This window comes from Actinomadura sp. B10D3, assembly GCF_039871695.1.
GTDB lineage: Bacteria > Actinomycetota > Actinomycetes > Streptosporangiales > Streptosporangiaceae > Spirillospora > Spirillospora madurae.
Map to the genome: position 1 here is coordinate 1 of NZ_JBDPLY010000026.1, position 55,751 is coordinate 55,751.

A 55,751-nucleotide genomic window follows, 5' to 3' on the forward strand; every position below is an offset into this window, starting at 1 on the left:
GCCGCTGCTCGGGCGTCAACCCGGCCCGAGCGGTCAGCTCCTCCAGGTGCTTGGCCGTGAAGGCGCGGAACTTGCGACCGGTGGATCCCACCGCGGGAGCCGCGTCGTTCACCAGTGTCACGTGTTGATACTCCTAGCTGTCACCCGCGTCGAGGGACGCGGTGAGTGCAGACCGGCTTGGCTTGGGAGACCCGGTCGACGTCCATGACGGCGACCACGGTCAGGCAGTAGTCCACGCTCGGGTTCAGGGCGGTGACCGTGACCTTCGCGGTCCCCGGCGCGGCGCTGGCGAGCGTCGAGGGCGGGCGCCCCGAAGGCCCGCCGACGACGTAGTGCGCGGCCCGCCCCCCGCTGCGGTCCGTCCAGGAGACCTCGATCGAGATCCTGCCGTCGACGATCCGCACCTGCCCCGGCACGTACTGCTGGACGGGTTTCAGCGAGGTCGGGGCGGACGCGGGAGGCCGGGAGGGCTTCGCCTGGGGCGTCCGCGTTCCGGGAGTCTGCGTTCCGGGGGTCTGCTTCCCGGGCGTCCGCGACGGTGCAGGAGCCTGCTGCGAGGACGCCGCCTGCGTCGTCCGCCCGGAGGTCTCGTTCCCGGCCGTCAGGGCGGTGATACCGATCGCCGTCCCGGCGAGGAAGAGGACGGTGAGGGCCGCCAGCACGGGCTTCCGGAGGTCGCGGCGGCGGTCCGGAGCCGCGGGCGCGGCCATGGCGGCCGCCTCCTGGGGGTCGAAGGTGTCGCCCGGGTCGGGTGCCGTCTCCTCCCATGACCATCCCGTGAGGTCCTCCCAGCCGGAGGTCTGCGGGGGCTCCTCGGGCTCGGCCGGTGCGCCGGAGTCGTCGGGCGCGGGCAGGGGGAGGGGGTCGGCGACGGCGTTGGGTACGGCGTCGGGTGCGGGAGCGGCGTCGGGTACGAAGTCGGCGTCGGGTACAGCGTCGGGTGCAGGGGCGGCGTCGGGCGGGGGGACGGCGTCGGGTACAGGGTCGGGCTCGGGTACGGGAGCGGCGGCGGGACGCCGGGATGTCCGCCAGGAAGCGACCAGTTTGTCGCCCGGATCGACGGACCTGTCCTCCGGCGGCTCCTCCGTGGCGGCCTCTTCCGGACGCTGCGGCTCCGCGATGTCCCCCGGATGCGGCGCCTCCGGGACGCCTTCCGGACGCGGTGGCTCGGGGGCGTCTCCCGGACGGTCCGGACGGGTGACCGGTTCGGCGGTGGGCACCGCCGCCGGGAAGGACCAGGGTTCCGGGGGCGGCTCGGGGAGCAGGTCCGGCTCCGGGTCCGCGGCGGGCTCGGGGGCGCCGAGCGTTGTCAGCAGGTCCGGCAGGGCCAGCGGCCCGGTGTTCGCGATCACTCCCGGACCGAAGCGGTCGCCGCGTTCGGTGAAGAAGCCGTGGACGAGCACGGTGAAGCCTCGTGCGGCCAGGTCACCGGCCAGATGCGGGACCCCAGCGCCGGAAAGGTTCTCGTCGAACTCCGGCCCGAACACGAACGCGGCCGGGGACCGCACCTGGCCGCTCGCCTGCAGCTCCCGCAGCTCGGTGGCGGAGGCGACGTCGAACACGGTGCGGAACCGTCCGGTGCCGCGCAGTCTCCCCGACAGGCCCCGGTCTCCCGCCACCACGAGGTCGGGCGCAGTAGTCATCACACGTGTCCTCAGTACTGTCGTCGTCGGCCGGACTGGGACGAATCCGGTTACAACGGAGGACAGTCCTGGCATGAGGCCTTGTCGCCAGACCCAACCATGCGGCGGATCGGCGGGACCTTCCGCGCTCGCGCCGGCGGATCGCGAATCCGTCCCGACATTCGGCATGCGCATCGCGGCTCGCTCCGGACGGTCAGCCCTGGGATCCCTCTTGCGTGTGCACAGCGCGGAAGAAGACGTAAGGAGTGCCTCCATGGCGCGTGGAAGGACCGGGGCGCGGTCGCGCCTCGGCGGCTGGGGCGCGGCGGGCCTGGCGGTCGTGGCGCTGGCGGGGACGCTGCTCGGCGGCGGCCGGGTGGGCCAGGCCGTCGAGTCGTTCGACGGCAGCGCCTGGCTGTGGAGCCGGACGGCCGGCGAGGTGGACCGGGTCAACCCCGACAGCGGCAAGGTGGAGCAGCGCCGCGAGGTGACCGACGCCAGGGGCCACCGGGTGCAGGTCACCCAGAACGACCAGCACCTGATCATCCACGACCTCGACACCGGCCGCGTGTCCTCCCTCGATCTGAGCGGCCTCGGCCTGTCCGGACGGCTGAACGTCGGGACCAAGGACGACTCGCACCTGGTGATGGGCTCGTCCGCGGCCGCGATCGTCAGCCGCACCACCGGCGTGGTGCGCGCACTCGATCCCGCCACGCTGCGTCCCGTGGGACAGGCCCTGCGGCTGCCCGGTCCGCTGGTCGGCGGCGAGTTCGACTCCGCCGGGCTGCTGTGGGTGGGTGTGCCGGGCCAGGGGACGGTCGCGGCGTTGAAGGTCTCCGCGCAGGGCGCCGCCGTCGCCCGCACCGTGGAGGTCGCCCGGCCCGGCGCCGACCTCGTGCTGAGCGTGCTGGACCAGGGCGCGCTCGCGGTCGACCGCGGCGGGCGCGACCTGGTGGTCGCGACCCGGGACGGCGCCCGCAGGGTCACGGCGCCCGTCCCGCTCGCCGGCGCGATGATGCCCGACCGCACGCACGGCGCGCTCGCGGTCGTCACCGTCCCGGCCGCCCGCGCGCTGGTCACGCTGGGGGACGTCGGCAAGGGCGGCCCGGTCCAGTCGTCGCCGCTGCGCGATCCCGTCCAGGAGCCGGCCGTGCCGTTCGCGGGCAAGGTGTACATCCCCGTCCGGGAGACGGGGCAGGTCCGGATCCAGGACACGGCCGGACGGCAGACCGGTGTGCTGTCCATGCCGGAGGGGCGCGGCGACCTGGTCCTGCGGGTCCGGGAGAACAACCTGTTCGTCAACGCGCCCGGCAGCCCGAACGCGCAGGTCGTGGACGCCGGCGGCCGGGTGAGGATGATCGGCAAGTACCCCGTCGGCCCCGGTCGCGGAGGCGAGCGCCCCGGACGGACGCCGCCCCCCGGCAACGGCCCGCCCCTGGTGGAGGCCCCGCCGGTGGACCCGCGGTTCCCCGACCCCGTGCTCCCGGGCCTTCCTCCCGTGCGCATCTCGCCCGCGCCGCCGCGGACGAAGGCTCCCACGCCGACCCCGCCCAGGCCCGAGCGGGGCAACAGGCCCTCGTCCGCGCCCACGACGCGCGCGCCGCGGCCCCCGGCCCCCGGAGGCGGGTCCGCCAAACCGAGGCCGACGACGTCGAAGCCGCGGCCTGGGCCGTCGTCGTCGAAGCCGCGGCCGAAGCCGACCAAACCGAAGCCGAAGCCGACGAAGAATCCGTACACGCCGCGACAGGTGTGCGGCGGCGACTACGTCGTGCAGCGGTCGTCGTCGTTCTCCGGCGGGCGCGTCTACCAGCTCTACAGCCCCAGCACGAAGAAGAACTGCGCGGTCACGATGAAGACCGCGAACGTCGGCAAGGCCACCAGCGTGTGGGTCCGGCTGGAGAAGCGAACCGGAGGCACCGACGGATACGACAGCGGCGCGTTCAAGTACTACGCCGGGCCGGTGTACGTGTCCGCGTCCGGCATCTGCGTCCGCTACTCCGGTGGCGCGTCCGGCGCGAGCGCGTCGGCCGGCTGGGGCAACTGCGGCTGACCGGGAGGGACGACGTTGAGCATCACCACGGTCGATTCCGCCGCGCCCACGGGCGAGGAGGCGGTGCTGGCGGCCGACGCGTTCGAGCGGATGGCGGCGGGCGTCGGGTCGGTGGCCCGCTGCGCGCCCGCGACGGTGCGGCTGGTCCTCACCGCGTTCGCCGCGGGCGGGCACGTGCTGCTGGAGGACCTGCCCGGCATGGGCAAGACGACGCTGGCCCGCGCGCTGGCGGCGGTGACCGGCGGGACGGTCCGGCGCGTGCAGTGCACCCCCGACCTGCTGCCGTCCGACATCACCGGCGTGACGATCTTCAATGACCGGACCCGGGAGTTCGAGTTCCACCCCGGCCCGGTCTTCGGCAACGTCGTCATCGTGGACGAGATCAACCGGGCCTCCCCGAAGACCCAGTCCGCGCTGCTGGAGGTGATGCAGGAGGAGCAGGTCACCGTGGACGGGACGGCGCATCCGGCGCCGAGCCCGTTCCTGGTCGTCGCGACGCAGAACCCGCTCGACCTGGAGGGCACGTTCCCGCTGCCGGAGGCCCAGCTCGACCGCTTCCTGATGCGGCTGTCGCTGGGGTACCCCGCCGAGGAGGCCGAGCTGGCGCTGATGCGCGGCTCGTCCCGCACCGCCCCCGAGGGCCTGGAGCAGGTGCTGGACGGCGAGGGCATGGCGCGCCTCGGCGCCGCCGCCGACCGGGTCATCGTCGCCGACCCCGTCTACGAGTACGTGCTGCGGCTGGCCCAGCACACCCGCCGGCACCCGCGGCTGCGGGCCGGGGTCTCGCCGCGGGCGTCCATCGCGCTGTGCGGGGTGGCGCGCATGTACGCGCTGGCCGCCGGGCGCGTGTACGTCACCCCCGAGGACGTCAAGGCCCTCGCCGGGCCGGTGTGGGGGCACCGGCTGGTGCCGCTGTCGGGCGCCGCCACCGCGCAGGAGGCCGCCCTGCTGCTGGACGAGGTCCTGGACCAGGTCCCGGTGCCCGGCCCGCACGAGAACCGGCGCTAGACGTGGGAGGCGGCTCGCCCCGCCCCACCCGCCGCGGCTGGGGCCTGCTCGCGTCGGGGGCGGTCCTGGCCGGCGGGGGCCTGGCCTTCGGCTACCTGGCGCCGGCCGCGCTCGGCGTGATGGCGTTCCCCACGGTCGCGCTGGCCGCGGCGCTGGCCCGGCGGCCCCGCGCGACCCAGGTGCACCGCCGCGTCACCAACACGCGGGTGCGCGCGGGCGGGTCCGTCACCGTCACCCTGGAAACCGGTGGCGGGGACCCGGGGCGCGTGACCGCCGACGAGCGCGTCACCACGCCTCACGGCGCCTTCGTCCTCCCGCTCGGGCCGGCCCGTGCCCAGATCCGCTACGAGCTGTCCGCGGAGCGGCGGGGCGCGCTGGAGGTGGGCCCGCTCGACCTGGTGCGCACCGACCCGCTCGGGCTCGTCCGGTCCGTCCGGCGGGCCGACGACGAGACCGTGCGGCTCCTCGTCCATCCCCGGCACCACGAGCTCGCCGCGCTGCCCGCGGCCGGTTCCGGCGGCCGGGACACCTCCTCGGCCGTGATCCGGGCGACCGAGGGCGCCTTCGCCGGGCTGCGCGAGCACGCGCCCGGCGACGACATCCGCCAGATCCACTGGCGGACGTCGGCCCGCCGCGGCCGCCTGATGGTGCGCGAGCACGCCGACGCGGCCCGTCCCGGCGTCAGCGTCCTCGTCGACGACCGCCGGGGCCCGGCGGAACTGGACGACCTCGCCGAGGCGGCGGCGTCGATCGTGCTGGCCGCGCCGGACGTCCCGGTCGACCTGGCCCTCGCCGGCGGCGGCCGCTCGCCCGCGGACGCGGGCGCCACCGCGCACCTGGACCTGCTCGCCGAGGCGGCGGCCCGCCCGGACGCGGACTTCCCGGCGGCCTGCGCGCGGCTGCGCTCCGGCGGCCACGGCCGCGCGGTGGTACTGCTGCCCGCAGCCGCGGCCCCGCAGGACGTCGCCGCGGCGGCGGAGGCCCTCGCCGCGCGCCGCGTCCTGTCCCTGGTCGGCCTGGTGGGCCCCGCGGCCGGGCCGGCCGCGCCGGTGCTCCCGTCCGGGGTCCGGCTCCTGCACGCCGACACCCCGGAGGACTTCGCCGCCGGCTGGAACCAGAGCCGCTGGTGGACCCGGTGAGCCGCGGACGGACCGTCCTCGCGGCCGCCATGGTGGCGATGGCCGCGGCGGCCCCGGCACCGCTCCTGGCCGCCGGGTACGAGCGGCCCGCGCCGGTGACCGCCGTCCTGGCCGCCACGGCGATCGCGGCGGCGGCCGTCACCGCGGCGGCGCACCGGCTGCTGCGCGGGCCCGTCGCCGTGCCGGCGGGGCTCCCTGCGGCGGCGGTCGTGCTGGTCGCGCTGGCCGTCTGGTCGCCCGGACCGGTCAGGGCACCGGTGCCCGCGGTGGTGGACGCCGTCCTGCACTCCGGGCCCCGGATCCTCACCACCGCGCCGCACCCCCCGGCGACCGTGGACCTGCTGGCGTTCCCCGTCCTGGCGGTCTGGCTCGCCGCCGCCGTCGCGACCGCGCTGCGGCGCGACGGGCGGGTCCTGCCCGCGCTGCTCCCCTGCGCGCTGCTCCTGTGCGGGGCCGCCGCGCTCAACCCGGAGGCGACCGAGCCCGGATTCCTGTCGGTGGCGCTGCTGGGAGGAGCCGCCGCGCTGGCGCTGGCCTCCGCCCCGCAGGCCGCGCCGGACACCTCCCGGGCCGGGTTCGCGCTGCGGGTGAGCGCGCCCTCCGCCGCGCGTCCGCATCGGCGGCCGCTTCCCCGGGTCGCCGCGGCGGGGACGGCGGTGGCGTGCGCGGTGGCCCTTCCCGGCGTCGGCGCGGCGGTCGCGATGCCCGGGGTCCTGGAGGGATGGCCGGTGCGGGCGGCCGACCCGCGCGGGCAGGGCGACGCCCCCGACAGGCCCCGCGAGGTGCGCAACCCGCTCGCCTACCTGTCGGGATGGGCCGCCGCCCCCGACGTGCCGCTCATGACGGTGTCGGGACCGCGCACCGACCTCCGGTGGGTCGCCCTCGCGGAGTTCACCGGCCCGGTGTGGCTGCCCGACAGCACCTACCGTCCGGCGGGAGCGGTCCTGCCGCCCGCCGACCCGGTGCCGCCGGGGGCGGTCTCCACGTCCGAGCGGATCTCGGTTCGAGACCTGCCCGGAGACTGGCTGCCCGTCCCCGGGATCCCCACCCGGGTCGACGGGATCTCGGTCGGGCATGACGCAGCCTCCGGCACGCTGCTCTCCGCGGACGGTCCGGTGACCGGCCGGTCGTACACGGCGACCGGGACGGTCCCCGACTGGCGGGGCTGGCGGGGGACCGGCGCCGCGGCCGCCTCCGGCCCGGGGTTCGAGCGCTACCTGCGGCTGCCGCCGGGCGCGCCGGCGAAGCTGGCCGGGATCGCCCGCTCGGCCGCCGGGGACGGCAGCGCCCACCAGCGCGCGTCCCGGATCGCCGAGTACCTGCGCGACTCCTACACCTTCGCGCCGGGCTCGCCGGGCGGGCACGGCTACGCCGACCTCGCCAAGCTGCTGGTGCCGCCGGGCCGCAAGGGCGGCGGCGCCACCTCCGAGCAGTTCGCCAGCGCCTTCGCCGTCCTCGCCCGCGCGGCCGGGCTGCCGAGCCGGGTGGTGGTCGGGTTCGGACCGGGGACCGGCGGCGACACCCGCGTGATCCGCACCGGGGACGCCGTGGCCTGGGGCGAGGTCTACTTCGAGGATCTCGGGTGGGTGCCCTACAACCCCAACCCGCAGAAACGCTCGGCGGTGCCCCCGCCCTCGTCGCAGTCGAAGGGGGACGAGGGGACGCACTTCGACAAGGACGCCCCGGGCTCGAAGGCGGGCGGTGCGGGCGGAGCCACGCGCTCGTCGGAAGGCGGCAGCTCCACCGTGCTTCTGACCGCCCTTCCGCTGGTGCTCCTCCTTTTCCTTCTGCTCTTCCTGGTCGGAGTGCCGATACTGCGGCTGCCGGGACGGCGCAGGTCTCGGAGAGGCCCGCCCGCCGACCGGATCCTGGCGGCGTGGGTGCAGCTTCTGGTGGCGCTGCGGCTCGCGGGCTCGGCGGTGCCCGTGTCCGCCACGGCGGCGGACGTGTCGGCGCGCCTCGCGGCCGAGCTGCCGGGGTCCGATCCCGGAGGGTTGCGCCGCCTGAACACGCTGGTGAACGCGGCCGGCTTCGGCGGCCCGGTCACGGCGGACGACGCCGCCTTCACGTCCGAGCAGGTCCGCCTGCTGACCGCCGGCCTGCGCCGTACCAGCCCGCTGCCCCGCCGCCTGGCGTGGTGGTGGAACCCCCGCGCCCCACTCTGGGCGCTGCGAGCGACCCGGCCGGCGCCAACCGCGAAGCGGGGCTGACACGCTTCGGCCGCGGTGTCGTCTTCATCACTGAACGTCAAGCACCTCTGTGACCTGAGACTTTCCACATGTCGAGACGGCCCGCCCGGATCGCCGGGTTTCTTCCCGCAATGGCCGGTTGACGATCGTGCCGGTTTCCGGACCGTCCAGAGCAAAGCGCCAGAGCTATGCCGAGGCGCTCGTCCCGCCGGTTCAGTCGTGACCGGCGAGTGACCGTTCGTGGAAGGGGGCCGACACACATGCACATGGCGGACGTGGCCAGATCGCCGTCGCCACCCGGCCCCGCGGGCCCGCCGGGCCCGCCGAGCCCGCCGGCGGGGTACGCCCCCGGCCCCAGACAGGCAGGGCCCCAAGCCGGCCGCTTCCAGGCGCGGACCGTCACACCGGCGCGCCTGGCGCCGCCGCCCACGAGCCCGCTGGGGCTCGCCCGTTTCAGCGGCCCCGGCCCCAGGGTCTGGTTCTCCTCCTGCCATGGGGGAACGGGCGCCTCCACGCTGGCCACCCTCATCCCGGGCAGTAACTGCGCCGGGCGGTACTGGCCGGTGCCCGAGCCACCGGGCGAAGCCCGCGTGCTGCTCGTCGCGCGCACCAATGCCGCCGGCCTCATCGCGGCCCAGGCCGCCGCCCGGCAGTGGGCCGCCGGCGTGCTGCCGGGCGTCCGGCTGCTCGGACTGGTGGCGGTCGCCGACGCCCCCGGAAAGCTGCCGAAGCCGCTGAAGGATCTACTGCGCCTCATTTCCGGAGGCGTTCCCCAGCTCTGGGAACTCCCGTGGGTGGAGGCCCTCCGCCTCGGTGACCCCCCGACGCAGGTCAGGTTGCCGTCGCCCTACGCACGGCTGACCCAAGACCTCAATCGCATCATCTCGGAGGACGCACATGCTTGACGCGATGATCACGTGGACGAGTGACCTGGTGCACGTTGTGACCGCCCTGGGGCCGATTCCGAACCCGGGGAAGGGGCAAGAGCCGCCGTTCGGCGACGAGATCGAGACGCTGCTCAAGTGGGGCCTGTGGGGCGCTCTCTTCTGTTGCGTGGCGGGCTTCATCGTCATCGGGGCTCGCATGGGCATCCAGCACAAGAGGGGCGAGGCGGGAGGGCACATGGGGAGCATGGCCATCGTGGGATTCGCCACCGTGCTCGTCACGACCGCCTACACGATCGTCGAGAAGCTCGCCGGAGCCGGGGGTTGATGTCGCCCCGGTATGCCACGACACGATGTCGGGGGCGCTCCCAGTCTGAAAGGACGCTGCGCCATCGCGTACGCGTTCTTTCCGTGGCATTTCTCGCGCTGTGCGCTGGCTGGACCGGTATCGGCTTCTTCGGTGCTTCCGCCTGGGGGGCCGTCGGCGGTGTCTCGGGCGGACCCGGTTCGGTGGAACGGTCCGGGGTGGCGGGTCATGTGACCACCGTTGGTTTCGCCGGCCCGAGGTCCAAATTCTGGGACAGCATTAAGCACAGGATCAGTACCGTCAATAATGGCAGAAAGGGCGGGGACCTTCAGTGGAGTGGATCGGACCGGGTGCGAGTCTGTGACCGAAAGGAAGACGGCCACCTCGCACGCGGCACGGTCTCCGTAGGGGGAAAAGTGGTGCTCGGGGGCAGGGCCTTGCGGGCGGGGCAAGGAGGTAGCTGCAACGAAGCGAAAATCCCGAACTACGACCCCAAGAAAAATTACAAGCTTCAAGTCTGCTTGCGTAGAGACGACAGCTCTCCAGACGGTTATTGCAACTGGACCTACACCAAGAAATCGCCCAAATGGCCCGACGCGGCGAGACCAACAGACAATTACTGTCTCAAAGTTTGGCAGGAGACCTATCAGCGGGGTGATCAGGGTCTGGGGCCGACGATCAAATGTGTAGGAGGAGTAGATGAATACTGTCGCGATTTCGTCTCACACGGAAATATCTTCGGCCTGGAGGACAAGTGTGTCGAAAGAACCAAGAAGGACCTAGCGAAAGTCCTTAAGCCGCCTAAAGGTAAGCGGAAGCCCGATAAGTATTTTATTACGCATCGGCCCGATGCCGAGCTGCCGCGCGGTAACGCGAAGAAGGTCGACAAAGTCACCGAACCGGTGGGGCCCGTACTCGGCTGGTTGGTCTGGAGTGCCCTGGGCGGGTGTGTGCTGGGCTTCATCGTGGTCGGCGGCCAAATGGCGATCAAGCATAGGAGGGGTGAGTTCGGTGCGCATGCCACCGGACTCGGTTGGGTGGTCGTTGCATGCGTCATCGTGGGCTCCGGGTTTGCCATCGCACTGATATCTCTTCTGGTCGACCCGCTGAGGTGACGGTCTATTTTGCCTGAAGCAAGATATATCAGGATTCTTGTTTCGGGCAGTTTGGGGCTGCTTGATGGGTGAACTTCTAGACGCAGCATGGGGCTGGCTGGTCGACAAGGTCAAAGACTGGGCGTTGTCGACCTTTGAAACCCTCCTGCTCTGGTGGATGAGCGATACCGCGTACTACGTGCGGATGACCGGAGAGAAGGGCGGTGTCCTCTACTCACTTCGTGAGCATCTTAATTGGATGATCGCTGTGATGGCGTTCGCCGGCTTCATGGTCGCGGCCTTCCGTATGGCCATCGAGCGCAAAGGCGAACCCCTCAAGGCGGCACTCTCTCATTTCGTCGAACTCGCCGTGATCGTCCTCACGCTGGCCACTGCGGTCAATCTGGCGAACATCGCGGCGGACAGGTATTCCATCTGGATCATCCAGGATCTGATGCCTGAAGGCGGACTCGCCAAAGAGTGGGACAAGGGTGTGGATTCGCTCTCGATGCATAAGAACGATGCGAACTTCATCGTTGCCTGCTTCGCACTCTTTGCGGCTTTCTCCACGGTGATCCAATTCTTGTTGATGCTTTTTCGGAGCGGCGTTCTGATTGTTCTGGTGGGGATCCTCCCCGTGGTGGCCGCTTCAAGGTTCACTTCGTACGGGGAAACGGCCTACAGAAAGTGCGTCCACTGGTTGATCTCCTTTGTGCTGTTCAAGCCGGTCGCCGCAACGATCTACGCAGCCGCCCTGAAGTTGATGACGTCCGACAACGAAGCCGATCGCCTCTTCGGTTTGGCTCTGGTCGCGGGCGCGGTATTCGCCCTACCGGCGACCATGCGCGCGGTGATGCCGGGGGTCGCGGAGAACAACAGCTTCTTCGGCATTCGTCAGGTCGGCCACTTCGCCTTCGGTGGCACAGCGGTGAACGTCGGGAAGCGAACCGGCTTCTGGACGGGGCTCACGGGCATCGGCGGCAGCTCGAGCGGCGGCCCGAGCGGCGGCGCGGGGCCAGGGGGCGGTGGTGGCGACCGCCGGTTCGTCCGTGACGCGCCCGGCCCGGCGGGCGGAGGTGCTCCGGTTGACCGCGGCCCCACCGGTGCTCCAGACGGCGGTGGTGCTCCGGTTGATGACGGTCCCGCCGGGAGTCAGGATGGCTCCAGTGGCGCTCCCATCGTTCCCTCCAGCGGTGGTGTTGGGACTCGTCCGAGCGGTTCGGACACCGCTCCGAGTGGCGACCTGAGCGGTGCGCCGGGGGCCAACTATGTCGCTCGTGCCGTTGAGTCGGCGGGTCGGGCGGCCGATCGGGCCGTTTCAGGTGCCTCTGGCGCTACCGATCGGGCCCTCGGCGGTGCTACCGGAGCAGCCAACGGTCCGGGCGGTTCGAGCGCCCCTTCGGCTGGTGGCCCGAGGGGAAGTCACTGAGCAGTGACGATATGAGTGGCTGTGCCGCGGCCCAAGGAGTGAGGTGACTGTAATGGCTTCTGAGTATCGTGAGCCCACGTATGGGAATTGGCGTAAGCCGGTTTCACCGGGAATCGGGCGGCTGGGGCTGGCCGGCACCCTGATCTTGATGTCCGGGCTAATAGTGATCACGATGGTCGCGACGGTATCGGTGAAGCTGGCCCTGATCGGTATTGTGGTGCTGGGGCTGGTCATGTTGCCGCTGGTGATCCAGGACCGGAACGGGCGGACGGCGCTTCAGGCGATCACTGCCCGGATAAGCTGGTGGTGGGGTCGTTCTCAGGGCTGGCATCTGTACCGGTCGGGGCCGTTGAGCGTCGTGTCGCGGGGCTCCTACCGGTTGCCGGGCCTGCTGGCCATGTCCCGACTGGTAGAGGGCCGTGATTCGCATGGGCGGCCGTTCGCGCTGGTCGTGATACCTTCCACAAAGCATTACACCGTGGTGTTCGAGTGCAATGCCGACGGGGCGGCGCTGGTCGATCAGACGCAGATCGACGCGTGGGTGGCCAACTGGGGGCACTGGCTGGCCTCGTTGGGGTATGAGCCGGGTTGCGTGGCGGCGAGCGCGACCATCGAGACCGCTCCCGATCTCGGGCACCGGCTGCGCGAGGAGGTGTATGCCAACAGCGATCCGAACGCTCCTGACCTGGCGCGGGCGGCGCTGGAGGAGATCGTCTGGAACTACCCGGTGGGCAGCGCCAGGATCTCCACCCGGATCGCGGTCACCTTCGCGGCGTTGCCGCATCCAGGCGGCAAGCGCCGCGACCAGGACGCGATGGTCCGGGAGATCGGGATGCGGATCCCGGGGTTGATCGCCGGACTGGAGATGACCGGCGCCGGTTCGGCGCGTCCGATGACCGCCGACCAGCTCGCCCGGTCCGTGCGGTCCGCGTACGACCCGAGCGCGCAGTCGGACATGGAAACCGGCGACGAGCCGGCGCGGTGGGAGGACGCCGGCCCGGTCGCGGCGCAGGAATCCTGGGATCACTACGTGCACGCCAGCGGGTACTCCATCACCTGGGGGATGGCGGAGGCGCCGCGCGGTGAGGTGCTGTCGAGCGTGATGCGCGGCCTGGTCTCCCCGCACCAGGACGTCGCCCGCAAACGCGTCACCTTCCTCTACCGTCCGCATGACCCGGGCTCGGCGGCTCGGATCGTGGAGCGGGATCGTAGAGACTCGCGGTTCCGTCTGGACGGTGCCACCAACGCCGCCCGCAACGAACTCGACGTCATCAAGAGCGACCAGTCGGCACACGAGGAGGCCAGAGGAGCGGGGGTGACCCGGTTCACCATCCTGGTCACCGCGACCGTCCACTCGGCCGACCAGCTCCCGGTCGCGGCCGCCGCCGTCGACACCCTCGCGGCCCCCGCGCGCCTGCGGCTGCGGCGGATGTACGGGTCGCAGGCTTCGGCCTTCGCGGCCGCCCTTCCGCTGGGCATCGTCCTGCCCGACCACCTCCAGGTCCCCACGATGGTGAGGGAGTCGCTGTGAACGGCCCATCAGAAGACGAGAAGGACACCAAGGCCAAGAAGAAGGGCAAGAAGGGCGACAAGAAGGACGGTCGGCCCGAGCTCAAGCCCGGACTTCGGGGGTTCGCCCGCCGTGGTGGAGGGCGGGCGTCGTATGTGGAGATGCCGTCTGAGTGGCGTGGGACTACGGTGCAGGTGTGCGGGCTGTGGCCTTTCGGGGCTGGGTCGGGGACCCCGATGATTGGCGTACCGCTCGGGCGGGAGTTGACCACCGGCGCGGCGCTGTGCTGCGATCCGATCTCCTGGTTCCAGCGCGCCAACCTGATCCACAACCCCTCGGCGCTGGTCCTGGGCAAGCCGGGGCTTGGTAAATCAACGCTGATCCGCCGGATGGTGCTGGGGCTGGTCGGGCAGGGCGTCTTCCCCATGGTGCTGGGGGACCTCAAACCCGATTACGTCGATCTGATCAGGGCGCTGGGCGGGCAGATCATCAAGCTCGGTCGCGGGCTCGGCTCACTGAACGTGCTCGACCCCGGCGCGACGGCCGCCGCGGCGGCCCGGCTCCCGGAGCAGGCGCGGACCAAGCTGGTCGCGGACGCGCACGGCCGCCGGTTGAACATGGTCGCCGCGCTGCTGACGGTGCTGCGCGGCGGGCCGATCGCCGACACCGAGCGTACCGTCCTCAACGCCGCGCTGCGGGTGCTGGACGAGCGCCACCCCGGCGTCCCCATCCTGCCCGACCTCATCAAAGTGATCGACGAGGGCCCCGAGCGGCTCCGGTCGGTGACCCTGGCCAGGGGGGACGAGGCCAAGTACCGCGCGGCCGTCGACCCGCTGCACGCCTCGCTGCTGGGGGTGCTGGACGGCCCGATGGGAGAGACCTTCGCCCGCCACACCACCACCAAGATCGACCTGGACAACCGGGGCGGCGTCTGCATCGACATCAGCGGGATCGACGACTCCGACGCCGAACTGCAGGCCGCCGTTCTCCTGGCGTGCTGGTCGGACGGGTTTGGCGCGGTCGAGGCCGCGCACGCACTGGCCGACGAAGGCCTGGAACCGCGACGGCACTTCTTCGTCGTCCTCGACGAGCTGTGGCGGGTCCTGCGGGCCGGGCGCGGCCTGGTGGACCGGGTCGACGGACTGACCCGCCTCAACCGGCAGCGTGGCGCCGGCCAGGTCATGATCACGCACACCATGGCCGACCTGCTGTCGTTGCGAGACGAGGCCGACCGGCTCAAGGCCAAGGGCTTCGCCGAACGCGCGGGCATGGTGATCTGCGGTGGGTTGCCGCAGGCGGAGATGCCCATGGTCAACGAGGTGGTCCGGATGTCGGGCATCGAGCAGCGCATGATCGTCGACTGGTCGACACCGCCCTCCTGGAACCCCGACGCCCGCGAGGACAGCGAGCCGCCGGGGCGCGGCCGGTTCCTGGTCAAGGTCGGCGGCCGCCCCGGCATCCCGTTCAGGGTGGAACTCACCTCCGTCGAGCGAGACGTCAACGACACCAACAAGCGCTGGAGCAACTCGACGACAGTGCCTTCGGCCGGTATCGGCTGACCTGCCCTGGTCGTCAGCCGCTCCTCGGCCACCACGAAGGTGCGGTCGCAGACCGAGTAGGAGAACGCGCCGCCACGCTCTGCCATCCGGCAGCGCGTGGCGGCGCATTCGTGCCTCCTTGCGCGTCCCACGCTCGAAACCCCAACTGTCCGGCGTGAGGTCGTGCTGACCGACTGCCTGTCCGCGCCGGCTCCTATTCGTCCGCGACGATCGGATCGGGATCGGGAGTGGAAGCGGGGCCGGCTCCACCTGCCTGCGCCGCGACGAATTTCTGGATGTTCCGCTGGACCGTCTCCTTGCCCTGGCGGATGAGTTCCTCGTCCTTGCGCTTCCACCAGGGCGTGAGCCACATCTCGACGGGACGGGCCGTGCCCGCCACGACCGCCGCGCGGCCGAAAGGCATGGTCCTGAGCTCTTCGGGACTGAGTATGTGCCTCCCGTTCTCCTTGCCCACGAGACCGGCGAGCTCGTCGAGGTCCTTGGTACTTCCGGCACCGCCCGAGACGATCTTGATTGCCGAGTTCTCCCACAGGCGCGCGGCGCCGTCCGCTCCCCACCTGGCACGAGCGTCCGCCAGCGACGTCAGGTAGACGTGCACCGAGATCGAGTAGCCGCCGGACTCGCCCATGTACACGGGGAGGCCGCCCATCGGGCAGATGTCCGTCGCCTGGTTCAGCTCGAAGGTCAGGGGTGGATCGAGGCGTCCGGTCGGGTTCTTCATCGCCGTACCGCGGGCCGACCGGAAGTACTGCTCGATGATCGTCGTGACGACCGGTGCGATCCCGCCCCAGTCGGGCTGCTGCTTGCCGACGAAGTAGAGGGTGTTGCGGCCCTTGAGGAAGTTGATGAAGTCGAACTCCTCGCCCAGGGGCGGCGAGCAGTCCTCCAGCACGTTCGGGTGCGAGAAGCAGTGCATGACCTGGATCGTGTTGGTCCAGGACGCCTCGTCCTTCCGGACGAACTCGAACTGCGACGCGTATCCCGGTGCGGCGGTCCCGTCGCGCTCACCCTGGCGCAGGATGTCGAGCGCCTCGTCGCCGTTGGCCTCGTAGACCCAGCGCATCACCTCGCGGAAGGTGACCTTGCCGATCGCGCCGGCGTGCAGCAGGCAGCGGATGATGGTGAGCACTCCGGTGAGGTAGGTGCCCTCGACCCCGATCTGGAAATGGCTGGACTGGACGAGCGTCGCCGACCTGACCGCGCACACGTTCGGGTCCTCGCACCCCTGCAACGGCGACCAGCGCATCCGGTTCGGCCACCCGGTCCAGTTGAACGGGTCGAACACGTACACCTCGCCGTACTGGGCCCGCACCATCGCGGTGTTGACGAACGTCTCCCGCCGGGTGGAGGTGATGATGCAGGGGCCGGGCGCGTCGATGGTGAAGGGCGTGACGAAGTGCACGTCCTTCCCCTGCCGCGGCGCCGCGACGATGATCGCCGTGTCCTCGATCGAGGCGTACAGCTTGCGCCGGGACCTGACGTCCCGTCCGAGGTAGAAGCCCACCTCCTCGGGCTTCACCTCGCTCGGTGGGCGATTCGCGGTGGACGGCCGCACCTGCTGGGCCTTGCTCAGGACGGTCCGCGCGCTGAGCAGCTTGCGGACCTCCCAGCCGGAAGCGAAGCCCAGGCGCAGCCGCCGCCACTGTCGGTGCCGCCGCACGTTCAGGAACAGCCGCACCCCGGCGTAGACCCCCAACGAACCCAGAACGAGGAGCACGATCAGCAGGGAGAAGAACAGCGGGCCGGCCCCCAAGGCGGCGGCGGCCGCCGGTGGCCACGCGGCGTGCGGGTCGCCGGGATTCCGCACGAAGTTGAAAGCGATCTCCGGGAAGTCCAGCGGATCCGAATCCGGCCAGCCCTTTCCCGACAGCAGGCCGGACAGTTGGCCCGCCAGCCAGGTCAGGAAGCTGAACAAACCGCCCAGGAGCGCGACCACGAAGCCGATCCCGAACAGGAAGGCGTAAACGTCGTCATCATCTCCACTGCTCATCCAAGACTCCTCATGTCACTCTCTGCCGAACGAGACTTTGGCCCTGAGTCAGCCATCGGCGCTGACGGACACACTGGAGATCCGCCAGGGGGCGCGGGGGGACGGCCTGGTGAGCTCCATGTAGACCACGGATCGGCTGGGGGCGCCGCGCCACCCGTCCCTCCCTGTGGGGCGCGTGACCATCTCCCATTGCCGGAAGGCGGCGGTCGGTCCATCGGTCGGGGCGCCCTGCTCCTTGTAGAGAGGTCTGAGCCGTACCGCGAGATAGGCCCGGTGTTTGTGCCACTCGGTGGGGACGTACTGCCTCACTTCCGCCTGGACCACGGCCGTGTATTCGTCGGTGAAGTAGCCTGCAGCGCGCAGCTTGGCGTCGCGAAGTCCCGCGTCGACGGTGCTGTCGACCGTGTACATGATGGTCAGGGCCCCCTGCGACAGCGCGGTCGCGTTGCCGTCGTCGATCCGGACGGGCGTCGGCAGGTCGTCCGGTGGCGGGCTCGGCGCCGTCGTCGGCGGGACGGCACTGGGCAGCGACGTGGTGGTCTCCGTCGTCCGGCCGGTCGGTCGCGCGTCGGGCCCTCCCCCGCCGCCGGAGCACCCTGTGGCGAGGGCCGCGGCCGCGACGACGCAGCCCGCGGAGCGGAGCGCTTTGGCCGTCCGCGGGGTCACATCGCACCTCTGCCAATGCCGGGCGCCGCCGGAGCCATCGCGCGGATCTTTTCCACGGGGGCCTTGAGCCGGATGGCCCCCATGTACGAGCTCTTGCCGTCGAATTTGCTGAACTTGACGTAGGAGCCGGGTACCGGGGCTTCGACCATCCAGCGAACGCCGTTCACCTCGCCGTAGAAGATCCCCATGTGTCCGGGAGGAGGACCTCGCGTGCCCCTGAAGTAGACCAGATCTCCCGGAGCGAGCGCAGCGTTGGGAGACAGCTTCGTGCCGATGTTCCCGTTCCACTGCGCAGTCGTCACCCGGGGAAGCGAGATCTCTCCACCGGACGCCTTATGGACGGCATAGGAGGCGAGCCCGGAGCAGTCGAATCCCCCGCCGGTGGGGCCGCTGCCATTGCCACCGCCCCATACGTAGGGGATCTTCTTTCCCAGGCGTTGAGCCTCCCGGCGTGTCGTCTTCGGCGTTCCCGGTTCCGGAACGGTCCACTCGGCAGCTGCGGCGGCGATCCGCTTCCCGAAGGGGCCGGACGCCGCCGTCAGTCCCGCGGTGCACGCGGATGCGTTGATAAAGTTGGCCGATCCCTTGCTGTAGCTCCTGGCGTAGCGGTTCGCCGCCGCCAGCACGTCATTCGCGTAGGGATTGCTCTGCGGGGTGTAGTTACCCGGGTTGTAGAGGTGTACGGCCCTTCTGATGTCAGCCTTGCTCAACGAGATCGACGGGTCACTCTTGCCGATGCTGCCGCGGAGATGGTTGGCCGCTCCGAGAATGGCGTCCTCGGGATCGTAGCGGTCCTTGACTCCATCCGGAGGCACGCTTCCATCGTCCCCGTAGGCCGCCCAGGATGACTTGAGGAACTGCATGGGCCCGCCCGCGCCCGCATAGTTCTCCTCACCCCTGCGGACGCCTCGCAACCGGGTTCTGCCGTGGTCGGTCTCGATCTTGCCGATGCCGGCGAGCACTACCCATGGAATGTTCTGGCTTTTCCCGACCCTCTGGTAGTAGGTCAGGTAGTTCGAAGGGATCGAGTTCGAGTTCGTGGCGTTCGCCTGCACCACACCCGAGCCTCCCCCTTCTTGCGCCGGGTCGCCCGAGGTGCAGGCCCCCGTCAGCTGCATTCCGCCCATCCCCAACATAACCGGCACGAGCAGCAGCAGAAAGCCCATTATCAACAGAAGGCCGATGCCGAGTGTCAGGATGAAATACCACTTGATCACGCGACCTATTCGCACGCCGACCCTTTCCCGGGTGACACCGCGCCGCCTCGGCGGTCATCGCTCATCGCCCCGGATCCCGGCCGTCGGGCGGGTCGTCGCTCGAACCGAGCGCCGATGCCTTCGCAGGGCGGCCGGGATCGTCGGGCGGCGGGGCGCCGTGTGATCAACCTGGCCAGATGCGTCGGCGGCTTTTCGGGCATGGCTCACCTCCTGCGACGCTGAAGGAGACAGTCCGGGGGGCCTCCGGATGCGCAAGTCCCTTCCGTCCTGTTCGTGCCGCCTGCGTCGTGCGGGGGGTGTCCTGGGTCGACCGGTGACCATTTTGTGGCCGGTTCGGCAGTGGCCGACGTCCGCCCGGTCCTGACGGTCGTCTTCGGCCCGACACAGTTGAGTCTCCCTGGAGAGGACCGAGATGAAGTGCTTGAACCGGTGCAGCGGGGTTGTCAGGAACGCCAGTTCGGGACGAGCGCAGCTTGAGTGCCCCTCCTGCGGCGCCACCTACAACCGGTGCGGTCGTTTCGGGTGCGAGGGGCTTCTGCGCGCTCACCGGCTGACAGGCGGGACCACCGGCTCTTGCAGCGACCAGTACTGCGGCACCACGGGCCGCGTCTCCGCGACGGACGAGGGGTGAGGGCCGTGTACACCGCCTCCGCCACCGCCGTCACCGTCGTCCGGGGCGAGCAGAAGAAGTACATGCGGTCATGTAGACACTGGCATCTCGCCAAGGCCGGCGCGGAGCGTTGCGCGCGCCACCTGGAGGACGAGTTGAGGGAGCTGGCCGGCGACCGGGCCGACCAGATGGTCATCACGCACGCGGTCACCCGGACGGCCGCCGATTGACCGGGCCGCCGGCACGTGTCCAGGGGACGTCCGGGACGCGTGCCGGCGGGCGCCGGGAGGCGGACGGGCTGCCGAGCGCGCCCGAACGCGCACGGTAGGCGGCATGAGCGCAACGCGACGCGTCCTGGTGATCGGCGACATCGAGATAGCCCGGCTCGCATGCACGTCCCTCACCCGGCACGGCAACGACGTCACCCATCTGCTCCGGCCCAACGAGGACGACCTGCGCGGTGCGCTGGCCGGGGACGTGGACGCGGTGGCGGTCCTCGTCCGCGGCGACGTCGTCGCCCTGCGGTACGCGCTGCTGGCCGAGCATCTGCGCCCCGGCGTCCGCCTCGTGGTCATGCTCTTCGACCGGACCGTCGCCGACCAGCTGCTGCGGGCCGTCCCCAACTGCCAGGTGACCTCCCCGGCCGACATCGCGGTGCCCGCGATCGTCGGGGCCTGCCTCGGCCCGCCGGTCCTCGCCGTCGACGTCCGCAGCTCGCCCGCCACCGTGTTCGTCGAGACCGCCGACGGGGTCGCCTCGGACGTCTGGCGTCCCGATCGCCTGTCCCGCAGGATCCTGCGCGGCTTCACCCGCCAGCTCCGTCCCCACGACCTGACCAGCAGGATCCTGCTGACCGGCCTCGCGGGGCTGACCGTCACGCTGCTCCTGGAATGGGCGCTGGCGGTCCTCGTCCTGCACCAGCCGGCCGCCGAGGCGTTCTACACCGCGACCCGTGTCGTCGCGACGGTCGGCTCCGGGGAGCATCCGGCGCCCGGCTGGTTCCTCGTCCTGTCGGGCACCGGGATGTTGCTGACCATCGGTTTCAGCGCCCTGTTCACCGCGGGGATCGTGAACCGGTTCCTGTCGGGCCGCAGCGTCGACATCGTCGGCCCGCGGACGCTTCCCACCCGCGATCATGTGGTCGTCGTGGGGCTGGGGCAGGTCAGCCTCCGGCTGTGCATGGCGCTGCGGCACCTGCGCGTCCCGGTGATCGCGGTCGAGCGCGACCCGCGGGCCGCCAACCTGCGGCTCGCCAGGGCGGCCGGGATCCCCGTGCTGATCGCGCACGCCGAGGACCGGGACGTCCTTGAGAGGCTCGGCCTTCACCGGGCCCGTGCCCTCGCCGCCATGGGCGCCGACGACCTGGACAACGTCGAAGCGGCCATCGCGGCCCTCGCGCTGGTGCCGGACCTGCGCGTGGTGCTCCGCGCGGGGGACCACGCCGTGATCAACGAGACCAGGTCACTCTTCCCGATCGGCGACGTGTGCGACATCCCGGCGATGACGGCCCAGGCGGTGACCGGGGGAGTGAACGGGGAGTCCGTGCACTTCGTCTATCCGCGCGACGGGGGCGCGCATCCCCGGGACGAGTCCGCGGCGGACCGGGTGTCCAGGTGCGCCTGCTCGGTCACGGCATCGGCAGGTCACGAGACGGGACTCCGAGACCCACATGGGGCATCCACATCCTGAGCGCCAGCAGGTACAGGCCGAGGATGAGGACCGGCGACAGCCATTTGGAGACCGGCGACCGATGGTCCGGGATGGTCAGGGCCACCAGCACCAGGGTCGCCGACGCGGTGAACCCCAGGCCGAGCACGGTGAGGAGCAGGCCCGACCGGTTCTGGCAGCCGAACGACCAGGCGCCGCTTCCGCGGCAGACGTCGGCCTGGGCGTGGACGAACCGGAGAAGCGAGTACAGGCCGCCGGCGAACCATGCCGCCGTGCCCAGACCGACGCGAAGGCCATGGCCACGAGCCGGCCCCGGCATGTAGGCGTGCCAGGTGGCGCGCACGTCCCGGACCGCCACGATCCCCAGTGTGGCGACCAGTGCCGCCACCGCCAGCGTCCCCGCGCTCCACCCCGGGCCGGTCGCCCACAGGGGCGGGTTCTCGGGGTTCGTTCCGTCCGTCGGCCAGGTCGCCATGGTCATGACGTAGAGGAGCGCTATCGCGGCCCCGGCCCCGCCTATGACCATGTACTCACGAGAGCGGCCGCTCACCGTCGCCAGGCTGCTCGTCAACGTGGGTGACTCCTGTCTCGTCCGAGACCACCGTGCGTGGACTCAGGGACAGGACCGTCCGCCTCCCGAACGGGCCGGCAACCGGCGCCGCGCGCCGTCCGGCTAGGGTCGATGAGCGATGAATGGGGAGAAGGGACGGCTCGGCCGGAACACCGAGCCGGGTCGCGGCGGCATCGGCATCCGGGAGCTGCGGGCCGAGGACGCGGATCGCGTCTTGGAGATCTACCAGCTCGGTCTGGACACCGGCGAGGCGAGCTTCGAGACGACCGCTCCCACCTGGGAGGAGTTCGACGCCGCCAAGCTCGACCGGTACCGGTACGTGGCCGTGGGCGCGGACGGTGACGTGCTGGGGTGGATCGCCGCCGGCAGTGTGTCCGCTCGCCGCTGCTATGCCGGGGTGGTGGAGCACAGCGTCTACGTCAGCCCGGACGCCCAGGGGCTGGGCGTCGGCGCCGCGCTGCTGGACGCCTTCATCGCCGCCACCGAGGCCGGCGGCATCTGGACCATCCAGGGCGGCATCTTCCCCGAGAACACCGCCAGCCTCCGCCTGCACGCGAGAGCCGGGTTCCGAACCGTCGGAACCCGGCAGCGCATCGGCCGGCTGAACGGCCGGTGGCGGGACGTCGTCCTGCTCGAACGGCGCAGTCCCGCCGTCGTGTGAGTCCGGGGCGCCCCGGGCCCGGGATTCGAGGGGTTCCGAGCCCGATGGCGGGAGGTCAGTAGTGCGGGTTGTTGGTCTGGGGGATCTCGATGCTGATCGGGAAGTCGCCCTCGGAGAGGTAGATGAGGGCCGCCTGGCGGAGGATCTCATCGAACGTCCAGTAGAGGTCCCGCAGGGCCTTCGGTGCGTTGGTGATGTCGAGCAGGCCTTCGCGGACGGCGATGAACGGCGGCCACAGGGTCTTCAGGAGGTTGTCCCAGAGCGGCTCCCGGGGGATCTTCAGCCAGCCGGCGATCTCGTCGCCGAGCATGAAGCGGGTGAGGGCGCCGAGGACCGGCTTGGTGAGCAGGCCGCCGTCGATGACGGAGCCGAGGTTGAGCAGGATGTCGGCCAGCTTGATGCCCTCGGGGGTGGGGGCGAGGATCGGGTCGAGGACCTGCTTGGCCTGGGAGTTGGCCTCGTCCCACGAGTTGGGGATGTACTCGTCGAGGATGCCGAGCATGTGCGCCGTCACCTGCCACGAGTGCAGGAAGGCCGCGGACTCGGCGGAAGGGATCGGAACCTTCCACTTGACCAGGTTCTGCATGACGGTCGTGGGCAGGCTGTGCCAGGTGACCATCATGTCGGCCTGGCTGATCGGGATCTCCTCGTCGGCGACCTTGCTCCAGTACGGGGACTTCGGCAGCAGGTGCCGCACCGCCGCGTGCACCAGCCGGGTCTTGACGCAGGTGACGATCATCTCGCCGTCGGGGTCGAAGGCGTTCTCCGTCCCGACGTCGTAGCCGAGCTTGGCGGTCTTGGTGATGCGGTCCTTCATGTCCGCGCCGCCCTGCGAGTAGTAGACGGCGCGCGCCTCCTTCGGGATGGCGGTGCTCATCATCCCGCTGGCGAAGCCGTAGGTGACGCCGAGGTAGAGGCCGCGCTTCTGGTTGAACTCGAACGCCTTGGCCAGCTTGCCCTGGTCGGCCCACGACGGGAGTTGGCGGGCCTTCTCCATGAACGCGCGCAGGTCGGCGGGCAGGCCCGCCGGGAGGGCCTGGCCGTTCTTGGTCCAGGTCCGCAGCAGCCTGTTGACCTCGGGGACGGCGCCCCGGTCGAGGAGCGAGGCGACGAGGGGGTCGGCCTCCTCGTCCCAGACCCACTTCGGGTCGGCGCCCTTCCCCGCGCCCGCGACCGAGCCCTTCGGGGACCACGTCCACAGTGAGCTCGCGTTCGCGGGCGTCGCGACGCTGAGCGCACCGAGCGCGCCGAGCGTTCCGCCCGCCATCAGCACGTTGCGCCTGCTGGGTTTCTCCATGCTTTCGCTCCTCCTCGGGGCCGAGAGCGGCTCTGATACGATGAAACACATCCTGCATCCATGTATCAGGTGCTCTTCATCACAGCACACCGTGTCGGCCATCACAAGACCTAACGTGACGAACATTCGCGATTGGGAAAGAATCGGTCGCGTCAGGAGGAGGAGCTCGTGGAACCTGTGCTGTCCTCGGACCAGGAGTCGCTGCTCGAACGGGCCTACGTCGACGCCGTCGAACAGGTGGCGGACCTGGACGAGGCCCGGTCGCGCGTCCTCGACGCCGCCTACGAGCAGTTCTCCCGGCTGGGGGTCCAGCGGTCCACCATGGAGGACGTGGCCCGCCGGGCGGGGGTCTCGCGGATCACGGTCTACCGGCGGTTCGCCACCAAGGACGCGCTGGTCGAGCAGGTGATCCGGCGTGAGTTCCGCCGGTACTTCGACCGGTTCCTCGTCGACATCGAGCAGGCCGAGACCGCGGCCGACCGGGTGGTGCTCGGCTTCGTCAGCTCGATGCGCGCCATCCGGAGCAACCCGCTGATCGGCGGGCTGATGGCCACCGAGCCGGACACGGTCGTGCCCACCATGATCAACGACGAGGGGCGGACGCTCGCGACGGTGCGCCGGTTCGTCGCGGGCCAGCTCCGCCGCGAGCAGCGCGCCGGGACCGTCCCGGAGGACCTGGACGTCGAGTTCGTGGCCGAGATGATGGTGCGCGTCTCCGCGTCCTTCCTGGCGATCCCCAGCGAGCTCGTCGACCTCGACGACGACGAGCAGGTGGCCGAGGTGGCCCGGCGGTTCCTGGTGCCCATGCTGGAGTCGGGCGGCGTCGCGGCCCGTCCGGACTCACCATGAGTGGTGAGTCGTTTCCGAAATGGTCTACGCCGATACCGGACGGCGCCGCCGCCCGCGCGCCAACGGGCTGGTCAGCCGGGTTCGACCGGGCGGATCGTGTCGGCGAGGCGCTTCGGGGCCGAGAGGCGCCATGCCTCCGTGACCAGCTCGCCCACTTCGGCGGGGTCGGCGCTCGCCAGGCGGATCTCGACCCACGCGAAACGGCCGCCGGTGGCCCACGACGCGGAGAACGTCCCCGGGTCTTCGGCGATGAGGGCGGCCTGCTCCTCACGGGTGGCCTTGAGCATGACGATCTCGTCGGCGTCTCGGAGGTAGCAGAACCCCTTGTCCCGCACCCGGAACCCGGTCAGCTCGGGATGCGCGTCGTTTCGGGTGACCTCGGGCAGGCCGAGCACGATGCTCAGGAACTCGTCAACGCTCATACACAGGGATCTATCAGCCAGGTCGGACGGTGGAACCCGAGGAAGCCGTGGGGAAACGCCCGTGATCGCCTGATGAGAGACCGCCTGGCGGAGACCTGGCCGGTGAGCCCCCGGCCCGGCCGTCACGAGTCGGCGGGAACGGTCTTGATGACCTTGCCCTTGAGGTTCGCGGCGAGGTAGCCGCCGCCGTAGTCGTCGCTGAGGTAGACCATCAGGGTCGGCCGGTCGCCGTTGAAGGTCCAGGAGGCCTTGGCGATGACGTACCGGCTGGTCGGCTTCGCCACCTTGAGGGTGCGTTCGGCGCGGCGCATCAGCGCGGGCAGGGCCTCCCAGTTGAAGGTGCGCATGTTCACCTTGGCGTCGCCGGTCGTGATGGCGATGCTGGGACGGCTCCTCACGGCCGCCTCCGCGCCCTTCTCGTAGGTGTAGTTGTCGAACGCGGCACGCCGTCCGGACACGGGGGCGTCGGCGGAGGCGCGTTCCGCGTACACCGTGAGCTCGGCGAACTCCCGGCTGCCGGACGCCGCCTCGAACTTCTTGATCACGTCGCGGACGGCGGCGGGGGTGAGCAGGCTCCTGACCTCCCCGGACTCGCCGCCGCCCCTGGAGTCGAAGGATCCGGGGGTGTCCTCCGGCGACTGCAGGCGGCCGGCGGAGTCCTCCGCCGTGGCGAAGGCGTCCAGCATCTTGGGGAGGACGACGACGACCGACCCGACGACCGCGGCGACCATGCCGGCCGCGAGGGCCGCGATCGCGACCCCGGTCAGCCCGGGGCGCCGCCGCGGCGGCTGCACGGGACCGGTCGGCGGCACGGGACCCGTCGGCGGGACCGGGGTCGGCCCGGGGCCCGGCGTGGAGGCGATCGGGGGAGGCGCCGGCTCCGTTCTGGTCACGTTCGCGCCGGCCGCCCGGGCGAGCATCTGGTCGAGCTGGGACGGTGAGGGGCGGGCGGCCGGCTCCCGCACCAGCAGCGCCTGCAGGACGGGCGCGAGGGGGCCCGCGCGGTGGGACGGCGGGATCTGAGCCGCCATCACGGCGGCCAGCGTCGCCGCCGTGGTCGGGCGGCGCAGCGGGTTCCGGCCTTCCACGGTCGTGTAGAGCAGGAGGCCGAGCGACCACAGGTCCGAGGCGGGCTCGCCTTCCCGGCCGTGCAGCCGTTCCGGCGCGATGTACTCGGGGGAGCCGACCAGCCCGCCGGTGACGGTGACGCGGGACGCCTCCTGGAGGACGGCGATGCCGAAGTCGGTCAGGACCGGGGTGCCGTCCGTCCGCAGCAGCACGTTCGCGGGCTTGACGTCGCGGTGGCAGATCCCGGCCTCGTGGGCCGCGCGCAGCGCCGCCAGGATCCCGCGCCCGACGGCCGCGCCCTCGGGCGGCGAGAGCGGCCCGTCCGCCAGCCGGTCCTGGAGGGACCGCCCGCGGACGAGCTCCATGACCAGCCACGGATGCGGCATGTCGGGCGAGTCCACGATGTGGTGGATGGTCACCACGTTCGGGTGGTCGAGCCGGGCGAGGGCGCGGGCCTCGCGCATCACCCGCTCGCGCAGCATCCGCGCGACGTCCGGGTCGAGGTCCGCGGTCTCGGTGTCGGAGAGCCGCACCTCTTTCAGCGCGACCTCGCGCTCCAGGGCGAGGTCGAACGCGCGCCAGACCGTGCCCATCCCGCCGCTGCCGAGCCGGTCCCGCAGCTCGAAACGGCCGTCGACCACCATCCGCCCAGACGTCACGGCGGCCAGCCTACGGCCACGACCTCCTCAAAGCCGGTCAAATCACTCTTTCAGACAACGCGGGCACAGAGGACGCCCTGCCGGAAGTCGCTCCACTTCCGCGAGCCCTCCGGGCATCTGGTCGCGTAGTAGCCGGTGAACTTCAGGATGTAGTCGAACCCCTTCGGGACGGTGCTCTTGCCGCATCCCCACGAGGTCATCAGACCGTGCCCGTTGATGAAGACCCTGCCCGCCTCGCCGCTCTTCTCGAAGCCCAGGAAGCACTCCCCCTCCCGGAACTGCCGGCGTACGCACAGGTAGATCGCCTCGCCGTCGTGCACGGGCGACCTCCAGTAGGACTCCCCGTCCAGCGGCTCGTAGTCGCACCCGGAGGCCGAGTCCTCGATGCCGAACACCTTCACGTAGGCGTCGCCGCTCCCGCACGGGACCGAGTTCGGCTCGTCCTCGCTCCACTCGTCGGAGTCGTAGGGGTCCTTGTGCGCGTCGAGGCAGTCGCCGACCGTGATGGCGTCGAAGGCCTCGAAGGTCGGATCGGGCGTCGGGCTGCTCGACGGGGTGCTGCTCGGCTCGCTGGTCGTACTGCTCGTCTCGGGGGTCGCGGACGGGGACGACGTGGAACCGGCGTTCGCGGAAGAGCCGCCGGAGTCGTTGTTGGCCAGGCCGATGAGCAGGGCGACCAGCAGGACTCCCACGACGCCGGCGATGACCGCGGCGTTCGGCTTGGGCTGGGTGCTCTTCTTCGGAGGCTGCGGAGGCCGCTGCGGGGACTTCGGGGGCCGCGGGGATCGCTGGGCGGCCCGGTCGCCGGACTTGGCCTGCTTGGCCCGGTCGCCGGACTTGGGCCGCTGGGCGCGGTCGCCGGATGAGGACCGCGGCGGACTCTTCTTTCCGCCACCGGTGTCCCTGGCGAAGACCTCGGTCTCGGCGACGCGCGTGGCGATCATCCGGCTGAACTTCGCGGGCAGGGTCATGCCCTCGTCCGCCGACAGCGCCGAGCACCGATCCAGGAACTCCTGGGCCGGCGGGCGGTCGTCGGGGTCCTTCTCCAACCCGGCCGCGACGAGAGGAAGAAGTGACGCCGGGACCCCGGTCAGATCCGGTTCCTCGTGCCGGACCCGATACCCCAGGGCGTCGGGCGGCCCCTCCCCGAACGGATGGCGTCCGGTCGCCGCGAAGACCAGCACGGCCGCCAGGCAGAACACGTCGCTCGCGGGCCCGACGCCCCTGCCCTGGTACTGCTCGGGCGACATGTAGCCGGGCGTCCCGACCATGGTCATGCTCTGGGACGTGGCGTCCGTCGCCCGCGCGATGCCGAAGTCGATGATCCGCGGCCCGTCCTGGGCGAGCAGCACGTTGCCGGGCTTGAGGTCGCGGTGGATGACGTTCTGGTCGTGCACGGCCAGCAGGCCCTCGGCGAGCCCGGCGCCCAGGGCGGCCACCGACACCTCGGGCAGCGCGCCGTTGGTGTCGATGGCGTCCTGCAACGACGGCCCGGCGATGTACTCGGTCGCCAGCCAGGGCGGGTCGGCGTCGGGGTCGGCGTCGATCACCTGGGCGGTGTAGAAGCCCCCGATCCTTCTCGCCGCCGCGACCTCCTTGGTGAACCGGCGCCGGAACATCGCGTTGTCGGCGAAGTGCGGGTGCACGACCTTGACCGCGACGAGCCGCCGTCCGGGGGAGCGGCCGAGGTAGACCTGCCCCATCCCGCCGGCCCCCAGCCGTGCCAGCAGCCGGTAGGGCCCGACCTCCGCTGGATCGGTGGCCTTGAGTGACCCGAGTCCCGCGCCCGCCATCCCACCTGCCTCACCTCTGCCGAACACCACTGTCTGTCTGTGATGAGGGTACCGGCGGTGATCATCCGCATCTGCGTCTTCCGACGCACTCCGCGTCGGCTTCCGCGGCGACAGCGCGGAGACAGTGGGGCGACCTCGACGACTCGCTCTTCATGGCGGCGCGCTGGCGGGCGGCCGGGAACGAGGCCGAGTTGGAGGTCGTGGCGGAGGCGACCCACGGCTTCCTGAACCTCCCGATCACGATCACCGAGCGCGAACGGGCCCGCCAGGCCGGGTACCTGGCCGCCGCCGTCTCCTGACCACCGCCCGCCCGGCCGCCGCCTTGACGGGTTGATAGATAACGGCTATCTATTTGCCCAGCCGTTAGGGGTGATCGGATGCAGGACGCGGTTCTGGCGATGCTCGCGAAGGAGCCGTCGCACGGGTACCGGCTGCGCGCGCGGTTGCGGGAGGCCCTCGGGCCGCTCGGGCAGTCGATGAACGCGGGCCAGGTCTACGTGACCCTGAACCGGCTGGAGAAGGCGGGCCTGGTCGTCTCCGAGCGGGCGGACGGTCTGCCGGACCGGCCGGACCGCAAGGTGTACGCGCTGACGCCGTCCGGCCAGCAGCGGGTGGCGGCCTGGCTGACCGAGGTGAACTGGCCGAAACCGAACCTGGCGGAGTTCCACCTCAAGCTCGCCGCGGCGGCCGGGGCCCGGCTCGCCGACCCGGTCGAGCTGGTGGACGCGCAGCGCCGCGAGCTGCTGCGGCGCCTGCGCGACGTGCAGCGCGCGATGCTGGCCGAGCCGGACGGCTCGACCGCCGGGCTGCTGCTGGAAGGCGTCGCGCTGCGGCTGCAGGCCGATCTGCGCTGGCTGGAAGCCTGCGAACGCGTCTGGTCCAGGACGGGTGACGAATGAACCACGACGTGTTGCAGGTCCGGGGCCTGTGCAAGGAGCACGGTCAGGGACAGGCCCTGGTCCGGGCGGTCGACGACGTCGACCTGGACGTACAGGTGGGGCAGATGCTGGCGGTGATGGGGCCGAGTGGCTGCGGCAAGTCCACCCTGCTGCACATGCTGGGCGGCCTGGAGCGGCCGACCCGCGGGGAGGTGTGGCTGGCCGGGCGGCGGATCGACACCGTGAGCGAGCGGCACCTGGCCCGGCTGCGGCGCCGGTCGGTGGGGTTCGTCTTCCAGTCGTTCCACCTGGTGGAGGAGCTGTCGGCGGCGGAGAACGTGGAGTTGCCCGCGCTGCTGGCCGGACGTTCGGCGCGTGCGGCCAGGCGCCGCGCGGCCGTCCTGCTGGAGCGGGTGGGGCTGGCCGAGCGCGCCCGGCATCTGCCCCGGGAGCTGTCGGGGGGACAGCGGCAGCGGGTGGCCATCGCCCGTGCCCTGGTCAACGAGCCGCCGGTCCTGCTGGCCGACGAGCCGACCGGGAACCTGGACAGCGCGGCGACGGCCGACGTGCTGCGGCTCTTCGAGGGCCTGCGCGCCGCCGGGCAGACCGTCGTGATCGTCACCCATGACGCGCGGATCGCGTCCACCGCGGACCGGCTGGTCTCGATGCGCGACGGGACGTTCGTCGACGACACCCGTCTCGGCGCGGGGAGCGCCGGGCGGCTCGGCGACCTGCTCGAACTGGGGGACTGACGCCGTGGGCCGCGTCCTGCTCGTGTTCCGTCTCGTGCTCGCCGACGTCCGGCGGCATCCGGCCCAGGCCGCGATGCTCGTCGTCGCGGTCACCGCGGCCACCGCCGCGCTGGCCCTCGGCCTGTCGTTGCGCGGGGGGACCGACAAGCTCTACTGGCAGACCCGGAAGGTCACGGCGGGGCCGGACGTCGTCGCGCTGTCCCCGGGCACCGGCCCGAAGACGATCAGGGCTCTGACGTCGCTGGAGCACGCGCCACAGGTGGTCGCGCACAGCGGGCCGTACCGCCAGTACTACACGAGCCTCACGGCGAACGGTTCCACGGGAGCCGCGGTGGTGCAGGTCGCCGACATGACGCCGGGCCCGGTCGACCGCCCGCTGGTGACCTCGGGCGGATGGGTGCGTCCGGGAGGCGCCGTCCTCGAACGCGGCTTCGCCTCCGCCCTGGGCGCCGAGGTCGGCGACCGCGTCACCGTCGCCGGCCGCTCGCTTCCCGTCGTCGGGGTCGCCGTGACCGCGGCCCGCTCGGTCTACCCGTGGGCGCCGGGGATCGGGCCGGGCGGCGGGCCGAGCGACGGCGGCGGCCTGGTCTGGCTGGCCGAGCAGGACACCCGGGCGCTGGAATCGTCCGACGTCCCGGTGACCTCCTTCATCAACCTGAAGCTGCGGAATCCCGGCGAAGCCGGGGCGCTGAACAGCCGGGACCCCGCCGTGGCTCCGGCGTTCGAGGACGTCATGGTGAACATGAAGACCTGGCGGCACATCGCCCAGCAGGACTTCGTCATGCTCCGGAACAGCCAGCCGATCCTGGTCATCGGCAGCTGGCTGCTCAGCTTCCTGGCCGTCGGCGGCGTGGCGACCCTGGCGGCGGGACGCGCCGCCGGCCAGACCCGCAGGGCCGGGCTGCTCAAGGCGGTCGGCGCCACACCCGGCCTCATCGGCGCCGTCCTGCTCGCCGAATACCTGGTCCTGGCGCTGCTCGCGGACGCGCTGGGCCTGGCGATCGCCGGGCTGGCCGCACCCACCGTCGTCAACCCCTCCGCGAGCCTGGTCAGCACCGCCGTCGGCCCGAGCGGCGACACGATCGCGTTCACGACGGTCGCCGCCGTCTTCGCGGCGGTCCTCACCACCGTCGGCCCGACGCTGCGGGCACTGCGCACCGGCACCGTCTCCGCCCTGGCGGACACCGCCCGCCGGCCCAGGCGGCGGGCCTGGCTGAACAGGATGTCGGCGCCGCTGCCGACCTCGCTCCTGCTCGGGCTGCGCCTGATCGCCCGCCGGCCCGGCCGCGCCGTCCTGTACGCGTGCACCATCGCGACGACGCTGCTCGCGGTCACCGCACTGCTGATGGTCTACGTCCAGCCGGACCGGGGCTATCCGGGCTCGTCCATGGCGACCCACGCGCGGACCGCTCAGGACCGCCACCTGCTGCTGGGCGTCACCATCGCGGTGATCGCACTCGCCCTCGTGAACACCGTCACGGTGACCTGGACCCTCGCCATGGAAGCCCGTCCGACCATGGCCATCGCCCGTGCGTTCGGCGCCACGCCCGGGCAGACCGCGGCCGGACTGTCGGCGGCACAGCTCCTGCCGGCCCTGTCCGGCGCCTTCGCCGGTGTCCCGCTCGGGATCGCTCTCGTCCTGTCCTTCAGCCGTGGGGACGTGCCCAAGCCGCCCACGTGGTGGCTCCTCGCCGCCGCGGTCGCGGCGGTCCTGGCCACGGCGGTGCTCACCGCCGTGCCCGCACGCGCGGCGGCCCGCCGCTCCGTCGCGCGAACCCTGAGCGCCGGATCACCGTGAGCCGATTGAGGTGATCAACTGGGTCGAGGTGCGGGAAACCGCAGCGTGACGGCGTTGCGTGCACCGGGCCCTCGGCCATCTCGGCCGGTTCGCCGACACCGCCATCACCGGCGGGGCCCTCGGCTAGTGGAGGCGGTGGTGGAGGGGGGTGGCCAGCTCGGTGGTGCTCAGGACGAGGGCGACCGTGTAGTCGACCAGGTGGTCGCGGTCGATGCCGAGGTCGCCGCGGAACCAGGTGGTGAACAGCTCCCAGAGGCCGGCCGTGAGGGTGAGGCCGGTCAGTTCGATGTCGGCGTCCGGCAGGAGGACCTGGTCCAGGGTCTCGTGGGTCTGGGCGGTGAAGATCGCGGTCATCGTCCGGATGATCTCGATGCGGCGCCGCTGGAGCAGGGGCGAGGCGGGGAACGCGTGGGTGAGGATGTGGGCGCGGCGCGGGTCCCCGGTCAGGAAGTCGAGGATGGCGGTCACCACGGCGCGGGTGCGGGGCTGCAACTGGCGGGGGGCCTGCCGGGCGGCGGACAGGATCACGTCGGTGGCCCGGGCGACCTGGTCGTCGATGATCGCCAGCAGGAAGGCGTCCCGGTCCGGGAAGTTCTCGTAGAAGTACCGGTCGTTGAGCCCGGCCTCGGCGCACACCTGCCGGACGGTCGTGGCGGCCCATCCCCGGGTGCCGAGCAGTTCCAGCCCGGCCTCCATCAGCGCGGCGCGGCGGCGGGCCCGGCGCTGGTCGGCCGGCACGCCGCGGTAGGGGCGTGCGTTCGGGGGCTCGGAGGTCACAGCCCGATTGTGCCGCATCCCTTGACTTCGTCCGGAGATCTGGGGACGCTGACCACCAGATATTCTGGTGTGACGCTTCACCAGAATTCGCGGTCGCGACGAGAGGGAGCGTGAGGCCAGGTGGTCACGGAGAACCCGCCGCAGCCGGCGCCGGCGGACATCGATCTGAGCGATCTGCGGTTCTGGGCCCGTCCCCTGCCGGAGCGGGCGGAGGCCTTCGCGGTGCTGCGCGCCCAGCCGGGACCGGTGTTCTTCACCCTGCCCAAGCTGCCGTTCCTCCCGCAGAGCCCGGGGTCCTGGGCGCTGACCCACCATGCCGAGGTGACCGAGGCCAGCCGCCATCCGGAGGTGTTCAGCAGCGAGCCCAGCGCCACCAGCCCGGCCGACATGCCCCGCTGGATGGACAAGTACTTCAACTCGATGATCGACATGGACGATCCGCGGCACGCGAAGATCCGCCGGATCGTGTCCCGGGCGTTCAGCCCGAAGATGCTCGCCAAGGCCGAGGATGACATCGCGCGGCGGGCCGCCCGGATCGTGGACGAGCTCATCGCGTCCGGTGGCGGCGACTTCGTGTCCCAGGCCGCGGCGCGGCTGCCGGTCGAGGTCATCTGCGACATGCTCGGCATCCCCGACCGGCAGCATCGGCGGGTGGTGGAGCTGACCAACATCATCGTCGGCTACAGCGACCCCGAGTACGTGGGCGCCACCGTGGAGTACGGCGGCGACGGCCCGAAGCTCGGCCGGCTCGCGACGCTCCGCATGCTGGGCACCGTGGCCTCGGCGGGGTGGCGGCTGCACCGGCTGGCCTTCCAGCTCGGACGGGAGCGCCGCGCCACGCCCACCGGCGACCTGACCTCGGCATTGGTGAACGCCAACGTCGACGGCGAACGGCTGAGTCCTCGCGAGTTCGCCGCGTTCTTCCTGCTGCTGGTGGTGGCGGGGAACGAGACCACGCGCAACGCGATCGCGCACGGCCTCAAGCTGTTCACCGAACACCCTGACCAGCGCGAACTGCTACTGGCCGACTTCGACGGACGCATTGCCGGGGCCGTCGAGGAGATCGTCCGGTACAGCAGCCCGGTCATCTTCATGCGCCGCAACGTCACCCGCGACTACGAGATGAACGGCCACACCTACCGCAAGGGGGAGCGGGTCACGCTGTTCTACTGGTCCGCGAACCGGGACGAGGCGGTCTTCACCGACCCCGAGCGCTTCGACATCCTGCGCTCACCGAACCCGCACGTGGGGTTCGGCGGTCCGGGCCCGCACTTCTGCCTGGGCGCCAACCTGGCGCGGCGCGAGATCACCGTGATGTTCCGCGAGCTGTTCACCCGCCTGCCCGACATCACCGCCGGGGAGCCCGACCGGCTGATGTCCGGCTTCATCAACGGCTACAAGCGCCTGCCCTGCGCCTTCACCCCGCCCGGCGCCCGCCCGCGCGCATCGGCCTGAGCCGACACGCGCGGACAGGGCACAGGGTCTCAGCCGACGTTGACGGTCAGGCGTTGCGGGTTGCCGTCGGCGGCGGCCCCGGAGACGTCCGGCGCCCCGTCGGGACACACGTCGTCGTACGGGAACGCGTACCCGATCGGCGTGTTGGCGTGCAGGATCCGTGCCCAGTGGTTCGTGGTCGGGTCCTTGTAGTACTCCGACTGCGGGGTGCCGTTCGGCTGGTCGGCGCTGCTCAGGATCGTGCTGCGGTTGAACGCCGCGGCGATGCGGGCGAGCAGGCCCTTCTTGATGTCGGAGTCGCTCGGGTTGTTGGCGAACGGCCCGTCGTTGCAGGTGAAGATGTCCTTGGACGAGGGCCGCCCGAACGTGCTCCCGTCGTTGAACGTGAGCACACCGCCGTTGACGCGTCCGGTGTAGACGCCGCGTCCGCCCTGGAGATCCACCTTGAGGTCGGTTCCGGCGTACTTGTCCCACACCTGGCTGACGTAGCCGTCCCAGTACGACGCGAAGGCACCGGGATTGGACGCCATGTAGCCCTGCGGCGAGATGACCCGCAGGACGCCGCCGCCGTTGCGGATGACGAGCTGGTCCCAGGGCTGCCCGTCCGCGTTCTTCTGCGCGACGAGTGCGTCGGCGACCGCCTGCACCGCCCCGGCGGGCGCGGCCTGGACCGTGTGCCGGGAGTCGCCGACGAGGTCGAGCCCGATCGGCAGCGCGGTGAGCAGGTCGACGTAGGAGATGTTCGCGAAGATCTGCTGGGGGTTGAAGGTGAACTCGCAGAACGACCAGGTCTTCTGGTAGTTCGGGTCGGACGGGGTGCCGAACGCCGGCTCGACCAGCGCGGGGCCGGGATTGACGAAGAAGTCGAGCGCGTCGTTCTTCACGAAGTAGATGCGGGCGCCGTACATCTGCCGAAGGGTGAGGTTCGCCTCGCCACCGGCCCCGATCGGGATCGAGCAGTCCGCGCCCAGCGGGGTCAGCGGCGCCGAGGGCGACGGGGGATAGTACGGCGAGCTGTCGGCACGGAGCAGCATGAGCCGGTCGGTGCCCTGCTCACGGCCGGTGATGTAGGCCTTGACGGGCGCGGAACCGTGATTGGCGAGCGTGAGCGCGCACGTCGACGGCGCCGCGAACGCGGGCCTGCTGAGCAGGTCGCGTCCGAAGGGGATGGCGAGAGCGGCCGTTCCGGCCGCAGCGAGGAATGATCTGCGGGTGACCAACGGGAACTCCTGGCGGGGGGAGGGTTCGGTTGCCGTTGCTCTGAAACGCGCGTATCAGGGGAGCTGTAGTACAAGGTTCCGGATCGTTCCACTACTGTCAAGACTCTTTCCTATTAACCCTGCACATCACCCCTACCGCCCCATTGGCCAACCGATCTCACGGATGCCATCCGGTGCCACTCGGACTCGGGGCAGGCTGTGAGGCGGCGCGGCTGAGCGAGGTCGGCCGCGCTTACGCGTCCCGGAACGGGCGCACCTCGACCTTCCGGCTGCAGGCCTCCGACCCGTCGGCGGCGAGCTTGAGCGCAACGTCCAGGTCGGGCGCCTCGATGACCCAGAAGCCGGCGAGGTACTCCTTCGTCTCCAGGAACGGCCCGTCGGTGATCACCGCCTTCCGGCCGCGGTTGTCGATGACGGTGGCCGTGTCGGGTGAGGCCAGGCCACCGGCGAAGACCCAGCGGCCCTCGGCCTGGAGCCGGTCATTGAACACGTCGATCGCCGCGTGCTCGTCCGGGGTGGCGAGGCTGGCCTGGTCATGGATGACGGAAAGCAGATACTGCATCTGAAGATCGCCTCCTGTGCTGTCTGGTGGTCTACAGTCCAGGCCGGGCGTCGCCTAGCCCGCGTTGCGGCGTCGCGGCCCGACGCCCTCGGGAACCTCGTCGTGAAGGTGCGGGACGTACACGAGCTTGTGCGTCCGGCCGTCGAGCACGGTCGACTCGATGAGCTCCAGGTCGAACTCCGCGCCGTCGTGGAAGAGCGCCGCCCCTCCGGCGCGGCCGGAGATGGCAGGGAACATCATGACTTCGAGCCGGTCGACGAGGCCGGCGGCGAGCAGAGCGCGGTTCAGCGAAATGCTGCCGTGCGAACGCATCGGGACGTCGGTGGTGCGCTTGAGGCGCTCGATCGCCGTCACCGCGTCCTCGCGGAGAACCGTCGAGTTCTGCCACCCGAGCGGCTCTTCGAGCGTGCTGGAGAACACGATCTTCGGCAGTTCGTTCAGGCTCTCGTAGTAGGGCTCGTCGTACTCCACCACGAACTGGCGGGACTCTCGGAACGTCGTCGCGCCGAAGACGAGGACCTGATCCTGCGCGAAGGTGCGCACCCGGTCCTCGACCAGCTCGGGGCCCTCCTTCCCCCAGTATCCGGGCCACCCCTCGGCCATGCCGTAACCGTCGAGGGTGCAGAAGAAGTCGACGGTGAAGGTGGTGCTCATGGCGCTACTCCCTGTTCTTGGGCCGCCTCCGTTCGGGCGGCTTCATTACCTCCACGAACGCGACCACCCCGATCAGACACCCACCTCGAAAAATCTTTGAGGACGTCTCCCGCCCGCCGCCCGCCACCGTGGCGGCTCCAGGGTTGGGTCATGCCCTCGGACGAGGGCGGAGAAGCCGATCTCGAACTCGTGGCCAACCCGTGGTCCAACCCCGTCGCACGGGGCCCCGCGCTGTGCGCTGGAGATGAGAACGGGTGGGTGAGCGGGCGCTCGGCGACCTGGACGGGCCGCTCGTCAGCCACGGCATGGGCGGCTCACCCCAGCATCGTGCCGGCCGACACGCAGGCCGGATGGATCTCCTCCCGCTGGGAAGAGCCCGACGAGCAGCGCGACGCCGACGCCCTCGGCCGCCCGCGCCGCCGCTACTACCAGGGCCCTGGAGATGGCAGAGCGGGCTTTCACCAAGATGTCCGGTGGCCGACGCAGGGTTCGCGCGGCGGCTGGGGGTGCGCGGCCGCCGGGTGTTGACGCGGCGAGTTTGGCTGTCGGGTGCGCGCTGCTGCCGTCTGGTGACCGGGCGCGCTACGCCGAGGAATGGTTGAGCCTGTTGACTGAGCTGCCCACCCGCCGTGCTCGGGCCGTTCCGCTACTGGATTTCACGGCCCCCGAGACGCCCAAGGGCGCTCCCGTGAAGGGAGCGCCCGCAGGGAGAGCTGTTTTGCAACGCTATTCGGTCGCTGCCTTAGCGCATTTCTCGGCCTCGGCCTCGGCTTCCTTGTCCGACGTGCCCTTGACGTCGTCGATCTTGACCTTGCCGTCGACGTAACCTTCGAGGTCACCCTTGTCGCCGTACTTCAGCGCGACATCGGCCATGCAGTTGGCCATCTTGTCGACGACGCCGGCCGGGAGCCCCTGGAGATCCGGCTCACTCTTGAGCTTGCTCACCAGCGCGGCCTTGTCGACGTCGCCCCCACCGCCGCTGCAAGCCGAGACGCTGAGAGTGAGAGCGAATGCGGCGGCAGTCAATGTCGCTGCACGAATAATCGAAGGACGCACCTGGTCCCTTTCTTTTGCGGGGTAAAGGGCGGCAACGCTAACACACGCTGGTCGCACTGCCCAAATACTGCGGGAAGCCCACGACAGAAATCCGGCAGGACGCTGAGGGCTGCCACTGGCCAGGGCCATGGATACAGTCGGGGGCCACAAACGCCGAGCGATATTACCTGATTTTTTCCGCAAGATCATCCTAAGTGATGAGTCCGGTACCGACCGTCCCCGCGCCGCCATCGATCAACAGGGCCGAGCGGCTGGTCACGGCGACATCGTCGTTGCCCTGGGACGCTGGGTGCATGGCTGGCATGCGTTCGTTTGAGGAGTTGATCGCGGAGGCCGAGGCCGTCCCTACCGACGGGTGGGACTTCTCGTGGTTCGAGGGGCGGGCCACCGAGGCGAGGCCTTCTTGGGGATATCAGCGGTCGATGGGGGAGCGCATGGCCGCCGCCGGTGCCGCGCTGGACATCCAGACCGGCGGGGGTGAAGTGCTCGCCGGCGTGCCCGAGCGGCCGCCGGTGTGTGTGGCGACCGAGGCCTGGCCGCCCAACGTCGCCAAGGCCACGGCGCGCCTGCACCCGCTCGGCACGGTCGTGGTCGCCGCGCCGGAGGAGCCGCCGTTGCCGTTCGCGGACGATGCGTTCGACCTGGTGGTCAGCAGGCATCCAGTGAAGCCCTACTTCGAGGAGATCGCGCGCGTCCTGCGTCCTGGCGGGACGTACTTCGCCCAACATGTCGGCCCGGCGAGCGTCTTCGAGCTTGTCGAGTACTTCCTCGGCCCGCAGCCGGAGGAGACCAGGAACCGTCGCCACCCGGATCGGGAACGGACGCGGGCGGAGGCTGCCGGGCTGGAGATCATCGACGTGCGAACGGAACGGCTGCGGATGGAGTTCTACGACGTCGGCGCGATCGTCCACTTCCTGCGCAAAGTGATCTGGATGGTGCCGGGCTTCACGGTGGCCGCCTACCTCCCCCGGCTCGAAGAGCTGCACGAGCAGATCGGGGCGGAAGGGCCTTTCGTGGCGCACAGCACCCGCACCTTGTTCGAGGCTGGGAAGCCGAAGTGACCACCCCCAGACGATCAAGCGGCGAACGAGGGGCTCAGGCGCACCGCTCGACGAAGTCGAGCGTGGTCTGGGCGACCCCGGGCCAGGCGTGGTCGATGGTGAGGGAGTGGCCCCGGTCCGGCATCTTCACGATCTCCGTCACGGCGGGATTGTGCTTCTGCCGTTTGTAGGCGGCGTTCGCGATCGCCCAGGGCACCGTGTGGTCCTTCTCCCCGTCGATGATCAGCAGGGGACCGCGGTCGGGGTTCTTCGTGTTCGCCTTCGCCTCCGTCCACGGGTTGAGGTTCGCGTTGCCCATCTGCGTGAGCGCGATCCCTGAGCCGGCGACGTGGAAGGTGTCGTAGAGCTTCCGCGCCTCCTTCTCATCCAGCGCGTTCGCCCAGCCGTAGAGGAACTGGTCGAACGTCAGCGTGATCGCACGGCCCCGCGTGCGCGGATCGATCAGGAAGGGGCCGACGCCTCGGAGCACTGAGGCCGGCAGCGGCAGGACACCGCGGAAGATCCCAGGGTCGATGGCGACCGTGGTCGCCGCGAGGCCCTCCCCTGCGAGCATCTCGGCCAGCAGGCCGCCGGTCGAGTGCCCGACCAGCACCGGCTTCCTGTCCAGGGCGTTGACGACCTCCTTGGTGTGGTCGGCGATCTGCTTCAAGGTCTTGTTGGCGAGGACGTCCGGATTCGCCCTGGCCTCTTCCACCGTCTCCGGATCGTCCGGCCAGTCCGGCGTCAGCGGTGCGTAACCGGCCTGCCTGAAGAAGTCCGCCCACTTGTCCCAGCTGCTCGGCAGCAGCCAGAGCCCGTGGATGAAGACGACCGGTGTGTCGCCAGAGGCGTTTGCCGCCTCGATCTCCCGTCTCTCCCTCTCAGAAATGGACGCCACAGCGCGCCTCCCTCGAATAGCCAATGGATGTGGTTGTGGCCGACCGGCCCTAAGCGCTGTTTCGCAGGAAGGCCAGTAGTTCTTCGTTCACCCGGTCCTGGAGGGTGGCGGTCAGTCCGTGAGGGGCCCCGGGGTAATAGACGTCCTTCGCACCCTTGATCAGCCGGGCAGATTTGACCGCCGAGTCCTTGACCGGGACGATCTGGTCGTCCTCGCCGTGCAGCACCAGGGTCGGCACGTCGAATCTGGCGAGGTCGTCGTGGAAGTCGGTCTCGGAGAACGCCTTGATGCTCTCGTAGGCGTTGATGAGACCCGCCTGCATGCTCCACATCCAGAACTGGTCGAGCACACCTTCGGAGACGTCGGCGCCGGGCCGGTTGGCGCCGTAGAACTGGACGGCCAGATCCTTGTAGAACTGCGAACGGTCGTTGACGAGGGCCTTGCGCATCTCGTCGAACACCTCGATCGGGAGGCCCTCGGGGTTGTCCTCGGTCTTCACCATGATCGGGGGCACTGCCGCGATCAGGACCGCCTTGGCGACCCGGCTCGTGCCGTGCCGGCCGATGTAGCGCGCGACCTCGCCGCCCCCGGTGGAGTGGCCCACCAGCGTCACGTCGTCGAGGTTGAGCGCCTCGATCAGCGCGGCGAGATCGTCGGCGTAGCCGTCCATGTCGTTTCCCGTGGAGCCCTGGCTGGACCGGCCATGCCCGCGCCGGTCGTGCGCGACCACCCGGTAGCCATGCCGGACGAGGAACAGCATCTGGCCGTCCCACGCATCGGAATTCAGCGGCCAGCCGTGAGAGAACGTGACGACCGGGCCCTTTCCCCAATCCTTGTAGTAGATCTCTGTACCGTCGCGCGTCTTGATCGTGCTCATGACATTGCTCCCTGCGTAAGGCGCGGGTCGAAACAACGCGTAATCCCCTCCCCAGTGCGCGCAAACTCGTAACCTTAAGTTCGAAAAGCCTCGGAAGGTCGACGGCGAATTAAGCTTTACCGTCAGGATTCTTCTGCGTGCCTGCCAGGGCTCCAGGCCGTCGCGCCCGCTGGAGAACGTGGCTCAGACGGTGGTCGCGGCCTCGGCCCGAGGCTCCTGAACCGGGTCGCCGGGCCGCCGAGGGCTTCGGAGGCTGAAGGCGATGACGATGGCGCCGAGCGCGGACGCCGCCACGGGCACGATCAGTGCGGTGCGCAGGGCGTCCAGTCCCGAACCCGCCGAGACGCTGACGGCGGTGACGGTCGAAAGGCCGAGCGCCGTGCCGAACTGGATGGAGGTGTAGAGCAGACCTCCCGCCAGGCCGTGCTCGTCCTCGGCGGCGCCGTCGGTGGCGGCCATGGTGAGCGGCCCGTACGCCAGGGAGAAGGCCAGCCCGAGCAGGAGCAGCGCCGGGAGCATGGCGGCATACGTCCAGTCCATCCCGAGAGGCAGGAACAGCGCATACGCGACCGCCGCGAGCGCGAGACCGCAGAACAGAACGCGGATGTTGCCGAAGCGGTCCACCAGGCGCGGCGTCAGGACGGGCGCCAGGATGGCGTCGATGCTGACCACCAGCAGGGCCAGGCCGGTCTGCATCGCGCTCCAGCCGCGCAGCTCCTGGAAGTACAGGGTCGCCAGGAACTGGAAGCCCGCGAACGCGGCCAGGAAGAGCAGCGCGGCCACGTTGACGCGCACCAGCGGCGCCGAGCGAAGGATGCCGAGCCGCAGCAGCGGTGACGAAGATCGCCGTTCGACCGCGACGAACAACCCCAGCAGGGCCAGCCCGCCGGCGAACGCTCCTGCGGTCAGGCCGGTGCCGTCGCCGGGATGCTCCAGCCGCACCACCCCGTACGCCAGGAGCAGCATCGCTCCGGTGATCGTGAAGGCCCCCGCCAGGTCGAAGCCGCCCGAGGGACGTTCGCCACCCGTGTCACGGACGAGTGCCAGGGCCGCCACCAGGATCAGCGCCGACATGATGACCGGTGCGAAGAACACCCAGCGCCAGCCGAGCGAGGTGAGCGCGCCGCCCGCGACCACGCCGAACGAGTAGCCGCCCGCCGCCGTCCCCGCGTACACGCCGAGCGCTCTGGTGCGCGCGGGCCCCTCCGGGAAGTTGGACGTGATCAGTGCCAGCCCGGCGGGTGCCATGAACGCGGCCGCGACGCCCGTGACGAACCGGGCGGTCAGCAGCATCCAGCCCTCGGTGGCGAGCCCGCCGAACCCGGAGAAGACCAGGAAGACGACGAGCCACAGCACGAACATGCGGCGGTGGCCCAGCAGGTCGGCGGCGCGTCCGCCCAGGAGCATGAACCCGCCGTAGCCGAGCACGTAGGCGCTGACGACGCCGCTGAGCACCCCCGTGGACAGCCCCAGATCGGCGCGGATCGACGGCAACGCCACGTTCAGCATCGCCACGTCGATCCCCTCCAGGAAGATCGCGCCGCACAGGACCAGCAGCAGGCCCAGCGAGCGGCCCGTCAGATGGGAGGACCCACCGGCGGGTCCGGTGACGGAATTGGACATCGGTGCCCGACTCTCTCCATCGGGAACCGTCCCCGGGGCGGTTCCCCAAGTGTCTGCCGGTTCCCTCTTGTAACTGACAGCATCTTCAGGCACCATCGGTGACCATGGAAGACGGAACTTTCGAGTCCCCCGGTTACTGCGGTGATACCGATCTCGACGAGGACGTCCTTCAGTGGGATCAGCGCGCCGACTGCGAGGTGCGGCAGATCCTCGACCGGATCGCCGACAAGTGGTCGCTCCTCGTCATCGCGCTGCTCGACAAGCGCAGCCTGCGGTTCACCGAACTGCGCCGCGCGATCGACGGGGTCAGCCAGCGAATGCTGTCCCGCACCCTGCGGCAACTGGAACGCGACGGCCTGGTGAGCCGGACGGTGCACCCGACCGTCCCGCCGCGCGTGGACTACGAACTGACGCCCATGGGCGCGACCCTGCACAGCACCATCCGCGCCCTCGTCGTCTGGACGGAAGAGCACCAGAACGCCATCGCCGCGGCCCGCGCCGCCTACGACAGGCGCGCCGCCGCCGAGAAGGCCGCCGCCGAACGCGAAGCCGCCGAACGCGCCGCCATCGCCCGCACCGTCCTCCCCGCCCGCCCCTGACGGCCCCGGCGCGGACGACACCCGTCTTGCACCACGGACCCCACCCCCGTCACCTTCTCTATCAAGAAGCCGACCAAGGTGGTCACCTTAGGGGTCAGGCACACGCCGTCCGGTCCCGACGCCGAAGCAGGGGAATGCGTGATGGCGGACATCACGGTCGAGGGGAATCCGGTGCCGTCACGGCATGCGTCGCCGACTCCGGCGCCGACCCCCACTGAGCGTGGCGGACGCGACGAACCGCACAACCGGCGCCGTGCAGAGGCCACGCCCACTCCCACGCGATCCCAGCCGCCAACGGAGAGTGTCACGCCGAGCCCGTCGCCGTGACGGCGGCGGTCTCGGGGCGGCGGGGCCCCGGGTGGCCTGGAGGCCAGAGGGCCCCGCCGCGGGGTGACCGTCCTGATTGCGGCAGGACGGTCACCAAGCGAACGGACCGCTTCACCCAGACGACGATCTAGAGAGGACGCCCGCCCGCATGAGCAGGGTATTGGAAGAGGCCGCGCCCCCACCTGTGGCCTGGCGCAAGAGCAGCTACTCCGTGGACGACAGTCACTGCGTCGAGCTGGCTCCGCTGCCGCACGGCACCGTCGCCGTCCGCGACAGCAAGGCGCCCGAGCACGGGACGCTGGCCTTGCCCGCCGAGCGGTTCGCCGAGCTGCGGCGCCGCATCAGGGAAGGAGACCTCGACCTCCGGCCCTGACGGACGGCCGCCGAGGGCCCCGCCCCGGTCGGCGGGGCCCTCCCTCGTGCAATCTCCTGGACGGATCCCCCAACAGTCGAATAGGTTTTCGACTGTGGTGCCCGGACTCGTGTGCGTTGACCGATGGCTGGACGAGGAAAGCCAGCGGCGCGTGGTGGCGGAGGTCGATGCCGCGCCCTGGTCGTCGGAGTTGCGGCGGCGCGTCCAGCATTACGGGCACCGGTACGACTACGGCAGCCGCGGGGTGGGCGATGCCCCGGCCCCGCCGCTTCCCGGCTGGGCGATGGCGCTGGTCCGGCGGCTGCACGAGGAGGGCCACGCCGACCGGCCCGCCGATCAGGTGATCGTGAACGAGTACCTGCCCGGTCAGGGCATCAGCGCCCACATCGACCGGGTGCCCGCCTTCGGGCCGGTCGTCGCCTCGGTGAGCCTGCTGTCGGGGTGCGTCATGGAGTTCACCCACCCCCAGGACAAGACGCGCGCGCCGGTGCGCCTCGAACCCGGCAGCCTGTGCGTGATGACCGGCCCGGCGCGGTTCACCTGGCGGCACGCCATCCCGGCGCGCAAGTCCGACCCGGGTCCGGACGGGCGAGTGCCCCGCGGCCGCCGCGTGTCCGTCACCCTGCGGACCGTCCTGCAGTAGGTCCTGAAGCTACAGCGGGATGTGCAGGGAGGCCGCGCCGGTCAGGTCGAGCCAGGCGGCGTCCGGGGTTCGGACGAGGCGGAGGACGACGTTGTCGCAGCCGGGGCACCGGGCGACCATCCCGGGCGCCCGGTCGTAGACCCGCAGCGCGGCGACCGGGCCGGACAGGCCGCAGTTGGCGCAGCGGCCGATGGCGGCCGTGACGTCCACGGCGAACACCTCGCCCAGCGGGCCGGCGAGCGCGTTGCCGTCAACCGGAGCGGGCGGGCCCGGGGCGTCTCGATGGGGCACGGTCATGTCTGCCTCCGCTCAGCCGAACCGTTCGGTCTTGATGCGCCGGGGGTCGTGGCCGCGGGCGACGAGCAGATCGGCGGCCGCCTCCACGAAGGCGGTCGGCCCGCAGATGAAGCAGTCGGCGTCGTCCGGGCCGCCGTCCAGGTCGGACGGGGCCAGGCGGCCGGGCGGGCGCGGCCAGCCGTCCGGGGCCTCCCGGGTGTAGACGTGGGTGACGTCCAGGAAGGGGTCGGGGTCCCGCAGCTCGTCGGCGTAGTACACGTCGCCGGGCGTGCGCGTGGAGTACAGCAGCCGGAACGGCGTGCCGTCCTCGGCGCGGCGGCGGGCCCGGATCATGGCCATCAGCGGCGCGATGCCGGAGCCGCCCGCGACCAGCAGGACGGGACGTCCCGCGCCCGGCCGCCACACGAACCAGCCGCCGACCGGGCCGCGGAGCTCGACGGCGTCGCCGAGTTCGAGCACGTCGGCGAGGTAGGGGGAGACCTCGCCGTCCGCTATCCGCTGGACGGTCAGCTCGACCCGGTCCGGTGCGGACAGCGAGTAGCTGCGCTGCGCGGTGTAGCCGTCCTCGGCCGTCAGCCGGACGTCGACGTGCTGACCGGCCAGGTGCCCCGGCCAGTCGGGCACGTCGAAGACCAGCGTGCGGGCCGTCGCCGTCTCGGCGCGGGACTCGGCGAGCCGCGCGACCCGCCAGGTCAGTCGCCCTGGTAACGCTGCTCGCGCCATGGGTCTCCGTAGTCGTGGTAGCCGGCGGTCTCCCAGAAGCCCGGCTCGTTCTGGGTGAGCAGGTCGATGCCGCGCACCCATTTCGCCGACTTCCAGAAGTACAGGTGCGGGACGAGCAGCCGCGCCGGGCCCCCGTGCTCCGGCGCCAGATCGTCACCGTCGTAACCGTGGACGATCCAGGCCTGCCCGTCCAGCAGGTCCTCCAGCGGAAGGTTCGTGGTGTATCCGCCGTAGGACGAGACGAGCGCGTAGTCGGCCGTGGTCTCCACGTCGGCCAGCAGGACGTCCAGCGAGACGCCCTGCCAGTCCGTGCCCAGCTTGGACCACTTGGTGACGCAGTGGATGTCCACATGCGGGGCCTCGGACGGCAGGTCGAGCAGGTCCCGCCACGTCCACCGGTGCCGCTGCCCGGCCTCCGTTGTGACGGTGAACTCCCAGTCGTCCCGCGAGATGCGCGGGGTCGGGCCGGCCGACAGCACCGGGAAGTCCTCGGTCAGGTACTGGCCGGGCGGCAGGTCGGCGGACTCGCGCCGCCGGCCGTGAAACCCGCGTGAGACGATCCCCATCACGGCCTCCTTCCGTGCTCACCTCCACCTTCCGTCCCCTGGTGTACCCAGGGCCGGGCGGGGCGCTCGGCGGCGGGCCCGGTAATGGTGGACGATCAGGCCGACCGCGCCGGCCAGGCTGACCATGCTGAACGCGATGTTCCCGCCCGGGACGCGCCGTGCGGCATTTGACCTGGTGTTTGGTCGGATGGGGCGGCTCGGGGGGTAGGTGGGCGTGCATGACGAAGCGCGAGGACGAGTTCACGGTGGGGGACGAGGTCACGTGGCGGAGCCACGGGTCCGAGGCCGAGGGCCGTGTCGAGAAGAAGGTCACCGACCGGCGGGAGGAGGGCGGGCGGACGGTCGCGGCGTCGCCGGAGGAGCCGCAGTACGTCGTCCGCAGCCACAAGAGCGGGAAGACCGCCGTCCACAAGGCGTCGGCGCTGAAGAGGCGGACGTCGTGACGGACCACGACGAGGTGGCGGCCGAGTTCGGGAAGGTCGTCAACATGACCGCCGGGGAGCTCGAACGCTGGCTGGAGACGGACGAGTCGCGGTCGGCCGGGCAGAAGGACGGCGGCGGGGAGTCGACCGGGCACGCGTCCGGGCGCAGGATCGTGCGGCTGCTCCGGGCGAAGAAGGCCGACCTGGGCGACGACGACTACGCCCACATGAACAAGGTCGTCGGGTACGTGCACCGGCATCTCGCGCAGCGGCCGTCCGGGGACGTCACGGAGACCGCGTGGCGGTACTCGCTGATGAACTGGGGCCACGACCCGCTCAAGTGAGGGCGCCGGGGAGTCATCGGCGGGATCTCATCGGGTAAGGGGGCGTCCATGGACAAAACGACATTTCTGGCGATCTACCTGAACGATCACCTGGCCGGGGCGGCGGGCGGGGTGGCCCGCGCCCGCGCCCTCGCGAAGGCGCACGAGGGCAGGCCGGACGAGGAGCGGATGCGCCGGCTGGCCGACGACGTCGCCGCCGACCGGGGCGCCCTGCTCGCGACCATGCAGTCGCTCGGCGTCCCCGTCCGGCACTACAAGAGCATCGCGATGTCCGCGGGGGAGAAGCTCGGACGGCTGAAGCTCAACGGGCGGCTGCGGGGCCGGTCCCCGCTGACCGAGGTGGTGGAGGCCGAGGCCATGCGGCTCGGCGTCGAAGGGAAGGCGGCGTGCTGGCGCACCCTGCTCGCCCTCACCGGCGAGTACCCCGCCCTGGACGCCGACGAGCTGCGGAAACTGCTCGCGCGGGCCGAGGCGCAGATCACCGTCCTGGAGGAGTTCCGGACGGTGGCCGCCGCGGACGCCTTCGGCGGCCGGCGCGGCCCCCGGCGGATGCCGTCCCCGGCGGAGCCCGTCTGAGAAGCATGGACGTCGTCAGCAGGAACAACGTGACCGTCCAGGGTCCGGCCGACGGGCGCGTGGTCGTCCTCGCGCACGGGTTCGGCTGCGACCAGAACCTGTGGCGGCTGGTGGCCCCGCGGCTGGCCGAGACCTTCCGGGTCGTGCTGTTCGACTATGTCGGTTCCGGGCGGTCCGATCTGTCGGCCTGGGACGAGGCCCGCTACGGGACGCTGGACGGCTACGCCCGCGACGTCGTGGAGCTCTGCGACGGCCTGGACCTCCGGGACGCGGTGTTCGTCGGGCACTCGGTCAGCGCGATGGTGGGCGTCCTCGCGGTGGCGACCGTGCCCGAGCGGATCACCGGGCTGGTGATGCTGGTCCCGTCCCCGCGCTACATCGACGAGGCCGGCTACCGGGGCGGGTTCAGCGCGGAGGACATCGACGAACTGCTGGCGTCGCTGGAGTCGAACTACCTCGGCTGGTCCGCCGCCATGGCCCCGGTGATCATGGGGAATCCGGATCGTCCCGAGCTCGGCGCGGAGCTGACCAACGCGTTCTGCCGCACCGACCCCGACATCGCCCGGGTCTTCGCGCGCACCACCTTCCTGTCGGACAACCGCGAGGACCTGGCGCGCGTGACGGTCCCCACGCTGGTGCTGGACTGCGCCCGGGACGTGATCGCGCCGCCCGAGGTGGGCGCGTACGTGCACGCCGCGATCCCCGGCAGCCGGCTGCGGACGCTCGACGCGTCCGGCCACTGCCCCCAGCTCAGCGCGCCGGAGCCCACCGCGGAGGCGATCATCGCCTTCGTCCGGGACCTGCCGCCGTGACCCATCCCGCCGAGGAGTTCTACGAGAGCGCCCCGGTCGGCTACGTTTCCACCCGCATGGACGGGACGATCATCAGGATCAACCGCACGCTGCTGGACTGGATCGGCCGCGACCGCGCCGAGGTCCTGGGCCGTCTGCGGTTCCCAGACCTGCTCACCATGGGCGGCAAGCTCTACCACGAGACCCATTTCGCGCCGCTGCTCCACATGCAGGGCCGCGTCGACGGCATCGCCTTGGAGATCGTGGACACCACCGGCGGGAACCGCATCCCGGTACTGGTCACGGCGGTGGTCACGAAGGTCCCGGACGGCGAGGAGGGCGCGAGCGGGGAGCGCGCGAGCGGGGCGGGCGGTGATTCGCGGCAGATCAGCATGACGCTGCTTGAGGCCCGCGACCGCCGCGCCTATGAGGAGGAGCTTCTTCGCGCCCGCCGCGCGGCCGAGGAGGAGCATCGGAAGGCCGAGATCGACCGCAACAGGCTGCAGGAGGCGCTCGACGTCCTGCAGCAGAGCCTCCTGCCTCCCGTCCTTCCGGAGGTGCCCGGCCTCCAGCTCGCCTCGTCGTACCACACCGCTTCGCCCGACCGTATGGGCGGCGACTTCTACGACGTGTTCCCTCTGGACGCGATGCGCTGGGGGTTCTTCCTCGGTGACGTACGCGGCAAGGGCCCGAAGGCCGCCGCCATCACCTCGCTCACCCGCTACACGTTGCGCGCGGCGGCCGTCCAGGATTCTGAACCGGTCGCGGCGCTGACCGTCCTCAACACCGTCCTGGACGCGCACAGCACGAACGAGGAACTTCAGTACTGCACCGCCGTCTACGGGACGTTGACACCGGGCCCCGCCGGTCATGCCGTCCATCTCGCCAGTGGCGGGCATCCGCCGGCGCTCGTCCTGCGGCGTGACGGGCGTACCGAGTACCTGCACACTCCAGGAGGCCAACTCGTCGGAGCCCTGCCCGATGCCTTCTTCGCAGACGTCGACACCGTCTTGCACCCTGGCGACACCCTGCTGCTGTATACCGACGGTCTGACCGAGGCTCGTACTGGCGCCGGGCGGGAACTGTTCGGCGAGGAGGCTCTGCGCGCCTTCGTCGCCGATCTCGCCCCCACGGACGCCAGGCCGCTGATCGCCGCGCTGAACGGGCTGCTTGAGCAGTTCGGCGAGGCCCTCCAGGACGACGCGGCGCTGCTCGCGTTCAGCGTCTCGTCCTAGGCATGCATCCGTGGCGGCTCCCGGCCCCGAAGAACCTGTGTGGGGCAGGTGCGGGTCGGGCGCAGGGGACTCGCCGGGCGGCGCAAGAGGGCCGTCCGGCGGCGTCCGAGCGCGTGGGCACTGGCGGGAACCGGGTTTCTCGCGGCGATGACGGCGGCCCAGGTGGTGTCCGGGGTGCGTCCGAGGCCGATCGTCCTGACCAGTGTCGTGGTGGCGCTCCTGGCGGCGAGCGCCGTGTCGTACCTTGCCGCGCGGCACGGGCCCCGCCGGGCGGCGGCGGCCTTCGGTGCGGCGGTGGCCGTCGGGTACGTGGCTGAGTGGGTGGGCGTCCGGACGGGCGTGCCGTTCGGGGAGTACTCCTACACGTCCGTGCTCCGGCCGCAGGTGGGCGGCGTGCCGGTCACGGTCGCGGTGGCCTGGGGCGGCATGGGTCTCGCGGCGCACGCGGTCGCGGCGGCCGTCCTGCCGGAGAACCGGCTCGCGCGGTGGGCGGCCGGAGCGCTGGCCCTGACCGCCTGGGATCTGTTCCTGGACCCGCAGATGCTGCGCCTCGGCCTGTGGACCTGGCCGGACGGCGGCCCGTACCGGGGCGTTCCGATCAGCAACTTCGCGGGATGGTTGCTGGTGTCGTTCCTGGTCATGGCGCTGATCGACGTTCTGGTGGAGCGGACGGCCGCGTCCCGCGGGCTGGTCGCGCTCTACACGGTGATGGCGGCGATGGAGACGCTGGCGTTCGCGGCGGTGTTCCAACCCCGCGACCTTCTCGTGGCGGCGGCCGGCGGCACCGCGATGGGGGCGTTCGCCGTGCCGGCGTGGAGGCGCGCATGGCGGAGGTGATCGTGGTCGGCGGGGGGGTCGGCGGGATGGCCGCGGCGCTGCTGCTGGCGCGCGGCGGCCACGACGTCCGGCTCTACGAGAGGCTCGGGCGGCTCGGCGGCAAGCTGGCGGAGCACGAGCGGGACGGCTTCGTCTTCTCGCTCGGGCCGTCCCTGCTCACGCTGCCCGGACTGTTCCGCGACCTGGGCGTGGGCCGTCCCCTGCTGGAACTGGACGAGCTGTGCCGGTACCACTTCGCCGACGGCACGGTCCTGCGCGCCCACCGCGACCCCGGCCGGATGGCCAAGGAGGTCGACCGGCTGGCCCCGGGCCAGGGCGCCGCATGGAGTGCCTACCACCGCTGGGCCGAGGGATGCCTGGCGGCCTCACGGCGGACGTTCTTCGCCGGACCCCTGGGACGTCCACCCGAGCACGCCCGGCCCCGCGACCTGCTCGCCGTCGCACCCGGCCGGACGCTGGACGGCCTGGCCCGCCGCTTCTTCGACGACCCGCGGCTGCGCCAGTACGTGAACCGGTACGCGACGTACGCGGGGTCGGACCCGTACCGGGCACCGGCGGCGCTCGGCTGCGTCCCGGCGATCGAGCACGGGGACGGCGGCTGGTACGTCCCCGGCGGCATGCGGCGCCTCGCCGACGACCTCGCCGCGCTCCTGACCACGGCCGGCGTGGACGTCCGAACCGGCGCCGAGGTGGAGCGGGTGACCGCGTCTCGCTCGGCGGTCACGGGCGTGCTGCTGGCCTCGGGCGAACGCGTGAGGGCGGACGCCGTGGTGGTCAACGCCGACGCCGCGGCCCTGTACGGCCGCCTGCTGCCCGACCGTCGCCGCCTGCGCCGGATCGCGGCCCTCGGCACGTCGTCCTCGGCGTTCCTGCTGCTCGCCGGCGTCGACGGCCGGACCGGCGGGCTGCCGCACCACTCGGTCGCCTTCTCGGCCGACTACCGGCGGGAGTTCGACGACATCTTCCGCCGTCGCGTCCCGCCGGAGGACCCCACGATCTACATCGGCTGCTCGGCGGTGGACGACCCCACCCAGGCGCCCGCCGGGGCGGAGAACTGGGTGCTGCTGGTGAACGTCCCGTCCCGCGACCCGGGCCGCTGGCCCATGTCCGTCGACGCCTACCGGGACCTCGTCCTGGAGCGCCTCGCGCAGCGCGGCCACGACCTGTCGGGCCGCCTGCGCTTCGTCGAACCGTTCACCCCGGCGGACCTGCGCGACCGCTACGGCGCCTGGGGCGGCGCCATCTACGGCACCCCCCACCACGGGCGCCTCGCGCCCTTCCGCCGCCCCGCCAACCGCGGCCCCCGCCGCGGCCTGTACCTGGTAGGCGGCTCCACCCACCCCGGCGGCGGCCTCCCCCTGGTGGCGATGAGCGCCCGCATCGTGACCACCATGATCAACAAAGACCTCGCTCCCGCCCCCGGACGCCCATGACCCTCCACCCCAGGCCACGAACGCCCTGCGCCGGAGTTGCGTCTTGGTGGCGGGGTGGGCGGGTCGCGGCGTCGAGGGTGCTTGCGGTGGGGCAGGTGGTGGCGGCCCTGGTGGTGGCGGGGCGGTTGGCTCGGGGGCGTGCGCGCCCGGCGCCGTTGGGGGCCGGGGTGCCCGGTGCGCCGGCGGAGGCGGTCTCGGTGGTGATCCCCGCCCGCGACGAGGAGGCCCGCCTGGCTGGATGCCTGGTGCGGGTGCTCGCCGACCCCGCGGTGAGCGAGGTGATCGTCGTGGACGACGAGTCGCGCGACGGCACGCCCGAACTGGCCGCGGAACTGGGCGCGACGGTCATCACGGGCGCGCCGCTGCCGGACGGATGGGTGGGCAAGCAGTGGGCGCTGCACCAGGGCGTCCAGGCGGCGAAGGGACCGGTCGTGGTCCTGCTGGACGCGGACACGCGTCCCGAAGCCAGGCTCTGCGCGGAACTCGCGGCACTGCTCGACCGCTACGACCTGGTCAGCGTGGGGCCGCGGTTCATCTGCGACGGCGTGGCCGAGCAGGCGCTGCACGCGTCGCTGCTGGCGACGCTCGTCTACCGGTTCGGCCCGGTCGGGCCCGCGCCGCCGTCCGCCGGGCGACTGCTGGTCAACGGCCAGTGCATGGCGTTCCGGAAGGCCCGGATGACCGAGGCCGACGGGTTCGCCCGGGTCCGCGGCCACCTCACCGACGACGTCGCGCTCGGACGGCTCCTCGCGCGGGACGGCTGGCGGGTCGGGTTCGTGGACGCCGGTCCGCTGCTCGGGGTGGACATGCACGAGTCGGCCGCCGCCGTGTGGCGGGAGTGGGGCCGGTCGATCTCCCTGCGGGACGTGACCCCGGCCGGGCGGCTGGCCATGGACGTGGCGACGGTCTGGCTGACGGCCGCACTGCCCGTCCTGCGGGCCGCGATGGGACGTCCGACACCGCTCGACCTCGCCCTCCTTGCGCAGAGGGTCCTGCTGGTGGCCGCGCTGCGTGGCAGCTACGCGCGACCGGGGCCGGGGCTCGCGCTCTCCCCGTTGCTGGACGTGGCCGCGGCCGTCCGGCTGGCACGGTCGGCGTTGGTTCCGGCGCGGGCCTGGCGCGGGCGCGGGTACGGGCGGGCAGCGGTCATGTCCGGCGGCCCGCCAGGGCGGCCTGTCCGAAGCGCAGCCCGATGAGGCACATCAGCGCCCCGGTTCCGGCGACCTGCTCGACCGGCGCGAAGAACAGTTGCAGAACCGGCAGGGAGAACACGGCGAGGCGGGTGCCCCAGGCGAACGACCGGAAGGCCAGGCTCCCCGCGACGAGCAGCGCGACACCGAGCCCGAAGGCCGCCGGGCAGATCACCGCGAACCCGCCGGCGAACGTGAGGATCGAGCGTCCGCCGCGCCCGCCGGCGAACACCGGCCAGGCGTGGCCGGCCATCGCCGCCGCCACCGCCGCGTACACCGGCAGGACGCTGTCCCCGGCCACCGACCCCGCCGCGCCCGTCTGCGCCCCGCTCGCCAGCAGGCCGACCAGGCCCGCCGCCGTGCCCTTGAGCATGTCGCCGGCGAAGACGGGGGCGGCCGCCTTCCGGCCGAGGCGCTCCATGACGTTCCAGAAGCCGGGATTGCGGTCGCCGACGTCACGCGGGTCGACGCCGTGGGCGCGCCCGACGAGCACCGCGACCGGCACCGAGCCGAGCAGGTAGCCGCCGATGACCGCCACGAGCACGGGAATCATCGCCTCGTTTCACCTCGTCAGGTACGCGGGTGTGGACGCCATGCGGTACATGGCGTTCGACCGTCCGGAACTGCGGGGCACGGGCGGGCTGCGGTTCTGGCGGCTGCTCGGCACGGGCCGGGGCCGGTCGATGAGCCTCGGCGCCGACCTGCGCCGCTGGGCGCTGTTCGCCGTGTGGGACGGCGAACCGGCATTGGAGCGGTTCATGGCGCGCTCACGGATGGCCGCCCGATGGCGGGTGGAGGCCGAGGAGTCGTGGCATGTGCGCCTCGCGCTGATCACGTCCCGTGGCCGCTGGGGTGGGCGGGACCCGTTCGCGGACGTCCCCGGCCGCTCTGTCTCCGAAGGGCCGGTGGCGGTGCTGACCCGGGCGTCGATCCGCCCGCGCCGCCTCGTGGCGTTCTACCGCGCCGTCCCCGACGTGGACCGGCTGCTGCGCCGCCAGGACGGCTGTCTCGCCTCCGTCGGCATCGGGGAGTGGCCGCTGGCCAGGCAGGCGACATTTTCCTTGTGGGGCGAGGAAAATGCGGTAAGGCGATTCGCGTACGGCCAGAGCGCACACCGCGACGTCATCGGACGCGTCCGCGACGAAGGCTGGTACAGCGAGGAGCTCTTCGCCCGCTTCGCTCTCTACGGAAGCCAGGGCACATGGGACGGTCGCGACCCCCTGCACCGCGCCTGACCAGCTCACACGCCCGCCCCCCTGACCGCCAGGTCACGCGCCACCACGCAGGCACGCGCGATGGCGGCGGGCCCGGACGAGCCATGCGCGACGACGACCGTCCCGTCCAGCCCCAGCAGCGCCGCGCCTCCGTGCGTGTCGGCCGTGTACAACCGCGCGACCTTGTCCAGCGGACCTGTCTCGGTAAGCCCGGCCCGCGCCACCAGGCCGAGCGTCGTGCGGACGCAACCCTCGATGTTCTTCAGGACGACATTCCCGGTGAAGCCGTCGGTGACGACCACGTCGACGGTCCCCGCCAGCACGTCATGCCCCTCGACGTTCCCGTGGAAGCGCACCGGCATTTCGGGCATCAGCCGCGCGGCGTCCCGGACGAGCCGGTTGCCCTTGCCGGGCTCGGAGCCGATGGACAGCAACCCCACCGACGGATCGCGCACACCCAGCACGCCACGCGCGTACTCGGCGCCGAGCGTCGCGAACTGCGCCAGCATCTCGGCCGACGGATCGGCGGTCCCGCCGGCGTCGACCAGCACCGTCGACCCGGACGGCGTCGGAAGCGCGACCGCCAGCGCAGGACGCAGCACCCCCTCGCGCCGCCCGAACGCGCGCACCGCGCACGCCACGACCGCCCCCGTCGACCCCGCCGACACGAACGGCGCCCCCTCCCGCCGGGCCAGCTCGCACCCCACCATGAGGCTCGACCCCCGCCGCGCCACCGCCTCGTCCATGGGGACGACCTCGTCGGCATGCCGGACGTCCACCTCGCCCACGCCGCCCTGCCGCCCCAACTCCCGCTCGACCACCTCGGCCCGTCCCACCAGAACGACCGGCACCCCGAACTCCCGCCAAGCCACCAACGCCCCCGCGACCACCGGCGACGCCCCAGAATCACCCCCCATCGCATCCACCACGACAAACCCCCCACCCGCCCCACTCGCGCTTGAGGGTGTGGGGTGGGCGTGGGCGGGTGGTTTGGGGGGCATTCAGGTGGTTTCCAGGCGGCGTTCGGCTCGGGTGGCGGCGTTGGCCGCGAGGAGGTGGCGGGCGTAGATCGCGGCTCGGCGTCTGCGGGGGACCCTGGCGCGGCCGGTCAGGACGTCGTGGTCCGCGGCGGCGATCTCGTCCAGGATGCCGCCGTACAGCTGGTGCGCCGCGCGGATGCAGGGGCGCGAGGACGGTGTCAGCAGTTCCACTCCTTGCAGCGCCTGTCTGTAGTGGTTGCGGGCTCGGTCGGCCTCGAAGGCCACCAGGTCTCGTATCGGACGGGTGCAGGTGCCGGAGGCCAGGTCGGCCTCGGTCACGCCGAACTTCGCCATGTCTTCCAGAGGGAGGTAGACGCGGCCTCGTGCCAGGTCCTCGGAGACGTCACGGAGAAAGTTGGTGAGCTGGAACGCCCGGCCCAGTTCGCGGGCGGGTTCGCGTGCGGAGTGCTGGGCGCCCGGCACGGTCTCCAGGACCGGGAGCATCATGAGCCCGATGGCCGCGGCCGATCCCTCCATGTAGGCCAGCAGGTCGTCGTAGGTGTCGTATCGGGTGACGGTCAGGTCGGCGCGCATGGAGTCCAGGAACGCGTCGATGTCCGCGCGGCCGACGTCGAAGGAGCGGACGGTGTGCGCGAAGGCGGGCAGCACCCGGTCGCGGACCGGCTCGCCGGCCATGGCCGCGTCCAGGCGGGCGGTCACCGCGTCTAGGGCGGCGGACCGTCCCGCCGGGTTGCCGGGGCCGCACTCGTCGACGATGTCGTCGACGTGGCGGGCGAAGCCGTAGAGGGCGTGCACGTGCCTGCGCTTCCACCCGGGGAGCAACAGCGTGGCGAGGTAGAAGGAGCGGCCGTGCCGGGCGTTGAGGCGGCGGCAGTGCTCGTAGCTCGCGGTCAGCGTCATGGGGCGTCCTCCAGGATCCGGGCGGCGGCGAGCCTCCCGGAGATCAGGGCGGGCGGGACGCCCACACCGGGGGCGGTGTACATGCCGGCGAAGTGGAGCCGCGGGACGCGGCTGCGGCCCGAGGGCCGTAGCCACGCGGTCTGGCGGAAGCGGTGGTCCAAGGCGAAGGGGGTGCCCGCCGAGTGGCCGAGCCGGGCCCAGGCGGGCGGGTCGATGGTCAGCCTCGGGGGCGGCAGGTCGTAGCCGAGGCTTGCCAGGTGGTTCCGCAGGCGTTGGATCAGGTGATCCCAGTCGGTGCTGCTCGTCAGGTTGGGGGCTGGTTCCAGGACGCTCAGCGTCGAGTCTCCGGGGTGGGTGATCAGCAGGCTCGGGTCGGGTTGGGGGCGGCCTGCTGCCAGGGCGTCGAAGCCCTCCTTCCAGTGGCGGCC

Annotated in this window: 56 protein-coding genes (1 of these 56 running past the window's edge); 32 read left to right on the plus strand and 24 right to left on the minus strand. The window is 71.5% G+C overall.

Annotation, left to right across the window (positions count from 1 at the left end):
* Nucleotides 1-140: 140 nt before the first annotated feature.
* On the minus strand, nt 141-1,643 hold the full coding sequence (locus ABGB11_RS30830; RefSeq protein WP_347638538.1) for a hypothetical protein: 1,503 nt from the start codon (nt 1,641-1,643) through the stop codon (nt 141-143).
* A gap of 253 nt (nt 1,644-1,896) precedes the next feature.
* On the opposite strand from ABGB11_RS30830, the gene ABGB11_RS30835 reads away from it, so the two are divergent.
* The 10 genes from ABGB11_RS30835 to ABGB11_RS30880 all read left to right on the plus strand — a co-directional run bounded on the left by ABGB11_RS30835 (nt 1,897) and on the right by ABGB11_RS30880 (nt 14,791).
* Complete coding sequence (locus ABGB11_RS30835; RefSeq protein ID WP_347638540.1) at nt 1,897-3,672, plus strand: hypothetical protein; 1,776 nt, start codon at nt 1,897-1,899, stop codon at nt 3,670-3,672.
* Nucleotides 3,673-3,687: 15 nt separating this feature from the next.
* Nucleotides 3,688-4,680: a MoxR family ATPase gene (locus tag ABGB11_RS30840; RefSeq protein WP_347638542.1), complete on the plus strand. Its 993-nt coding sequence runs from the start codon at nt 3,688-3,690 to the stop codon at nt 4,678-4,680.
* 2 nt (nt 4,681-4,682) lie between these two features.
* The gene (locus tag ABGB11_RS30845; protein ID WP_347638544.1) at nt 4,683-5,819 is read left to right on the plus strand and encodes a DUF58 domain-containing protein; all 1,137 of its coding nucleotides are present in this window, start codon (nt 4,683-4,685) and stop codon (nt 5,817-5,819) included.
* Entirely contained in the window at nt 5,816-8,029 is a 2,214-nt protein-coding gene (locus ABGB11_RS30850) for a transglutaminaseTgpA domain-containing protein (protein ID WP_347638546.1), read from the plus strand. The genes ABGB11_RS30845 and ABGB11_RS30850 overlap by 4 nt, the downstream gene beginning before the upstream one ends.
* Before the next feature lie 245 nt (nt 8,030-8,274).
* On the plus strand, nt 8,275-8,913 hold the full coding sequence (locus tag ABGB11_RS30855; protein ID WP_347638548.1) for a DUF6668 family protein: 639 nt from the start codon (nt 8,275-8,277) through the stop codon (nt 8,911-8,913).
* On the plus strand, nt 8,906-9,220 hold the full coding sequence (locus ABGB11_RS30860; protein ID WP_347638550.1) for a hypothetical protein: 315 nt from the start codon (nt 8,906-8,908) through the stop codon (nt 9,218-9,220). The genes ABGB11_RS30855 and ABGB11_RS30860 overlap by 8 nt, the downstream gene beginning before the upstream one ends.
* An 83-nt stretch (nt 9,221-9,303) precedes the next feature.
* Nucleotides 9,304-10,314, plus strand: a complete 1,011-nt coding sequence (locus tag ABGB11_RS30865) for a hypothetical protein (RefSeq protein ID WP_347638552.1) — start codon at nt 9,304-9,306, stop codon at nt 10,312-10,314.
* Nucleotides 10,315-10,378: 64 nt separating this feature from the next.
* Nucleotides 10,379-11,722 (plus strand): hypothetical protein, encoded by a 1,344-nt coding sequence (locus tag ABGB11_RS30870; protein WP_347638554.1) that lies wholly within the window; start codon nt 10,379-10,381, stop codon nt 11,720-11,722.
* 52 nt (nt 11,723-11,774) lie between these two features.
* Entirely contained in the window at nt 11,775-13,253 is a 1,479-nt protein-coding gene (locus ABGB11_RS30875) for an SCO6880 family protein (RefSeq protein ID WP_347638555.1), read from the plus strand.
* Nucleotides 13,254-13,468: 215 nt separating this feature from the next.
* Nucleotides 13,469-14,791, plus strand: coding sequence for an ATP/GTP-binding protein (locus tag ABGB11_RS30880; RefSeq protein WP_347638557.1), 1,323 nt, complete (start codon nt 13,469-13,471; stop codon nt 14,789-14,791).
* Nucleotides 14,792-14,984: 193 nt separating this feature from the next.
* Here the strand turns inward: ABGB11_RS30880 and ABGB11_RS30885 are convergent, their stop codons facing one another.
* From ABGB11_RS30885 to ABGB11_RS30895, 3 genes are read right to left on the minus strand one after another with little or no spacing between them, the layout of a single operon-like run.
* Entirely contained in the window at nt 14,985-16,781 is a 1,797-nt protein-coding gene (locus tag ABGB11_RS30885) for a TraM recognition domain-containing protein (protein WP_347638559.1), read from the minus strand.
* Between the two features lie 48 nt (nt 16,782-16,829).
* Nucleotides 16,830-17,447 carry a hypothetical protein gene (locus ABGB11_RS30890; RefSeq protein ID WP_347638561.1) on the minus strand — a complete coding sequence of 206 codons (618 nt, stop codon included), beginning with the start codon at nt 17,445-17,447 and terminating at the stop codon, nt 16,830-16,832.
* Nucleotides 17,444-18,664 carry an NlpC/P60 family protein gene (locus tag ABGB11_RS30895; RefSeq protein WP_347638563.1) on the minus strand — a complete coding sequence of 407 codons (1,221 nt, stop codon included), beginning with the start codon at nt 18,662-18,664 and terminating at the stop codon, nt 17,444-17,446. Before ABGB11_RS30895 ends, ABGB11_RS30890 begins: the two co-directional genes overlap by 4 nt.
* A 636-nt stretch (nt 18,665-19,300) precedes the next feature.
* Here ABGB11_RS30895 and ABGB11_RS30900 point away from each other — a divergent pair.
* Both ABGB11_RS30900 and ABGB11_RS30905 read left to right on the plus strand, forming a co-directional pair.
* Entirely contained in the window at nt 19,301-19,504 is a 204-nt protein-coding gene (locus ABGB11_RS30900) for a hypothetical protein (RefSeq protein ID WP_347638565.1), read from the plus strand.
* A gap of 103 nt (nt 19,505-19,607) precedes the next feature.
* Nucleotides 19,608-20,963, plus strand: coding sequence for an NAD-binding protein (locus tag ABGB11_RS30905; protein ID WP_347638567.1), 1,356 nt, complete (start codon nt 19,608-19,610; stop codon nt 20,961-20,963).
* On the opposite strand, the gene ABGB11_RS30910 is transcribed toward ABGB11_RS30905, so the two are convergent.
* Nucleotides 20,902-21,513, minus strand: a complete 612-nt coding sequence (locus ABGB11_RS30910) for a hypothetical protein (protein WP_347638569.1) — start codon at nt 21,511-21,513, stop codon at nt 20,902-20,904. The genes ABGB11_RS30905 and ABGB11_RS30910 overlap by 62 nt on opposite strands.
* A gap of 118 nt (nt 21,514-21,631) precedes the next feature.
* Between ABGB11_RS30910 and ABGB11_RS30915 the strand changes: the two genes are divergently transcribed.
* Nucleotides 21,632-22,174, plus strand: coding sequence for an N-acetyltransferase family protein (locus ABGB11_RS30915; protein WP_347638571.1), 543 nt, complete (start codon nt 21,632-21,634; stop codon nt 22,172-22,174).
* Nucleotides 22,175-22,229: 55 nt separating this feature from the next.
* Here ABGB11_RS30915 and ABGB11_RS30920 read toward each other — a convergent pair whose 3' ends face one another.
* Nucleotides 22,230-23,471 carry an oxygenase MpaB family protein gene (locus ABGB11_RS30920; RefSeq protein ID WP_347638573.1) on the minus strand — a complete coding sequence of 414 codons (1,242 nt, stop codon included), beginning with the start codon at nt 23,469-23,471 and terminating at the stop codon, nt 22,230-22,232.
* Between the two features lie 168 nt (nt 23,472-23,639).
* Here ABGB11_RS30920 and ABGB11_RS30925 point away from each other — a divergent pair, with 168 nt between their 5' ends.
* Complete coding sequence (locus ABGB11_RS30925; RefSeq protein WP_347638575.1) at nt 23,640-24,320, plus strand: helix-turn-helix domain-containing protein; 681 nt, start codon at nt 23,640-23,642, stop codon at nt 24,318-24,320.
* 71 nt (nt 24,321-24,391) lie between these two features.
* Here the strand turns inward: ABGB11_RS30925 and ABGB11_RS30930 are convergent, their stop codons facing one another.
* The 3 genes from ABGB11_RS30930 to ABGB11_RS30940 all read right to left on the minus strand — a co-directional run bounded on the left by ABGB11_RS30930 (nt 24,392) and on the right by ABGB11_RS30940 (nt 28,262).
* Nucleotides 24,392-24,742, minus strand: coding sequence for an MmcQ/YjbR family DNA-binding protein (locus ABGB11_RS30930; protein WP_347638577.1), 351 nt, complete (start codon nt 24,740-24,742; stop codon nt 24,392-24,394).
* 122 nt (nt 24,743-24,864) lie between these two features.
* Nucleotides 24,865-26,469, minus strand: coding sequence for a serine/threonine-protein kinase (locus ABGB11_RS30935; RefSeq protein ID WP_347638579.1), 1,605 nt, complete (start codon nt 26,467-26,469; stop codon nt 24,865-24,867).
* Nucleotides 26,470-26,519: 50 nt separating this feature from the next.
* Nucleotides 26,520-28,262, minus strand: coding sequence for a serine/threonine-protein kinase (locus tag ABGB11_RS30940; protein WP_347638581.1), 1,743 nt, complete (start codon nt 28,260-28,262; stop codon nt 26,520-26,522).
* A 152-nt stretch (nt 28,263-28,414) separates the two neighbouring features.
* Between ABGB11_RS30940 and ABGB11_RS30945 the strand changes: the two genes are divergently transcribed.
* The 4 genes from ABGB11_RS30945 to ABGB11_RS30960 all read left to right on the plus strand — a co-directional run bounded on the left by ABGB11_RS30945 (nt 28,415) and on the right by ABGB11_RS30960 (nt 31,690).
* On the plus strand, nt 28,415-28,561 hold the full coding sequence (locus ABGB11_RS30945) for a hypothetical protein (RefSeq protein ID WP_347638583.1): 147 nt from the start codon (nt 28,415-28,417) through the stop codon (nt 28,559-28,561).
* 78 nt (nt 28,562-28,639) lie between these two features.
* Nucleotides 28,640-29,161 (plus strand): PadR family transcriptional regulator, encoded by a 522-nt coding sequence (locus ABGB11_RS30950; RefSeq protein ID WP_347638585.1) that lies wholly within the window; start codon nt 28,640-28,642, stop codon nt 29,159-29,161.
* The gene (locus ABGB11_RS30955) at nt 29,158-29,892 is read left to right on the plus strand and encodes an ABC transporter ATP-binding protein (RefSeq protein WP_347638586.1); all 735 of its coding nucleotides are present in this window, start codon (nt 29,158-29,160) and stop codon (nt 29,890-29,892) included. Before ABGB11_RS30950 ends, ABGB11_RS30955 begins: the two co-directional genes overlap by 4 nt.
* A gap of 4 nt (nt 29,893-29,896) precedes the next feature.
* Nucleotides 29,897-31,690 (plus strand): FtsX-like permease family protein, encoded by a 1,794-nt coding sequence (locus ABGB11_RS30960; RefSeq protein WP_347638588.1) that lies wholly within the window; start codon nt 29,897-29,899, stop codon nt 31,688-31,690.
* A gap of 123 nt (nt 31,691-31,813) precedes the next feature.
* On the opposite strand, the gene ABGB11_RS30965 is transcribed toward ABGB11_RS30960, so the two are convergent.
* Nucleotides 31,814-32,467: a TetR/AcrR family transcriptional regulator gene (locus ABGB11_RS30965; protein ID WP_347638590.1), complete on the minus strand. Its 654-nt coding sequence runs from the start codon at nt 32,465-32,467 to the stop codon at nt 31,814-31,816.
* A 120-nt stretch (nt 32,468-32,587) separates the two neighbouring features.
* Here ABGB11_RS30965 and ABGB11_RS30970 point away from each other — a divergent pair, with 120 nt between their 5' ends.
* Nucleotides 32,588-33,922, plus strand: a complete 1,335-nt coding sequence (locus ABGB11_RS30970; protein WP_347638592.1) for a cytochrome P450 — start codon at nt 32,588-32,590, stop codon at nt 33,920-33,922.
* 29 nt (nt 33,923-33,951) lie between these two features.
* Here the strand turns inward: ABGB11_RS30970 and ABGB11_RS30975 are convergent, their stop codons facing one another.
* From ABGB11_RS30975 to ABGB11_RS30990, 4 genes are all read right to left on the minus strand, one after another.
* Complete coding sequence (locus tag ABGB11_RS30975; protein WP_347638594.1) at nt 33,952-35,142, minus strand: glycoside hydrolase family 64 protein; 1,191 nt, start codon at nt 35,140-35,142, stop codon at nt 33,952-33,954.
* Nucleotides 35,143-35,374: 232 nt separating this feature from the next.
* The gene (locus tag ABGB11_RS30980; RefSeq protein ID WP_347638596.1) at nt 35,375-35,704 is read right to left on the minus strand and encodes a YciI family protein; all 330 of its coding nucleotides are present in this window, start codon (nt 35,702-35,704) and stop codon (nt 35,375-35,377) included.
* Between the two features lie 54 nt (nt 35,705-35,758).
* On the minus strand, nt 35,759-36,358 hold the full coding sequence (locus ABGB11_RS30985; RefSeq protein WP_347638598.1) for a dihydrofolate reductase family protein: 600 nt from the start codon (nt 36,356-36,358) through the stop codon (nt 35,759-35,761).
* Between the two features lie 726 nt (nt 36,359-37,084).
* The gene (locus ABGB11_RS30990) at nt 37,085-37,414 is read right to left on the minus strand and encodes a hypothetical protein (RefSeq protein ID WP_347638600.1); all 330 of its coding nucleotides are present in this window, start codon (nt 37,412-37,414) and stop codon (nt 37,085-37,087) included.
* 293 nt (nt 37,415-37,707) lie between these two features.
* Here ABGB11_RS30990 and ABGB11_RS30995 point away from each other — a divergent pair, with 293 nt between their 5' ends.
* Nucleotides 37,708-38,475, plus strand: a complete 768-nt coding sequence (locus ABGB11_RS30995; RefSeq protein ID WP_347638602.1) for a class I SAM-dependent methyltransferase — start codon at nt 37,708-37,710, stop codon at nt 38,473-38,475.
* A 34-nt stretch (nt 38,476-38,509) separates the two neighbouring features.
* Here ABGB11_RS30995 and ABGB11_RS31000 read toward each other — a convergent pair whose 3' ends face one another.
* The 3 genes from ABGB11_RS31000 to ABGB11_RS31010 all read right to left on the minus strand — a co-directional run bounded on the left by ABGB11_RS31000 (nt 38,510) and on the right by ABGB11_RS31010 (nt 41,852).
* A complete protein-coding gene (locus tag ABGB11_RS31000; RefSeq protein WP_347638604.1) occupies nt 38,510-39,352 on the minus strand; it encodes an alpha/beta hydrolase in 843 nt (280 codons plus the stop codon).
* Between the two features lie 49 nt (nt 39,353-39,401).
* Complete coding sequence (locus tag ABGB11_RS31005) at nt 39,402-40,229, minus strand: alpha/beta hydrolase (RefSeq protein WP_347638606.1); 828 nt, start codon at nt 40,227-40,229, stop codon at nt 39,402-39,404.
* Between the two features lie 183 nt (nt 40,230-40,412).
* Nucleotides 40,413-41,852, minus strand: a complete 1,440-nt coding sequence (locus ABGB11_RS31010; RefSeq protein ID WP_347638608.1) for an MFS transporter — start codon at nt 41,850-41,852, stop codon at nt 40,413-40,415.
* 104 nt (nt 41,853-41,956) lie between these two features.
* On the opposite strand from ABGB11_RS31010, the gene ABGB11_RS31015 reads away from it, so the two are divergent.
* The 3 genes from ABGB11_RS31015 (at nt 41,957) to ABGB11_RS31025 (ending at nt 43,794) form a co-directional block, all read left to right on the plus strand.
* Entirely contained in the window at nt 41,957-42,451 is a 495-nt protein-coding gene (locus ABGB11_RS31015; RefSeq protein ID WP_347638610.1) for a helix-turn-helix domain-containing protein, read from the plus strand.
* 475 nt (nt 42,452-42,926) lie between these two features.
* Complete coding sequence (locus ABGB11_RS31020; protein ID WP_347638612.1) at nt 42,927-43,151, plus strand: DUF397 domain-containing protein; 225 nt, start codon at nt 42,927-42,929, stop codon at nt 43,149-43,151.
* A 109-nt stretch (nt 43,152-43,260) separates the two neighbouring features.
* Complete coding sequence (locus ABGB11_RS31025) at nt 43,261-43,794, plus strand: alpha-ketoglutarate-dependent dioxygenase AlkB (RefSeq protein WP_347638614.1); 534 nt, start codon at nt 43,261-43,263, stop codon at nt 43,792-43,794.
* A 9-nt stretch (nt 43,795-43,803) separates the two neighbouring features.
* Here the strand turns inward: ABGB11_RS31025 and ABGB11_RS31030 are convergent, their stop codons facing one another.
* The 3 genes from ABGB11_RS31030 to ABGB11_RS31040 are packed head-to-tail and all read right to left on the minus strand — an operon-like array spanning nt 43,804 to nt 45,380.
* Entirely contained in the window at nt 43,804-44,091 is a 288-nt protein-coding gene (locus ABGB11_RS31030) for a DUF6510 family protein (RefSeq protein WP_347638615.1), read from the minus strand.
* A gap of 12 nt (nt 44,092-44,103) precedes the next feature.
* Nucleotides 44,104-44,814, minus strand: a complete 711-nt coding sequence (locus ABGB11_RS31035) for a ferredoxin reductase (RefSeq protein WP_347638617.1) — start codon at nt 44,812-44,814, stop codon at nt 44,104-44,106.
* A complete protein-coding gene (locus ABGB11_RS31040) occupies nt 44,784-45,380 on the minus strand; it encodes a sulfite oxidase-like oxidoreductase (RefSeq protein ID WP_347638619.1) in 597 nt (198 codons plus the stop codon). The genes ABGB11_RS31035 and ABGB11_RS31040 overlap by 31 nt, the downstream gene beginning before the upstream one ends.
* Before the next feature lie 218 nt (nt 45,381-45,598).
* Between ABGB11_RS31040 and ABGB11_RS31045 the strand changes: the two genes are divergently transcribed.
* From ABGB11_RS31045 to ABGB11_RS31080, 8 genes are all read left to right on the plus strand, one after another.
* Complete coding sequence (locus ABGB11_RS31045; RefSeq protein ID WP_347638621.1) at nt 45,599-45,823, plus strand: DUF2945 domain-containing protein; 225 nt, start codon at nt 45,599-45,601, stop codon at nt 45,821-45,823.
* Nucleotides 45,820-46,146: a DUF3140 domain-containing protein gene (locus ABGB11_RS31050; RefSeq protein ID WP_347638623.1), complete on the plus strand. Its 327-nt coding sequence runs from the start codon at nt 45,820-45,822 to the stop codon at nt 46,144-46,146. Before ABGB11_RS31045 ends, ABGB11_RS31050 begins: the two co-directional genes overlap by 4 nt.
* Nucleotides 46,147-46,194: 48 nt before the next feature.
* Nucleotides 46,195-46,722 (plus strand): hypothetical protein, encoded by a 528-nt coding sequence (locus tag ABGB11_RS31055; protein ID WP_347638625.1) that lies wholly within the window; start codon nt 46,195-46,197, stop codon nt 46,720-46,722.
* Nucleotides 46,723-46,727: 5 nt separating this feature from the next.
* Nucleotides 46,728-47,534 carry an alpha/beta hydrolase gene (locus ABGB11_RS31060; protein WP_347638627.1) on the plus strand — a complete coding sequence of 269 codons (807 nt, stop codon included), beginning with the start codon at nt 46,728-46,730 and terminating at the stop codon, nt 47,532-47,534.
* Nucleotides 47,531-48,748 (plus strand): SpoIIE family protein phosphatase, encoded by a 1,218-nt coding sequence (locus ABGB11_RS31065; RefSeq protein WP_347638629.1) that lies wholly within the window; start codon nt 47,531-47,533, stop codon nt 48,746-48,748. The genes ABGB11_RS31060 and ABGB11_RS31065 overlap by 4 nt, the downstream gene beginning before the upstream one ends.
* A 39-nt stretch (nt 48,749-48,787) precedes the next feature.
* On the plus strand, nt 48,788-49,585 hold the full coding sequence (locus tag ABGB11_RS31070; protein ID WP_347638631.1) for a carotenoid biosynthesis protein: 798 nt from the start codon (nt 48,788-48,790) through the stop codon (nt 49,583-49,585).
* The gene (gene crtI, locus ABGB11_RS31075) at nt 49,573-51,018 is read left to right on the plus strand and encodes a phytoene desaturase family protein (protein WP_347638633.1); all 1,446 of its coding nucleotides are present in this window, start codon (nt 49,573-49,575) and stop codon (nt 51,016-51,018) included. The genes ABGB11_RS31070 and crtI (ABGB11_RS31075) overlap by 13 nt, the downstream gene beginning before the upstream one ends.
* Before the next feature lie 86 nt (nt 51,019-51,104).
* Complete coding sequence (locus ABGB11_RS31080; protein ID WP_347638635.1) at nt 51,105-52,214, plus strand: glycosyltransferase family 2 protein; 1,110 nt, start codon at nt 51,105-51,107, stop codon at nt 52,212-52,214.
* On the opposite strand, the gene ABGB11_RS31085 is transcribed toward ABGB11_RS31080, so the two are convergent.
* On the minus strand, nt 52,165-52,761 hold the full coding sequence (locus ABGB11_RS31085) for a glycerol-3-phosphate acyltransferase (protein WP_347638637.1): 597 nt from the start codon (nt 52,759-52,761) through the stop codon (nt 52,165-52,167). The genes ABGB11_RS31080 and ABGB11_RS31085 overlap by 50 nt on opposite strands.
* Between ABGB11_RS31085 and ABGB11_RS31090 the strand changes: the two genes are divergently transcribed.
* The gene (locus tag ABGB11_RS31090; RefSeq protein WP_347638639.1) at nt 52,736-53,443 is read left to right on the plus strand and encodes a spheroidene monooxygenase; all 708 of its coding nucleotides are present in this window, start codon (nt 52,736-52,738) and stop codon (nt 53,441-53,443) included. The genes ABGB11_RS31085 and ABGB11_RS31090 overlap by 26 nt on opposite strands.
* A 5-nt stretch (nt 53,444-53,448) precedes the next feature.
* Here ABGB11_RS31090 and ABGB11_RS31095 read toward each other — a convergent pair whose 3' ends face one another.
* From ABGB11_RS31095 to crtI (ABGB11_RS31105), 3 genes are all read right to left on the minus strand, one after another.
* Complete coding sequence (locus ABGB11_RS31095) at nt 53,449-54,351, minus strand: phosphate acyltransferase PlsX (RefSeq protein WP_347638641.1); 903 nt, start codon at nt 54,349-54,351, stop codon at nt 53,449-53,451.
* Nucleotides 54,352-54,423: 72 nt separating this feature from the next.
* Nucleotides 54,424-55,323, minus strand: coding sequence for a phytoene/squalene synthase family protein (locus ABGB11_RS31100; RefSeq protein ID WP_347638643.1), 900 nt, complete (start codon nt 55,321-55,323; stop codon nt 54,424-54,426).
* Nucleotides 55,320-55,751: the 3' portion of a phytoene desaturase family protein gene (crtI, locus tag ABGB11_RS31105; protein ID WP_347638799.1), read on the minus strand. Its footprint extends 990 nt past the window's final position; 432 of the gene's 1,422 nt are visible here — the last part of the coding sequence; its start codon lies off the right edge, out of view — the gene reads right to left on this strand; it ends in the stop codon at nt 55,320-55,322. Before crtI (ABGB11_RS31105) ends, ABGB11_RS31100 begins: the two co-directional genes overlap by 4 nt.

Coding starts and splice junctions, on each gene's coding strand:
- ABGB11_RS30915 (WP_347638571.1), top strand. CDS start 21,632: ATGAATGGGGAGAAGGGACGGCTCGGCCGGAACACCGAGCCGGGTCGC.
- ABGB11_RS30860 (WP_347638550.1), top strand. CDS start 8,906: ATGCTTGACGCGATGATCACGTGGACGAGTGACCTGGTGCACGTTGTG.
- ABGB11_RS30880 (WP_347638557.1), top strand. CDS start 13,469: ATGATTGGCGTACCGCTCGGGCGGGAGTTGACCACCGGCGCGGCGCTG.
- ABGB11_RS30955 (WP_347638586.1), top strand. CDS start 29,158: ATGAACCACGACGTGTTGCAGGTCCGGGGCCTGTGCAAGGAGCACGGT.
- ABGB11_RS30920 (WP_347638573.1), bottom strand. CDS start 23,471: ATGGAGAAACCCAGCAGGCGCAACGTGCTGATGGCGGGCGGAACGCTC.
- ABGB11_RS31100 (WP_347638643.1), bottom strand. CDS start 55,323: ATGACGCTGACCGCGAGCTACGAGCACTGCCGCCGCCTCAACGCCCGG.
- ABGB11_RS30830 (WP_347638538.1), bottom strand. CDS start 1,643: ATGACTACTGCGCCCGACCTCGTGGTGGCGGGAGACCGGGGCCTGTCG.
- ABGB11_RS31085 (WP_347638637.1), bottom strand. CDS start 52,761: ATGATTCCCGTGCTCGTGGCGGTCATCGGCGGCTACCTGCTCGGCTCG.
- ABGB11_RS30885 (WP_347638559.1), bottom strand. CDS start 16,781: ATGAGCAGTGGAGATGATGACGACGTTTACGCCTTCCTGTTCGGGATC.
- ABGB11_RS31010 (WP_347638608.1), bottom strand. CDS start 41,852: ATGTCCAATTCCGTCACCGGACCCGCCGGTGGGTCCTCCCATCTGACG.
- crtI (WP_347638633.1), top strand. CDS start 49,573: ATGGCGGAGGTGATCGTGGTCGGCGGGGGGGTCGGCGGGATGGCCGCG.
- ABGB11_RS31045 (WP_347638621.1), top strand. CDS start 45,599: ATGACGAAGCGCGAGGACGAGTTCACGGTGGGGGACGAGGTCACGTGG.
- ABGB11_RS31035 (WP_347638617.1), bottom strand. CDS start 44,814: ATGGCGCGAGCAGCGTTACCAGGGCGACTGACCTGGCGGGTCGCGCGG.
- ABGB11_RS31005 (WP_347638606.1), bottom strand. CDS start 40,229: ATGAGCACGATCAAGACGCGCGACGGTACAGAGATCTACTACAAGGAT.
- ABGB11_RS31090 (WP_347638639.1), top strand. CDS start 52,736: ATGACCGCCACGAGCACGGGAATCATCGCCTCGTTTCACCTCGTCAGG.
- ABGB11_RS31020 (WP_347638612.1), top strand. CDS start 42,927: ATGAGCAGGGTATTGGAAGAGGCCGCGCCCCCACCTGTGGCCTGGCGC.
- ABGB11_RS30875 (WP_347638555.1), top strand. CDS start 11,775: ATGGCTTCTGAGTATCGTGAGCCCACGTATGGGAATTGGCGTAAGCCG.
- ABGB11_RS30985 (WP_347638598.1), bottom strand. CDS start 36,358: ATGAGCACCACCTTCACCGTCGACTTCTTCTGCACCCTCGACGGTTAC.
- ABGB11_RS31060 (WP_347638627.1), top strand. CDS start 46,728: ATGGACGTCGTCAGCAGGAACAACGTGACCGTCCAGGGTCCGGCCGAC.
- ABGB11_RS30945 (WP_347638583.1), top strand. CDS start 28,415: ATGGCGGCGCGCTGGCGGGCGGCCGGGAACGAGGCCGAGTTGGAGGTC.
- ABGB11_RS30950 (WP_347638585.1), top strand. CDS start 28,640: ATGCAGGACGCGGTTCTGGCGATGCTCGCGAAGGAGCCGTCGCACGGG.
- ABGB11_RS31040 (WP_347638619.1), bottom strand. CDS start 45,380: ATGGGGATCGTCTCACGCGGGTTTCACGGCCGGCGGCGCGAGTCCGCC.
- ABGB11_RS30980 (WP_347638596.1), bottom strand. CDS start 35,704: ATGCAGTATCTGCTTTCCGTCATCCATGACCAGGCCAGCCTCGCCACC.
- ABGB11_RS30940 (WP_347638581.1), bottom strand. CDS start 28,262: ATGGCGGGCGCGGGACTCGGGTCACTCAAGGCCACCGATCCAGCGGAG.
- ABGB11_RS31055 (WP_347638625.1), top strand. CDS start 46,195: ATGGACAAAACGACATTTCTGGCGATCTACCTGAACGATCACCTGGCC.
- ABGB11_RS30995 (WP_347638602.1), top strand. CDS start 37,708: ATGGCTGGCATGCGTTCGTTTGAGGAGTTGATCGCGGAGGCCGAGGCC.
- ABGB11_RS31015 (WP_347638610.1), top strand. CDS start 41,957: ATGGAAGACGGAACTTTCGAGTCCCCCGGTTACTGCGGTGATACCGAT.
- ABGB11_RS30855 (WP_347638548.1), top strand. CDS start 8,275: ATGGCGGACGTGGCCAGATCGCCGTCGCCACCCGGCCCCGCGGGCCCG.
- ABGB11_RS31030 (WP_347638615.1), bottom strand. CDS start 44,091: ATGACCGTGCCCCATCGAGACGCCCCGGGCCCGCCCGCTCCGGTTGAC.
- ABGB11_RS30905 (WP_347638567.1), top strand. CDS start 19,608: ATGAGCGCAACGCGACGCGTCCTGGTGATCGGCGACATCGAGATAGCC.
- ABGB11_RS30930 (WP_347638577.1), bottom strand. CDS start 24,742: ATGAGCGTTGACGAGTTCCTGAGCATCGTGCTCGGCCTGCCCGAGGTC.
- ABGB11_RS30870 (WP_347638554.1), top strand. CDS start 10,379: ATGGGTGAACTTCTAGACGCAGCATGGGGCTGGCTGGTCGACAAGGTC.
- ABGB11_RS30835 (WP_347638540.1), top strand. CDS start 1,897: ATGGCGCGTGGAAGGACCGGGGCGCGGTCGCGCCTCGGCGGCTGGGGC.